The organism is Sphingomonas phyllosphaerae (assembly GCF_036946485.1).
GTDB classification, from domain to species: domain Bacteria; phylum Pseudomonadota; class Alphaproteobacteria; order Sphingomonadales; family Sphingomonadaceae; genus Sphingomonas; species Sphingomonas phyllosphaerae_E.
Window position 1 is genome coordinate 1258848 of record NZ_JAQIJA010000005.1, and the last position, 57671, is coordinate 1316518.

44 protein-coding genes (1 of these 44 only partly in view) are annotated in these 57671 nt (G+C 68.7%); 25 read left to right on the forward strand and 19 right to left on the reverse strand.

Translation table 11 applies throughout. The annotated features are described in order from the left end of the window. Nucleotides 1-108 precede the first annotated feature (108 nt). Together PGN16_RS14630 and PGN16_RS14635 are read right to left on the reverse strand one after the other, a co-directional pair. Entirely contained in the window at nt 109-2382 is a 2274-nt protein-coding gene (locus PGN16_RS14630) for an NADP-dependent malic enzyme (protein ID WP_335310106.1), read from the reverse strand. A 173-nt stretch (nt 2383-2555) separates the two neighbouring features. Further along, nucleotides 2556-3038 carry a methylated-DNA--[protein]-cysteine S-methyltransferase gene (locus PGN16_RS14635; RefSeq protein WP_335310107.1) on the reverse strand — a complete coding sequence of 161 codons (483 nt, stop codon included), beginning with the start codon at nt 3036-3038 and terminating at the stop codon, nt 2556-2558. Nucleotides 3039-3125: 87 nt separating this feature from the next. Here PGN16_RS14635 and PGN16_RS14640 point away from each other — a divergent pair, with 87 nt between their 5' ends. From PGN16_RS14640 to PGN16_RS14665, 6 genes are all read left to right on the forward strand, one after another. Beyond that, nucleotides 3126-3332, forward strand: a complete 207-nt coding sequence (locus tag PGN16_RS14640; RefSeq protein ID WP_335310108.1) for an antitoxin — start codon at nt 3126-3128, stop codon at nt 3330-3332. Beyond that, nucleotides 3319-3591: a type II toxin-antitoxin system RelE/ParE family toxin gene (locus PGN16_RS14645; protein ID WP_335310109.1), complete on the forward strand. Its 273-nt coding sequence runs from the start codon at nt 3319-3321 to the stop codon at nt 3589-3591. Before PGN16_RS14640 ends, PGN16_RS14645 begins: the two co-directional genes overlap by 14 nt. Nucleotides 3592-3625: 34 nt before the next feature. Continuing rightward, complete coding sequence (gene mutS, locus PGN16_RS14650; RefSeq protein ID WP_335310346.1) at nt 3626-6199, forward strand: DNA mismatch repair protein MutS; 2574 nt, start codon at nt 3626-3628, stop codon at nt 6197-6199. A gap of 196 nt (nt 6200-6395) precedes the next feature. Next, a complete protein-coding gene (locus PGN16_RS14655) occupies nt 6396-7397 on the forward strand; it encodes a hypothetical protein (protein WP_335310110.1) in 1002 nt (333 codons plus the stop codon). 84 nt (nt 7398-7481) lie between these two features. Continuing rightward, nucleotides 7482-10223 (forward strand): [protein-PII] uridylyltransferase, encoded by a 2742-nt coding sequence (locus PGN16_RS14660; RefSeq protein WP_335310111.1) that lies wholly within the window; start codon nt 7482-7484, stop codon nt 10221-10223. A 239-nt stretch (nt 10224-10462) separates the two neighbouring features. Further along, on the forward strand, nt 10463-13375 hold the full coding sequence (locus tag PGN16_RS14665; protein ID WP_335310112.1) for a TonB-dependent receptor: 2913 nt from the start codon (nt 10463-10465) through the stop codon (nt 13373-13375). Nucleotides 13376-13469: 94 nt separating this feature from the next. Here the strand turns inward: PGN16_RS14665 and PGN16_RS14670 are convergent, their stop codons facing one another. Continuing rightward, on the reverse strand, nt 13470-14534 hold the full coding sequence (locus PGN16_RS14670; protein WP_335310113.1) for a LacI family DNA-binding transcriptional regulator: 1065 nt from the start codon (nt 14532-14534) through the stop codon (nt 13470-13472). Nucleotides 14535-14793: 259 nt separating this feature from the next. Here PGN16_RS14670 and PGN16_RS14675 point away from each other — a divergent pair, with 259 nt between their 5' ends. The 3 genes from PGN16_RS14675 (at nt 14794) to PGN16_RS14685 (ending at nt 19809) form a co-directional block, all read left to right on the forward strand. Next, on the forward strand, nt 14794-16590 hold the full coding sequence (locus PGN16_RS14675; protein WP_443019641.1) for an alpha-amylase family glycosyl hydrolase: 1797 nt from the start codon (nt 14794-14796) through the stop codon (nt 16588-16590). After that, nucleotides 16587-18161 (forward strand): alpha-glucosidase family protein, encoded by a 1575-nt coding sequence (locus PGN16_RS14680; protein WP_335310114.1) that lies wholly within the window; start codon nt 16587-16589, stop codon nt 18159-18161. Before PGN16_RS14675 ends, PGN16_RS14680 begins: the two co-directional genes overlap by 4 nt. A 157-nt stretch (nt 18162-18318) precedes the next feature. Continuing rightward, complete coding sequence (locus tag PGN16_RS14685; RefSeq protein ID WP_335310115.1) at nt 18319-19809, forward strand: MFS transporter; 1491 nt, start codon at nt 18319-18321, stop codon at nt 19807-19809. 119 nt (nt 19810-19928) lie between these two features. Here the strand turns inward: PGN16_RS14685 and PGN16_RS14690 are convergent, their stop codons facing one another. From PGN16_RS14690 to PGN16_RS14705, 4 genes are read right to left on the reverse strand one after another with little or no spacing between them, the layout of a single operon-like run. After that, complete coding sequence (locus PGN16_RS14690) at nt 19929-20870, reverse strand: Gfo/Idh/MocA family protein (RefSeq protein WP_335310116.1); 942 nt, start codon at nt 20868-20870, stop codon at nt 19929-19931. Next, entirely contained in the window at nt 20867-21862 is a 996-nt protein-coding gene (gene araD1, locus PGN16_RS14695) for an AraD1 family protein (protein ID WP_335310117.1), read from the reverse strand. Before araD1 ends, PGN16_RS14690 begins: the two co-directional genes overlap by 4 nt. Next, complete coding sequence (locus PGN16_RS14700) at nt 21859-22497, reverse strand: 2-dehydro-3-deoxy-6-phosphogalactonate aldolase (RefSeq protein ID WP_335310118.1); 639 nt, start codon at nt 22495-22497, stop codon at nt 21859-21861. Before PGN16_RS14700 ends, araD1 begins: the two co-directional genes overlap by 4 nt. Further along, nucleotides 22494-23462, reverse strand: a complete 969-nt coding sequence (locus PGN16_RS14705; protein WP_443019642.1) for a 2-dehydro-3-deoxygalactonokinase — start codon at nt 23460-23462, stop codon at nt 22494-22496. The genes PGN16_RS14700 and PGN16_RS14705 overlap by 4 nt, the downstream gene beginning before the upstream one ends. 20 nt (nt 23463-23482) lie before the next feature. Here PGN16_RS14705 and PGN16_RS14710 point away from each other — a divergent pair, with 20 nt between their 5' ends. Continuing rightward, complete coding sequence (locus tag PGN16_RS14710; protein WP_335310120.1) at nt 23483-24355, forward strand: SMP-30/gluconolactonase/LRE family protein; 873 nt, start codon at nt 23483-23485, stop codon at nt 24353-24355. A 129-nt stretch (nt 24356-24484) separates the two neighbouring features. On the opposite strand, the gene PGN16_RS14715 is transcribed toward PGN16_RS14710, so the two are convergent. Further along, entirely contained in the window at nt 24485-25810 is a 1326-nt protein-coding gene (locus tag PGN16_RS14715; RefSeq protein WP_443019643.1) for a sugar MFS transporter, read from the reverse strand. Between the two features lie 154 nt (nt 25811-25964). Here PGN16_RS14715 and PGN16_RS14720 point away from each other — a divergent pair, with 154 nt between their 5' ends. Both PGN16_RS14720 and PGN16_RS14725 read left to right on the forward strand, forming a co-directional pair. Continuing rightward, nucleotides 25965-27092 (forward strand): aldose epimerase family protein, encoded by a 1128-nt coding sequence (locus tag PGN16_RS14720; protein ID WP_335310350.1) that lies wholly within the window; start codon nt 25965-25967, stop codon nt 27090-27092. Nucleotides 27093-27110: 18 nt separating this feature from the next. Then, nucleotides 27111-28910, forward strand: coding sequence for an IlvD/Edd family dehydratase (locus PGN16_RS14725; protein WP_335310121.1), 1800 nt, complete (start codon nt 27111-27113; stop codon nt 28908-28910). A 646-nt stretch (nt 28911-29556) separates the two neighbouring features. Here the strand turns inward: PGN16_RS14725 and maiA are convergent. The 5 genes from maiA to PGN16_RS14750 all read right to left on the reverse strand — a co-directional run bounded on the left by maiA (nt 29557) and on the right by PGN16_RS14750 (nt 33742). Further along, the gene (gene maiA, locus PGN16_RS14730) at nt 29557-30204 is read right to left on the reverse strand and encodes a maleylacetoacetate isomerase (protein ID WP_335310122.1); all 648 of its coding nucleotides are present in this window, start codon (nt 30202-30204) and stop codon (nt 29557-29559) included. Nucleotides 30205-30512: 308 nt separating this feature from the next. Beyond that, on the reverse strand, nt 30513-30749 hold the full coding sequence (locus PGN16_RS14735; protein WP_335310123.1) for a hypothetical protein: 237 nt from the start codon (nt 30747-30749) through the stop codon (nt 30513-30515). Nucleotides 30750-30771: 22 nt separating this feature from the next. Next, complete coding sequence (locus tag PGN16_RS14740) at nt 30772-32007, reverse strand: adenosylmethionine--8-amino-7-oxononanoate transaminase (protein WP_335310124.1); 1236 nt, start codon at nt 32005-32007, stop codon at nt 30772-30774. After that, nucleotides 32004-32627, reverse strand: a complete 624-nt coding sequence (bioD, locus tag PGN16_RS14745; protein ID WP_335310125.1) for a dethiobiotin synthase — start codon at nt 32625-32627, stop codon at nt 32004-32006. The genes PGN16_RS14740 and bioD overlap by 4 nt, the downstream gene beginning before the upstream one ends. After that, on the reverse strand, nt 32624-33742 hold the full coding sequence (locus tag PGN16_RS14750; RefSeq protein WP_335310126.1) for an 8-amino-7-oxononanoate synthase: 1119 nt from the start codon (nt 33740-33742) through the stop codon (nt 32624-32626). The genes bioD and PGN16_RS14750 overlap by 4 nt, the downstream gene beginning before the upstream one ends. A gap of 108 nt (nt 33743-33850) precedes the next feature. Here PGN16_RS14750 and PGN16_RS14755 point away from each other — a divergent pair, with 108 nt between their 5' ends. Next, nucleotides 33851-34663 (forward strand): DUF4336 domain-containing protein, encoded by an 813-nt coding sequence (locus PGN16_RS14755; RefSeq protein WP_335310127.1) that lies wholly within the window; start codon nt 33851-33853, stop codon nt 34661-34663. 93 nt (nt 34664-34756) lie between these two features. After that, on the forward strand, nt 34757-35431 hold the full coding sequence (locus PGN16_RS14760; RefSeq protein ID WP_335310128.1) for a FadR/GntR family transcriptional regulator: 675 nt from the start codon (nt 34757-34759) through the stop codon (nt 35429-35431). A gap of 9 nt (nt 35432-35440) precedes the next feature. Here PGN16_RS14760 and PGN16_RS14765 read toward each other — a convergent pair whose 3' ends face one another. The 5 genes from PGN16_RS14765 to PGN16_RS14785 all read right to left on the reverse strand — a co-directional run bounded on the left by PGN16_RS14765 (nt 35441) and on the right by PGN16_RS14785 (nt 43104). Beyond that, complete coding sequence (locus PGN16_RS14765; protein ID WP_335310129.1) at nt 35441-36754, reverse strand: MFS transporter; 1314 nt, start codon at nt 36752-36754, stop codon at nt 35441-35443. Nucleotides 36755-36886: 132 nt separating this feature from the next. After that, entirely contained in the window at nt 36887-38653 is a 1767-nt protein-coding gene (locus PGN16_RS14770) for an alpha-amylase family glycosyl hydrolase (RefSeq protein WP_335310130.1), read from the reverse strand. Between the two features lie 135 nt (nt 38654-38788). Then, complete coding sequence (locus tag PGN16_RS14775; RefSeq protein ID WP_335310131.1) at nt 38789-41269, reverse strand: TonB-dependent siderophore receptor; 2481 nt, start codon at nt 41267-41269, stop codon at nt 38789-38791. Nucleotides 41270-41378: 109 nt separating this feature from the next. After that, nucleotides 41379-42368: a substrate-binding domain-containing protein gene (locus PGN16_RS14780; RefSeq protein ID WP_335310132.1), complete on the reverse strand. Its 990-nt coding sequence runs from the start codon at nt 42366-42368 to the stop codon at nt 41379-41381. Between the two features lie 85 nt (nt 42369-42453). Beyond that, on the reverse strand, nt 42454-43104 hold the full coding sequence (locus PGN16_RS14785) for a TetR/AcrR family transcriptional regulator (RefSeq protein WP_335310133.1): 651 nt from the start codon (nt 43102-43104) through the stop codon (nt 42454-42456). Between the two features lie 100 nt (nt 43105-43204). Between PGN16_RS14785 and PGN16_RS14790 the strand changes: the two genes are divergently transcribed. The 9 genes from PGN16_RS14790 to PGN16_RS14830 all read left to right on the forward strand — a co-directional run bounded on the left by PGN16_RS14790 (nt 43205) and on the right by PGN16_RS14830 (nt 54015). Next, on the forward strand, nt 43205-44431 hold the full coding sequence (locus tag PGN16_RS14790) for an efflux RND transporter periplasmic adaptor subunit (protein ID WP_443019662.1): 1227 nt from the start codon (nt 43205-43207) through the stop codon (nt 44429-44431). A gap of 6 nt (nt 44432-44437) precedes the next feature. Next, nucleotides 44438-47626: an efflux RND transporter permease subunit gene (locus PGN16_RS14795; RefSeq protein ID WP_335310134.1), complete on the forward strand. Its 3189-nt coding sequence runs from the start codon at nt 44438-44440 to the stop codon at nt 47624-47626. Between the two features lie 61 nt (nt 47627-47687). After that, entirely contained in the window at nt 47688-49196 is a 1509-nt protein-coding gene (locus PGN16_RS14800) for an efflux transporter outer membrane subunit (protein ID WP_335310352.1), read from the forward strand. Nucleotides 49197-49261: 65 nt separating this feature from the next. After that, entirely contained in the window at nt 49262-49519 is a 258-nt protein-coding gene (locus PGN16_RS14805; protein ID WP_184040322.1) for a hypothetical protein, read from the forward strand. 500 nt (nt 49520-50019) lie between these two features. After that, nucleotides 50020-51945 carry a heme lyase CcmF/NrfE family subunit gene (locus PGN16_RS14810; protein ID WP_335310135.1) on the forward strand — a complete coding sequence of 642 codons (1926 nt, stop codon included), beginning with the start codon at nt 50020-50022 and terminating at the stop codon, nt 51943-51945. After that, nucleotides 51942-52469: a DsbE family thiol:disulfide interchange protein gene (locus PGN16_RS14815; RefSeq protein ID WP_335310136.1), complete on the forward strand. Its 528-nt coding sequence runs from the start codon at nt 51942-51944 to the stop codon at nt 52467-52469. The genes PGN16_RS14810 and PGN16_RS14815 overlap by 4 nt, the downstream gene beginning before the upstream one ends. Beyond that, entirely contained in the window at nt 52466-52858 is a 393-nt protein-coding gene (locus PGN16_RS14820) for a cytochrome c-type biogenesis protein (protein ID WP_335310137.1), read from the forward strand. The genes PGN16_RS14815 and PGN16_RS14820 overlap by 4 nt, the downstream gene beginning before the upstream one ends. Before the next feature lie 53 nt (nt 52859-52911). Next, nucleotides 52912-53385 carry a DUF1440 domain-containing protein gene (locus PGN16_RS14825; RefSeq protein ID WP_335310138.1) on the forward strand — a complete coding sequence of 158 codons (474 nt, stop codon included), beginning with the start codon at nt 52912-52914 and terminating at the stop codon, nt 53383-53385. A 45-nt stretch (nt 53386-53430) separates the two neighbouring features. Further along, nucleotides 53431-54015, forward strand: coding sequence for an STN domain-containing protein (locus PGN16_RS14830; protein WP_335310139.1), 585 nt, complete (start codon nt 53431-53433; stop codon nt 54013-54015). A gap of 131 nt (nt 54016-54146) precedes the next feature. On the opposite strand, the gene PGN16_RS14835 is transcribed toward PGN16_RS14830, so the two are convergent. Beyond that, on the reverse strand, nt 54147-54320 hold the full coding sequence (locus tag PGN16_RS14835; protein ID WP_335310140.1) for a hypothetical protein: 174 nt from the start codon (nt 54318-54320) through the stop codon (nt 54147-54149). Between the two features lie 131 nt (nt 54321-54451). Here PGN16_RS14835 and PGN16_RS14840 point away from each other — a divergent pair, with 131 nt between their 5' ends. Then, nucleotides 54452-56416: an autotransporter assembly complex protein TamA gene (locus PGN16_RS14840; RefSeq protein ID WP_335310141.1), complete on the forward strand. Its 1965-nt coding sequence runs from the start codon at nt 54452-54454 to the stop codon at nt 56414-56416. Continuing rightward, nucleotides 56416-57671, forward strand: the 5' portion of a protein-coding gene (locus PGN16_RS14845; protein WP_335310142.1) for a translocation/assembly module TamB domain-containing protein. 2860 nt of this gene lie beyond the right edge of the window; 1256 of the gene's 4116 nt are visible here — the first part of the coding sequence; the start codon lies at nt 56416-56418; its stop codon lies off the right edge, out of view. The genes PGN16_RS14840 and PGN16_RS14845 overlap by 1 nt, the downstream gene beginning before the upstream one ends.

The following is a 57671-nucleotide window of genomic DNA, read 5'->3' on the forward strand; positions in this document are numbered from 1 at the left end:
AAAGGGCACTCATCAGAAAGATAATGCCGGTCGGCAAATAGCGGGTCCTGACCCCTTCTAGCGCAAAGCAGACTAACTGCTATCAGGCGCAACCCGCCCCAACTCACCTCACCGCGCAATCCCCCCCGCCGCCAGCACCGCCAGCGTCACCAGATCGCCCGCCGTCGAGGTCATCGGCGCGATCTGTACCGGCTTTTCCATGCCGACCAGCATCGGGCCGATCATGTCGTCGCCGCCCAGCTCGCGCAGCAGCTTTGCCGAGATATTCGCCGATTGCAGCCCCGGCATCACCAGCACATTGGCCGGGCCGGACAGGCGCGCGAACGGGAAGTTCTTGAGCTGGCGGGGGTTGAGCGCGACGTCGGGGGCCATCTCGCCCTCGTACTCGAAGCTCACCTTGCGGTCGTCGAGCACCTTTACCGCGCCGCGGATGTTGTCGAGCCACTGGCCGTTCGGGTTGCCGAAGGTCGAATAGCTGAGGAACGCGACGCGCGGTTCCTGCCCGAGCCGGCGTGCGACCGCGGCGGTCTGCTCGGCGATGTCGGCGAGTTCCTCGGCGGTCGGACGTTCGTTGACCGTGGTGTCGGCGATGAACACGGTGTGCGACTGGCCGACCAGCACATGGATGCCGAATGCGGTGCGGCCGGGGGCGGGGTCGATCACGCGCTTGATCTCGCGCATCGACTGCGCGAACGGGCGCGTCACGCCGGTGATCATCGCATCCGCCTCGCCGAGCTGGAGCAGCACCGAGCCGAAGATGTTGCGATCCTGGTTGATCATCCGCTCGACCTCGCGGCGCAGGAAGCCGCGGCGTTGCAGGCGCTGGTAGAGGAAGTCGACCATCTTCGGCACCAGCGGCGAGACGCGGCTGTTGTGCAGCTCGTACTCTTCCGGGTTGGCGATGCCGAGCGCGCGGAGCTTGTCGTAGACGTCCTCGCGCCCGACCAGCACCGGCGTGCCATAGCCGCCTTCCTTGAACGCGATCGCCGCGCGCAGCACGACTTCCTCTTCCCCTTCCGCGAACAGCACGCGCTTCGGATTGGCCTTCGCACCTTCATAGGCGAGGCTGAGCACCGAGGTGGTCGGGTTGAGCCGCGCGCGCAGCGCCGCGGCATAAGCGGCCATGTCGAGGATCGGCTTGGTCGCGACCCCCGAATCCATCGCCGCCTTGGCGACGGCGGCGGGAACGATCTCCATCAGCCGCGGATCGAACGGCGAGGGGATGATGTACTCGGGGCCGAAGCTGTGCTGGACGCCATAGGCGATCGCGACTTCTTCCGGCACGCGTTGCCGCGCCAGTTCGGCGATCGCGTTGGCGGCGGCGATCTTCATCGCGTCGTTGATCCCCGTCGCGCGCACGTCGAGCGCGCCGCGGAAGATGAACGGGAAGCAGATCACGTTGTTGACCTGGTTCGGATAATCCGAGCGCCCGGTGGCGACGATCGCGTCGGGGCGCGCCGCCTTGGCGAGTTCGGGGCGGATCTCCGGCTCCGGATTGGCCATCGCGAAGATGATCGGCGCGGGGGCCATGTCGACCACCATCTCCGGCTTGAGCGCTCCGGCCGCCGACAGGCCGAGGAACACGTCGGCGCCGCGCAGCGCCTCGGTCAGCGTGCGGCGATCGGTGTTGGCGGCATGCGCCGACTGCCACTGGTTCACGTCGTCGCGACCCTGATAGATCACGCCGGTGCGGTCGCAGATCAGCACATTGTCGTGGCGGACGCCCATCGCCTTGATGAGTTCGGTGCAGGCGATCGCCGCGGCGCCCGCGCCGTTGACGACGACCTTGATCTCCGACAGCTTGCGGCCGGTCAGCAGGCAGGCGTTGATGACGCCCGCGGCGCAGATGATCGCGGTGCCGTGCTGGTCGTCATGGAAGACCGGGATGTTCATCCGCTCGCGCAGCGTCTGCTCGATGATGAAACATTCCGGGGCCTTGATGTCTTCGAGATTGATGCCGCCGAAGGTCGGCTCCATCAGCTCGACCGCGTCGATGATCCGGTCGACGTCCTCGCTCTTCAGCTCGATGTCGATCGAGTCGACGTCGGCGAAGCGCTTGAACAGCACCGCCTTGCCTTCCATCACCGGCTTGCCGGCGAGCGCGCCGAGGTTGCCCATCCCGAGGATCGCGGTGCCGTTCGAGATGACGGCGACGAGATTGCCCTTGGCGGTATAGTCGTAGGCGGTCGAGGGATCGTCGGCGATCGCCTGTACCGGGATCGCGACGCCGGGCGAATAGGCGAGCGCGAGGTCGCGCTGCGACGCCATCGGCTTGGAGGGCACGATCTCGATCTTGCCGGGGCGACCCTCCGAGTGAAACAATAATGCTTCGCGCTCGAACTGGACGTTGCGCTCGTCGGCTTGGGTGCGATCGTCGGTCATGGCGACAGCCCTTACGGAATGCGCGTCGCGATGGGAATATCTCCTGGGCCGATGATGTGGGTTGATCGAGACTGCCTCCTTCTCGTCGCCCCGGACTTGATCCGGGGCCGCGCTTCTCTTTCGGTCGGCGTCGAAAGCGGGATCCCGGATCGAGTCCGGGATGACGGCGGGAGTCAGGCCGGGCGTTGCTCGTGCGCGAGCAGATGTTGCTTCGCCGCCAGTCCACCTGCGAACCCGGTCAGCGCGCCAGATCGTCCGATCACGCGGTGGCAGGGGGTAACGATCGAGATCGGGTTGCGCCCGTTCGCCGCGCCGACCGCGCGGGTCGCGGTGGGGCGGCCGATCGCGCGGGCGATATCGGCGTAGCTGCGCGTCTCGCCGTAAGGGATGGCGTCGAGCGCGCGCCAGACGTCGCGCTGGAACGCGGTGCCGCGCGGGGCGAGCGGGAGGTCGAAGACGGTGCGCGTGCCGGCGAAATAGTCGCCGAGCTGCGTTGCGGCGGCGGCGAGCACCGGATGGTCGGGGTTCTCGACGGTCGCCTCCAGCCGCACGCGTCCCGGTCTGTCGTCGGGCCACAGGATCGCGACGAGCGCGGTGTCGTCGGCGACCAGCGTCAGGGCGCCGACGGGAGAGGCGAGGGTGGTGCGGTGGAGCATGGCGATGGTTCTACCGGCTTCCGCTCGCGATCGCATCCCGCCGCTTGCGGTCAAAGTGGCGGGTGGTTTTCGCGCCGCCGCACGGGTATGATCGCGGCCATGAAGCACGAGCCCGGCATTTTCGAACAGCGCGATCGTGACGCCGAGGCTGCGGCGATCGCGCGGGCGCGGGCCGATGTCGCCGCAGGCCGGGTTCATTCGCACGAGGTCGTCAAGGAGTGGCTGATGACATGGGGAAAGCCCGGTCGCCTGCCATTCCATGAATGGCTTGCCGCCCGCAATGGCGAGAGTTGACTGGACCGATGAGGCGCTGCGCGAGATCGACGAGATCGTCTTCTACATCGAACGCTTCGACCCTGCCGCTGCGATCCGGGTTTCGACACGATTGTTCGCGCTCGGCGATAGCCTGAGCGAGTTTCCGCGTCGCGGGCGGCCCGTCGAAGATGGGCTGCGCGAGCTGACCACTGTGCCGCCGTATATCATGCTCTACGAAACCGATGGCGAGATCGTGTCGATCATCTCCATCCGCCACGGCGCCCGCCGCCCGGACTGACCTTTCCATGACCACCACCCCCGCCCCGACGCCGATGATGGCGCAATATCTCGCGCTCAAGGCCGAATCCGAGGATTGCCTGCTCTTCTATCGCATGGGCGACTTCTTCGAGCTGTTCTTCGACGATGCGCGGGTCGCGGCGCAGGTGCTCGACATCGCGCTGACGTCGCGCGGCGAACATGCGGGCGAGAAGATCCCGATGTGCGGCGTGCCGGTCCATGCCGCGACCGCGTATCTGCAACGGCTCATCAAGGCCGGGCACCGCGTCGCGATCGCCGAGCAGACCGAGAGCCCCGAGGCGGCGCGCAAGGCGCGCGGGTCGAAGGCGTTGGTCAACCGCGCGATCGTCCGCGTCGTCACGGCGGGGACGCTGACCGAGGAGACGTTGCTCGACGCGCGCGCCGCCAATTGGTGCGTCGCGATCGGCGAGGCCGGCAGCGAGGTCGCGGTGGCGGCCGCCGACGTATCGACCGGGCGGTTCGAGGTGATCGCCTGTGACCGCGCGTCGCTGGGCGCCGAGCTGGCGCGGCTCGGCGCGGCGGAGGTGGTCGCGGCTGAGGGCGGCGATGCGCCTGCGACCGTGTGGCGCCCGCGTGCCGAGTTCGACACCGCGCGCGCCGAGGAGCGGTTGAAGCGGCTGTTTGCGGTGGCGACGCTCGACGGCTTCGGGCAGTTCGCGCGCGCCGGGCTGGCGGCGGCGGGTGGGCTGGTCGCGTATCTCGACCATACCGCCAAGGGGCAATTGCCGTTCCTGCGGCCGCCGGTGCTGGCGGCGGCGCGCGACACGATGGCGATCGACGCCGCGACGCGCGAGAGCCTCGAGATCACCTGCACCGCGCAGGGGCAGCGCAAGGGCAGCCTGCTCGATGCGGTCGACCGGACCGTGACGGGCGCGGGCGCGCGGCTGCTCGCCGCCGATCTCGGCGCGCCGCTGATGGACCGCGCGGACATCGAGGCGCGGCTCGATCTGGTGCGGTTGTTCCACGACGATGCGGCATTGCGCGACCGGGTCCGTGCGGCGTTGCGCGCGTTGCCCGACATCGGCCGCGCGCTCGGACGGCTGGCGGCGGGGCGGGGGAGCCCGCGCGATCTCGGGCAGTTGCGCGACGGACTCGATGGCGCGTGGGCGATCGGCGACCGGCTCGGCAAGCTCGGCGACACCCCCACGCTGCTCGCGCAGCTCGCGCCGCGGTTGCGCGGGCATGGCGAACTGATCGACCTGCTCAAGCGCGCGCTCGTCCCGTCGCCGCCGATCGAGGCGAGCGACGGCGGCTATATCGCGGCGGGCTACGACCCGGCGCTCGATGCGCTGCGCGACACCGGCAGTGGCGGGCGGCGTGCGATCGCCGCGCTGGAGGCGACGTTCCGCGCCAGGACCGGGATCGCCGCGCTCAAGATCCGCCACAATGGCGTGCTCGGCTATCATATCGAGGTGCCGGCGCGCGCCGCCGATCCGCTGATGGCGGCGGACTCGGGGTTCACGCATCGCCAGACGCTCGCGGGTGTCGTCCGCTTCAACGCGCCCGAACTGCACGAGGTCGCCGCGAGCGTGACGCAGGCCGGCGCGCACGCGCTCGCCGCCGAGGCCGCGCATCTGGAGGACCTGACCGCGCAGGCGCTGGCCGGGCGGCTGGCGATCGCCGCGACCGCCGATGCGCTGGCACGGCTCGACGTCGCCGCCGCGCTGGCCGAGCGCGCGATCGAGGGTGGCTGGTCGCGCCCCGCCTTCGCCGACCACGCTTGTTTCGAGGTCAGCGGCGGGCGGCATCCGGTGGTCGAGGCGGCGCTGGCGAAGAGCGGCGACCGCTTCGTCGCCAACGACTGCGTTCTAGGCGAGCGGTCGCGGCTGTGGCTGGTGACCGGGCCGAACATGGGCGGCAAGTCGACCTTCCTGCGCCAGAACGCGCTGATCGCGGTGCTGGCACAGGCGGGGGCCTATGTGCCCGCGGCATCGGCGCGGCTCGGGCTGGTCGACCGCCTGTTCAGCCGCGTCGGCGCATCGGACAATCTCGCGCGCGGGCGCTCGACCTTCATGGTCGAGATGGTCGAGACCGCCGCAATCCTCGCGCAGGCGACCGAGCGCAGCTTCGTGATCCTCGACGAAGTCGGGCGCGGCACCTCGACGTATGATGGCTTGGCGATCGCCTGGGCGGTGGTCGAGGCGATTCACGAGGACAATCGCTGCCGCTGCCTGTTCGCGACGCATTACCACGAGCTGACGCGGCTGGCCGAGCGCTGCGACGCGCTGTCGCTCCACCACGTCCGCGCGCGCGAGTGGAAGGGCGAGCTGGTGCTGCTCCACGAACTCGCCGACGGGCCGGCGGATCGCAGCTATGGCCTAGCGGTCGCGCGGCTGGCGGGGATGCCGCCCGCGACGGTGTCACGCGCCAAGGCGGTGCTCGCGAAGCTGGAGGCGGGGCGCGCCAAGACCGGCGGGCTGGCGGCGGGGCTCGATGACCTCCCGCTGTTCGCCGCCGCTGCGCAGGCGGAGGAGGAGAAATGCGACTCGATCCGGGCGGAGGTGGAGGTGCTCGACGTCGACGCGCTGACGCCGCGCGAGGCGCTCGATACGCTGTACCGGCTGAAGGCGCTTGCGCGGGAGGGCTGAGGGGCGGCGGAGGGCCGATGGATGATCCCTCGTAGGCAGTGCGTCTTATGCCGCAGGGGCAGCTCGAGCAGGCTTCCGTGTCGACGTCATTGCTGTTTCTTGCTTCATTCGGTTGAAGTGTAAGAAAGATTCTGCCGCTGATTATTGCCCTCGAGCGCTAAGGATTTATGATCCCCCAATCGATCCGGGGGGTGAGATGAATCGTCAAATTACTTCGCTCTTGCGCATGGCCTCGCTGTGCTGCGCCGCTCTGCTTTCTCCAGCATGCTCGATCATGCACGCGCAATCGAGGATCGATCCGCGCACAGTGGCGTCCTATGAATCCAGTATCACGGGAAAAGACGCCAAGCGCTGCTTTGTTGCTAGCTATCCGAAAGACGCGAACATCGGGGTGGTAAACCTAGACTGCGCCCGCTTTCCCGGGAGCAGTGTCTCCGGTCCGACAGCCTATGAACTTGCGGCGACCTCTGCTGACTCAAGGCAGCGTCAGGAATATCGTAATCGTTTGGGCGCAATCCTGCTGAAGCACTCGGATGACGTCTGCACAGCTTCGATCGGTCGTGCGGCCAATAACGAGGCAGGCGCGAACACGCTCCTGAATTCACTAACGACGGGCCTCGCCGCAGCGTCGACGATCGTCATGGGCGAGCTAGCGAAAAGCATCTTGTCGGGCGCAGCAACCACGACGAGTGGTGTTCGTGATCATGTAAACGCGGAGATGTTCAGAAACACTTTGATTACTGCGATCAGCAAAGCCATCGATGAGCAGCGGAAATCGCTATCGGCTGACATCCTCGCGAAGATGGATAAGCCTACCGCAGAATATCCCGTTGATATGATGATCATGGACATCAATCGTTATCATCAGGAATGTTCGTATATTCGTGGATTGCAGCTGGTGACGACCGCGGTGGACCGGTCCTCCATAGTAAACCTGACCAATCAACTTCATACATATGATGAAAAAATAAAGTTTCTGCAGGGGCAGGTTGACAAGGGTGTGCAGGTGCAGGCCAGACTGCAGGAAGCGGTCGAGCAGCGGGCGACGGTCATGACGGCGCTATCGACCAGCGGCTCGCCGGAGGTGGCGGGTGTGCCACCCGCGATCACGCCGACGGTCTCCACGCAGGAGAAGGCGAAGGTTGGAACAGGCGCCGAAGATGTGAAAGCAAAGGAAAAGAAGCCAAGCACGCAGTGAGATGACCGAGCCTATCGTGGGCACTGGGTATCGGGATTTCCAAAACACGCGACGCGTTAACCCCGACCCGCTATCTCGCCCCACATGATCGGCCGTTTCGACCACCTCCCCAATCGCCGTGCGATCGTCGACCGTCGCCTGCTCGCCGAGCAGGTCGCCGCCGCGACCGGCAAGGACACGTCAGCGCTGCGCCATCAGGTCAGCCTGTTGCTCAAGAGCGCGCTCGAATCCGGGCGGGCGGAGATCGCCCGGCGCTTGACCGCCATTCCCTCGCGCGGGATCGAGGCGGCGAACGCGCAGGCGTATCTGGTCGACCAGTTGCTGCGCGTGCTCGCCGACTTCACGACGCAGCGGCTCTACCCGCTCGCCAACCCGACCACCGGCGAGCGGCTGCTGCTGCTCGCGGTCGGCGGGTACGGGCGTGGCGAGATGGCGCCGTTCTCCGACGTCGATATCGGCTTTCTCACCCCCGGCAAGCAGACGCCCTGGGCCGAGCAGGTCATTGAATCGATGCTCTATGCGCTATGGGACCTCGGGCTGAAGATCGGCCATTCGAGCCGCTCGCTCGACGAAATGGTGCGACAGGCGAAGGCCGATGTGACGGTGCGAACCGCCTTGCTCGAAGGGCGCTATGTCTGGGGCGACGAGGATCTGTACGACGAGGCGTCGCGGCGCTTTCACGACGACGTGCGGCGCGGCACCGAGCGGCAGTTCGCCGCCGACAAGCTCGCCGAGCGCAACGCGCGCCACGTCCGCATGGGCGACACGCGCTATGTCGTCGAGCCCAATATCAAGGAGGGCAAGGGCGGCCTGCGCGATCTCCATGCGCTGTTCTGGATCGGCAAATATACCTATCAGGTCCAGCGCTCGAACGAGCTGGTCGCGGTCGGGCTGTTCACGCGCGAGGAATATCGGCTGTTCCAGCGCGCCGACAATTTCCTGTGGGCAGTGCGCTGCCATTTGCACCTGATCGCGGGCCGCGCGGAGGACCGGCTGACCTTCGACTACCAGCGCGAGATCGCGCAGCGGATGAACTACGCCGACCGGCCCGGCAAGTCGGCGGTCGAGCGCTTCATGCAATTCTACTTCCTGCAGGCGCGCACGGTCGGGTCGCTGACCGGACTGTTCCTCGCGCATATGGACGAGCGTTTCTCGCGCCGGCGGCGGCTGGGGCTCAAGATCGCGCGGACGCCGCGCAAGCTCGACGGCTTCGCCAACGACGGCGGGCGGATCGCGCTGCCCTCGGACGACTTCTTCCAGCAGGACCCGCGGCGGCTGGTCGAGATCTTCGCGCTCGCCGCCGAACAGGGGATGGAGATCCACCCGCTCGCCTTGCGCTGCGCGACGCGCGACGCGCGGCTGGTCACCGCGGTGCGGCGCGACGCGCGCGCCAATGCGCGCTTCCTCGATCTGCTCGCGGGCGCACACGATCCCGAATTGCCGCTGCGCTGGATGAACGAGACCGGCGTGCTCGGGCGGTTCGTGCCCGACTGGGCGCGGATCGTCGCGCAGATGCAGTTCGACATGTACCACCATTACACCGTCGACGAGCACACGATCCGCGCGATCGGGCTGCTCGCGCGGATGGAGGCGGGGGCGCTCGCCGACGATCATCCGCTACCCAGCGAGATCATGGCGCAAATCGTCTCGCGGCGCGTGCTGTACGTCGCAGTGCTGCTCCACGACATCGCCAAGGGGCGCGGCGGCGATCATTCGATCCTCGGCGCGGAGGTGGCGGAGCGGCTGTGCCCGCGCTTCGGGCTGACCCCGGCCGAGACCGAGACGGTCGCGTGGCTGGTGCGGCACCACCTGTTGATGAGTTCGACCGCGTTCCGCCGCGACCTGACCGACTTCAAGACGATCCTCGACTTCACCGAAGTGGTGCAGAGCCCCGAGCGATTGCGGCTGCTGCTGGTGCTGACCGTCGTCGATATCCGCGCGGTCGGGCCGGGGACGTGGAACGGCTGGAAGGGGCAGTTGCTCGGCGACCTCTACGACCGCGCGGAGGAAGTGCTGCGGCTTGGCCACAAGCAGAAGGGGCGCGGCGAGCGCGTGCTCGCCAAGCAGGAAACGCTGCGTACCGCGCTGCAATGGGATGCCGACACGCTGGCGGGCTATGTGCGGCGACTGCCCGAACCCTATTGGATCGCCGAGCCCGACGACGTGCTGGCGCACAATGCCGCGTTCGTGACGCAGACCGGCGACGTGCAGCTCGCGATCGACGCGCAGGTCTATCCCGAGCGCGGCGCGACGCTGGTGACGGTCTATGCCGCCGATCATCCCGGGCTGTTCAGCCGCATCGCCGGCGCGATCCACGTTGCCGGCGGCAACATCATCGACGCGCGCATCCACACCACGCGCGACGGCATGGCGCTCGACAATTTCCTCGTGCAGGACCCGCTCGGGCGGCCGTTCGACGAGGCGGGGCAGCTGGTGCGGCTCAAGACCGCGATCGAGGATGCGCTGGCGGGGCGCGGCAAGCTGACCGATCGCTTGAAGGCCAAGCCGCTGCCGCGTGCGCGCGCCGATGCGTTCCGGATCGAGCCCAACGTGCTGATCGACAACAAGGCGTCGAACCGCTTCACCGTGGTCGAGGTCGCGGCGCGCGATCGCCCGGCGTTGCTCAACCAGCTCGCCTATGCGCTGTTCCTGTCGAAGGTGACGATCCATTCGGCGCATGTCGCCACCTATGGCGAGCGCGCGGTCGACGTTTTCTATTTGACCGATCTGACCGGGGACAAGATCGCCTCGACCACGCGGGTGCGGGCGCTGGAGAAGCGACTGCTGGCGGCGGCGTCGGGCGCGCCGCAGGAGGAGGCGGCTTAGGTGTTCGTCACTTCAGCGTCGCCCCGGACTTGATCCGGGGCCGCTTCCTCTTCCCTGCGTAGGGCAAGAAGAAGCGGGATCCCGGCTCAGGGTCGGGATGACGGTTGAGCGGCCAGCATAACGCTGAATACGTATGTGGCTTTCTTGGCGGCAGGGCCGGTGCGGGCCTAGTCGGCTCCCATGACACCCGAGGATCGTCCGCATCAACGCGGATGCCGGGAGCAGGGGAGGATTTCCACATGAAGCGTCCGTCACTTACGCCCGCAGCGCGCCGCTGGGCCGGCGCCAGCGCGCTCGCGCTGCTGGTCGCCACGCCCGCACTGGCGCAAGAAGCGACGCCGCAGGCGGACGCGCCGACCGGCAATCCGACTGCCAAGGTCACCGCGACGCAACCCGCGCCCGCCGCTGACCCGACCCCCGATGCCAACGCCAATCCCGATCCGACCGCGACCGGTGCGGACGAGATCGTCGTCACCGGCATCCGCGCCAGCCTCGCCAAGTCGGCGGACATCAAGCGCCGCTCGACGCTGATCGTCGACTCGGTCTCGGCCGAGGACGTCGGCAAGTTGCCCGACGTGTCGATCGCCGACTCGCTCGCGCGGCTGCCGGGCGTCACCGCGCAGCGCGTCGAAGGGCGTGACCAGAGCCTGTCGATCCGCGGGCTCGGCCCCGACTTCTCGACCACCTTGCTCAACGGTCGCGAGCAGGTGACGGTCGGCGACAACCGCGGCGTCGAGTTCGACCAGTACCCGTCGGAATTCTTCAGCAACGTCAACGTCTACAAGTCCGCGGACGCCTCGCTGATCGCGGCGGGCGTGTCGGGCACGGTCGACCTGCGGATGCTGCGGCCGCTCGACCAGAAGGACCGGCTTTTCATCGTCTCGGCACGCGGCCAGCTCAACGGCATCGGCAAGCGCAACCCGGACGGCGAGCGCTGGGGCTATCGCGCCACCGCCACCTATGTCGACAAGTTCGCCAACGACACGCTCGGCATCGCGCTGGGCGTCGCGGCGCAGGAATCGCCGACCAATTACGACCGCTACGAGGCATGGGGCTATCCCAACCTCAACAACCTCTCGCAGAATTGCACCGGCGATGCGGCGGGGCCGTGCGTGCTGGGCGGCGCCAAGCCGTATGTCCAGTCGAACATGCTCAAGCGCTATGGCGGGGTCGGCACGATCGAATGGGCGCCGAGCGACGCGTTCCATTCGACCTTCGACGCGCTCTACACGCACTTCAACGAAACGCAGAAGCTGCGCGGGATCGAGTTCCCGCTCGCGTACAACGTCGCGCCGACCGCGGGCACGGTGACCGTCACCGACGGCTTCGTCGACAAGGCGACGTTCTCGCCGCAATATACGGTGCAGCGTAACGACCTGAACGACCGCACGTCGGACATGTTCTCGCTCGGCTGGAACAACAATGTCCGGCTGAACGACGCGATCCAGCTCAACGTCGACGCGGCCTGGTCGCGCGCGACGCGGCAGGACGAGCTGATCGAGACCTATTCGGGCACCGGCTATGGCGGCACCGGGCAGCGCGACACGATCACGATCACGCGCCAGAACAACGGCACCTACCAGATCGTCCCGACGCTGGATTACGCCGACACCAACATCATCCGCATCACCGATCCGGGCGGTTGGGGCTATAACGGCACCAACGCGGTGGTGCAGGCCGGCTTCCAGAACCGGCCGAAGTTCAGCGACGACCTCAAGTCGTTCCGCGCGAACCTGACCGGCGACTTCCAGGGCGCGCTGGGCGTCATCAAGGGCTGGGAAATCGGCGGCAATTACTCGCAGCGCGAGAAGAAGGCGCGCTTCACGTCATATTTCTACTGCCCGCCGGGTGGCGGCACCAACTGCACCGTCGCCAGCGGCACGACGCAGTCGATCGCAGTGCCGAGCGACGTGGTGCTGGACGAGCAGGTGTCGCTCGCTTTCCTCGGCGTACCGCGGATGCTGACGCTTGATCCGCGCGGCGTGCTCGGGCTGCTGACGCCGGTGTTCGACAACCGTCCGGAATCGCTCGCCAAGGTGTGGGGCGTGAAGGAGAAGGTGACGACCGGCTACGCCAAGCTGGTTATCGACGGCGAGGCCGGCGGCAAGGCGGTGAAGGGCTCGATCGGCGTGCAGGTCGTGCACACCGACCAGAGTTCGGACGGCCGGATCGCGGGGCTCAACGGCGGCGTCGTCACGCTGTCCGACGTGTCGGGCGGCGACAAATATACCAACGTCCTGCCGAGCGCGACCTTCTCGGTCGAGCTGATCCCGAACGGCTTCATCAAGATGGGCGCGTCGCAAACGATGGTGCGGCCGCGGCTTGATCAGGAGCGCATCTCGCAGAACGTGTCGATCAATCCGGGTCGCGTCGGTTCGGGATCGGACCCGCTGCTCAGCCCGTTCTCGTCGGACGGCGGGAATGCGCAGCTGCGCCCGTACAAGTCGACCAACATCGACCTGTCGCTCGAGAAGTATTTCCGCGCCGGCGGCTATGTCGCGTTGTCGGGCTATTTCAAGCACCTGACCGACTATGTCGATCCGAACAACAACGTGCTGTACGACTTCTCGCCGTTGCTGTCGTCGCTGACGCCCGCGCAGCAGGCGATCGTGCTGTCGCAGAACGCGCAGTTCGGTCTGTTCAAGAACCCGGCCAATTCGGGTCGCGGCGAGATCATGGGCGCGGAGGCGACCGCGTCGCTGCCGCTGCGGATGTTCACCACCGCGCTCGACGGCTTTGGGCTGTTCGGCAGCGGCAGCTACACGCATTCGGCGGTCCGCTACGACAGCGCGCCCGCGACGGTTCAGACGGTGCCGGGGCTGTCGAAGTGGGTGCTCAACGGCACGGCATATTTCGAGAAGAACGGCTTCCAGGCGCGCGCGACCTATCGCTATCGCTCGAGCTTCCTCGCCGAGGTGCGCGGGCTGTCGGCGACGCCGGAGCTGAACACCGCGAAGGGCGAGACGATCCTCGACGCGCAGATCGGCTATGAATTCCAGAGCGGTCCGTTGCAGGGGCTGACGATCCTCGCGCAGGCCAAGAACCTGACCGATCAGGAGTTCTTCCAGTACACCAACGGCGATCCGCGGCAGGTGCGACGGTATCAGCGCTATGGGACGGACTATTATCTGGGGCTGACCTACCGGTTCTGATCTGAACCGTCATCCCGGACTTGATCCGGGATCCCGCTTCTTCGGTTGACGTCGAGAAAGAAGCGGGGCCCCGGATCAAGTCCGGGGCGACTGACTACGCCGACGCGCGCACCATCAGGGTCGCGGGGAGCATGACGTTCTCGGTCGTCTCGCCCGCGATCTGGCGGACGAGCGTATCGACCAGCAGCGCCCCGGCGCGGGCATAGTCCTGTGCCACCGTCGTCAGCGGCGGGCGCGACAGGCGCGCGGCGGGAATGTCGTCGAACCCCGCCACCGCGACGTCGTCGGGCACGCGCCGCCCCGCCTCGTCGAGCGCGCGCAACGCCCCCAGCGCGATCAGATCGGAGGCGGCGAACAGCGCGTCGAAGGGAATGTCGCGCGCGAGCAACCGGCGGGTCGCGTCATAGCCGACCTGTTCCGACGACAGCGCATCGACATGCAGGCCCGGATCGACCGGCAACCCCGCGCCGCGTAGCACGTCGCACAGGCCGCGATAACGGTCGCGGAACTCGGGATAATGGTCGCTGGCGGTGCCGACGAAGGCGACGCTCTTCCGTCCGCGGTTCAGCAAATGACGCGCCACGTCGCGCCCGCCGCCGATATTGTCGCAGCCCAGCACCAGCCCGAGCCCGTTCGGCTCCACCGAGCCCCAGCGCACGTAGCGCGTCTTCTGTCCGACCAGCTGCTCCAGCCGGACGCGATAGGTTTCCCAGTCGCCATAGCCGAGCAGGATCAGCCCGTCGGCCTTGCGGCTGTCCTCATAATCCTTGTGCCAGTCCGCCGACAGCTGCTGGAACGAGGTGAGCAGGTCGTAGCCGCGCAGCGCGCAGGTCTTCAGGATCGAGCCGAGCATCGACAGGAAGAACGGGTTGATCGCGGTCGCGTCTGGCAGCGGGTCCTCGAAGAACAGCAGCGCCAGCGTCTTGGCCTCGCCGCGGCGCAGCGACGAGGCGGCGCGGTCGACCTTGTAGCCGAGCTGCTCGGCGATCGCGGCGATCCGCAGCCGCGTCGCGGCGCTGACCGTGCGGTCGCCGCGCAGCGCGCGCGAGACGGTCGGTTGCGAGACGCCCGCGGCGGCGGCGATGTCGAAGGAGGTGACGCGGTCGGACAGCGGAGGCGGCTCTTGCGAGGGAAAGGCGCATCCTACCCTGCAGCGCATGGGCTGTGAATACGTATGCTGCGCGCTTGGCAAAGCGGAGGCCGGCTGCGCATCACGCCGCGATCGGGAGAGAGACGCCATGAAGAGCATCGTCGCGGGCGCACTAGCCGTCATGGGCGCCAGCATTATTGATCCAGCCGTTCGTGCTGAGGAGAAGCTGAGCGACGTCGAAGTCTCGTCTCGAAGCATCGGTTCTGAGGCACACACCCTTCGAGACGCCGTTTCGACGTTGCTCAACGGCTCTTCAGGGCGAACGGCGGTGGTATATCCACTGGTCGCGAACGTCGCTCCGAGCGATGATCGCCCCGTCGCGGGACAGGATTTTCGCGCGCGCCTGCCGCAGGACGAGGTGATCTATTTCGCGCTCCCCGACCGCTTCGACAACGGCGATCCCGCCAATGATCGCGGCGGGCTGACCGGCGATCGCCTGGCCACCGGCTATGATCCGACGGCGAAGGGCTTCTATCACGGCGGCGACCTCAAGGGGCTGACGCGCCGACTTGATTATATTGCGGCGCTCGGCGCGACAGCGATCTGGGTCGGGCCGATCTTCCGCAACAAGTCGGTGCAGGGGCCAAAGGGGCAGGAGAGCGCCGGCTATCACGGTTACTGGATCACCGACTTCGAGCATGTCGATCCGCATTTCGGCACCGACGCCGATTTCGCGGCGCTGGTGTCGGCGGCGCACGCGCGGGGGATGAAGGTCTATATGGACATCATCGTCAACCACACCGCCGACGTGATCCGCTATCGCGAGTGCGGCGACTGCGCCTATCGCTCGCGCGCCGATTATCCGTATCAGCGGCGCGGCGGGGTGAACGGCGCGGCGATCAACCCCGGCTTCGCGGGCGATCAGGTCCAGACCGCGGCCAATTTCGCGAAGCTGACCGATCCGACCTACGCCTATACGCCCTACGTGCCGAAGGGCGAGGAGCGCGCCAAGTCGCCGGCGTGGCTCAACGACGTCACGCTCTATCACAATCGCGGCAACACCACGTTCCGTAACGAGAATTCGACGATGGGCGATTTCGTCGGGCTCGACGATCTGATGACCGAGAACCCGCGCGTCATGGCGGGGATGATCGACATCTTCGGCGGCTGGATCGACCGCTTCGGCGTCGACGGTTTCCGCATCGACACCGCGCGCCACGTCAATCCCGAGTTCTGGCAGGCGTTCGTGCCCGCGATGCAGGCGCGCGCCACCGCCAAGGGCATCCCCAATTTCCACATCTTCGGCGAGGTCGCCGCCGACCAGCTCGACGCCGGGCCGCTCGCGGTTCACACGCGCGTCGACAAGCTGCCCGCGGTGCTCGACTTCGCGTTCCGGCGTGCGGTGCTCGATACCGTCGCGGGGACGCGCGGCACCGATGCGTTCGAGACGCTGATCGCGGGCAATGCGCTCTACGAGGGCGGCGCGGCGGCGGCGGAGCGGCTGCCGACCTTCGTCAGCAACCATGACAACGGCCGCTTCGCGTTTTTCGTGCGGCAGGCGTTCCCCACGGCCGATGACGCCGAGGTGCTTAAACGCACGATGCTCGCCAACGCGATGCTGCTGACGTTGCGCGGCGTGCCGACGATCTATTCGGGCGACGAACAGGGCTTCACCGGCGACGGCGGCGATCAGGATGCGCGCGAGGACATGTTCGCCAGCCGCGTCGCCAGCTACAACGACAATCGCCTGCTCGGCACCGACACCACCACCGCCACCGCGCATTTCGGGCAGGACAACCCGTTGTTCCGGCAGATCGCGACACTGGCGCGGGTGCGGCGCGCGCAACCGGCGCTGACTCGTGGCCGCACGATCCTGCGCGCGCGTGAGGAGACGCCGGGGCTGCTCGCGGTGTCGCGCATCGATCCGGCGACCGGGCGTGAAATGCTGCTCGCCTTCAACACCAGCACCGCCCCGCTCGACCGGCTGGTCGAGGTGACCGGCGCGGGCAGCGCGACGACGCTGGCCGGCGAGGGCTGCGCCGCGCAGACCGCCGCGCCGGGATCGTTGCGCGTCCGCCTTCCTGCGTTAGGCTATGCCGTCTGCGCGATCGGAGCGACACGATGACCTATCCGTGGTGGCAGGGTGCCGCCGTCTACCAGATCTATCCGCGCAGCTTCGCCGATGCGAACGGCGACGGGGTCGGCGACCTGCGCGGGATCACCGCGCATCTGGGTCATGTCGCGTCGCTCGGCGTCGATGCGATCTGGATTTCGCCTTTCTACACCTCGCCGATGGCCGACTTCGGTTATGACGTCGCCGATTATTGCGACGTCGATCCGGTGTTCGGGACGCTCGCCGATTTCGACGCGCTGATCGCGCGCGCGCACGATCTGGGCCTGCGCGTCATCACCGATCAGGTGTGGTCGCACACCTCCGACCGGCATCCGTGGTTCGTGCAGAGCCGCGCCGCACGCGACGGCGACAAGGCCGACTGGTACGTCTGGGCGGATGCCAAAGCGGACGGCTCCCCGCCCAACAACTGGCAATCGGTGTTCGGCGGCCCGGCGTGGACGTGGGACGCGCGCCGCCAGCAATATTATCTCCACACCTTCCTCAAGGAACAGCCGCAGCTCAACGTCCGCAACCCGGCGGTGCAGGAGGCTTTGCTCGCTGTCGGGCGCTTCTGGCTGGAGCGGGGCGTCGACGGCTTCCGGCTCGACGCGATCAACCATGCAATGGGCGCGGCCGATTTGCGCGACAATCCGCCCGCCGCGCCGTCGAACAAGCCGCGCACGCGCTCGTTCGATTTCCAGCAGAAGACGCACAGCCAGGACCAGCCAGACATGCTGCCGTTCGTCGCGCGCATCCGTGCGCTGACCGACGCATATGACGCGCGCTTTTCGGTCGCCGAGATCGGCGGCGACGAGAGCGACTGGGTGCGGAAGGCCTATACGCAGCCGGGGCGGCTGGAGACCGCTTATGGCTTCGACTTCCTCTACGCCGACCACCTGACCCCGGTGGCGGTGCGCGCGGCGCTGTCGCAATGGCCGGGCGCGGAAGGCGAGGGCTGGCCGAGCTGGGCGTTCGAGAACCACGATGCGCCGCGCGCGGTGTCGCGCTGGGCGTTGCCCGAGCATCGCGACGCCTTCGCGCGCGCCAAGCTGGTGCTGCTCGCGGGGCTGCGCGGTAACATCTTCCTCTATCAGGGCGAGGAGCTGGGGCTGACGCAGACCGCGGTGCCGTTCGAGAAACTGCGCGATCCCGAAGCGATCGCCAACTGGCCGCTGACGCTCAGCCGCGACGGCGCGCGGACGCCGATGCCGTGGACGGCGGAGGCGGTGGGGTATGGCTTCACCAGCGGCGAGCCGTGGCTGCCGTTCGGGAGCGATCATGCAGGGATGGCGGTCGATGTGCAGGAGGCGGATCCTGAGTCGCTGTTGCAGTGGACGAGGCGCGTGCTGGCGGTGCGGCGCGCGGCGCCGGCGTTGCGCTGGGGGACGCTGCGGTTCGTGGACGCGCCGGCCGATGTGATCGCGTTCGAGCGCGCGCATGACGGCGAGCGGTTGTTGTGCGTGGTGAATTTGTCGCCGGAGCCGCGTGAGGTGACGCTGGCGTATGGCGAAGTGCTGCTGGCGTGTGGCGTCGAGGGCGCGCGCTTTGCTGGCTACGGCGCGCTGATCGGGAGGGTGATGTGATGCTCGCCCCCACTACCACCCGTCGCCCCGGCGAAGGCCGGGGCCCAGTTGGGGGATGTTTCCGTATCCCACGAGCGGCCCGCCACTGGACCCCGGCCTTCGCCGGGGTGACGCGTTGGGTGTGGGGTGACGACGTGTCCGGTAAAGGGATCGCCGCATGACCGCCCCGCGCCGCCGCCAGCAATCGCTCGCCGGGCTGGCGAACATCTCGTTCGGCTTCTTCGGCATCCAGATCGGCTTCGCGCTCCAGAACGCGAACATGAGCCGCATCTTCCAGTCGCTCGGCACCTCGCTCGACGACCTTCCGGCATTGTGGGTCGCCGCGCCGCTGACCGGGCTGCTCGTCCAGCCGGTGATCGGGCATTTCAGCGACCGGACGTGGCTGGGCCGCTTCGGGCGGCGGCGACCGTATTTCCTCGCCGGAGCGGTGCTCGCCGCGCTGTCGTTGTTGGTGATGCCGCTCAGCCCGGCGCTGCTTGTCGCGGCGCTGATGCTGTGGGTGCTCGACGCGTCGCTCAACATCTCGATGGAGCCGTTCCGCGCCTTCGTCGGCGACATGCTCGACCGCGACCAGCACGCCGCCGGTTACGGCGTGCAGACCGCCTTTATCGGCGCGGGGGCGGTGTTCGGGTCGATCTTCCCGTGGCTGCTCGAACAGGCCGGCGTGTCGAACGTCGCCGCGCCGGGGCAGCTCCCCGATTCGGTCAGATTCGCCTTCTGGTTCGGCGGCGCGGCGCTGCTCGCCAGCGTGCTGTGGACCGTGGTGACGACCCGCGAATATTCGCCCGCCGAGATGGCGGCGTTCGACGGCGCTGCGGAGGTCGATGACGGCACCACCGCCCGTGTGCTCGCCGCACGGGGCGCGACCGCCCCGTTGCTGTGGATCGCGGCGGGCGCGGCGGTGGTCGTGCTGGTCGCGTTCGCGGGGCTGGAGAAGGAGATGTACCTGCTCGGCGCGCTGCTCGCCGGTTACGGCGCGGCGAGCCTCGTCGCGATCCGCGCCGCGCGGGCGGGGCGTTCGCCGGGGCTGCTCGGGCATATCGTCGGCGATTTCGCAGGCATGCCGCCGCTGATGAAGCGGCTGGCGGTGGTGCAGTTCTTCAGCTGGTCGGCGCTGTTCATCATGTGGATCAACACCACGCCGGTCGTGACGCAGGTGTTCTTCGCCGCGCCCGACGCTGCCAGCCCGGCGTATCAGCGCGGCGCGAACTGGGTCGACGTGCTGTTCGCGACCTATAACGGCGTCGCGGCGGTATCGGCGCTGGTGCTGCTGCCGTGGCTGTCGGCGCGGATCGGCAAGGCGCGGACGCATGTCGTCGGGTTGCTGTGCGGGGCGGCGGGGTTCGCGAGCATCTTCGTCATGCCCGATGCGCAATGGCTGCTGGTCAGCGAGATCGGGATCGGTATCGCCTGGTCGACGATCCTCGCCATGCCCTATGCGATCCTCGCCTCGGCGCTGCCGCAGCGCAAGCTCGGTATCTATATGGGGTTGTTCAACGTCTTCGTCGTGACGCCGCAATTGCTGGTCGCGACGGTGATGGGGTCGATCACCCGCCACTTCTTCCCGACTGAGCCGATCTGGACGATGGCTTTCGCCGCGGTGACGATGGCCGGCGCGGCAGTCGCGATGTGGCGAGTGCGGGAGTAGGGCGCCACTTGCCTCGAAGCCGTCGCCCCGGACTTGATCCGGGGCCCCGCTCTTTACGGATGGCCGCGAAGAAGAAGCGGGGCCCCGGGTCAAGCCCGGGGCGACGATAGAAGACGGTGTTACTCTACGAACGGCTCGACGCTGATGTGGCGGCCGCGCAGGAACACATCCGCCACCGCGCGCAGCGGCGAGACGTCGACGTCCGACACGCCCGCGCGCACGATCGCGCCGAAGCGGTGGTAGAGCCCCGGATATTCGCCGTGCAGGTCGGCGTCGTGCGCCAGCGCTTCCTTGCCGTCGATCGTCAGCACCGAGCCGCCCTTCGACAGCAGCAACGTGCCGTCGTCGGTCTCGACCTCGATATCCCAATGCTGCGGGCCTTCCTGGCGGAAGTCGAGGTCCATCGCGATCTCGGCGCCGGCGGTGTCGCGGAACGACACGCGCGCCGCGATCGGCGCCGCGCGGTTCGACGGCACGTCCAGCTCGGCGGTCTCGACGAAGAACGGGCGCGGCAGGATGCGCGTCGCGATCGACAGCGCATTGATGCCGGGATCGAACACGCCGAAGCCGCCCGGCTCCCAGATCCAGTCCTGCCCCGGATGCCAGACGCGCACGTCCTCGCGCCAGGTGATCTTGGCGCGCTTCACCTCGCGCTCGGCGAGCCACGCGCGGGCGGGCTCGACCCCGTCGGCGTAGCGCGAGTGCCAGCTCGCGAACAGGCTGACGCCCTTCGCGGCCGCGGCGTCGCGCAGCGCGATCACCTCGGCCAGCGTCGCGCCCGGCGGCTTCTCAAGGAAGACGTGCCAGCCCTGCTCGATGCAGAATTGCGCGATCGCGCGGCGCACCTGCGGCGGGGTGCACAGCGACACCGCATCGACCTCAAGGCCGCTCTCGGCGAGTTCGTAGACGTCGCGGAAGAACGGCAGGCCGTTCACGCTCTCGCCGCTGCGGCTGACGGTCGCGACGAGGTCGAAGCTCTTGCCCGCGGCGATGGCGGGGAGGTGCTGATCGTGGGCGATCTTGCCCATGCCGACCAGCGCGAGGCGGATCGGCGCGGTCACAGCGCGCGCACCACGACCGGCGCGTCGGCCGCATCGGTCAGCGTGTTGCGCAAGGGGAGCGCGAACGGCGCGGCGGCGATCTCGAACACGTCACCGGTCTGCGTCTTAACGCCATCGGCGACCGACAGCGTCGCGGTGCCGAAGAAGTGCACGTGCACGTCGCCCGGCCGGCGGAACCCGGCATATTTGAAGTGATGATGCTCGAGGTTGGCGAGGTGGTGCGACATATTGTCCTCGCCGGTCAGGAACGGCTTTTCCCACAAGGTCTGGCCGTCGCGGACGATCTTGCTGGTGCCGCGAATGTCCGATGGCGGGGTGCCGAGCAGCAGCTCCGCGCCGAGCGACGCCTGCCGCAGCTTGCTATGCGCGAGCCACAGGTAATTGTGCTTCTCGGTCACATGGTCGCTGAACTCGTTGGCGAGCGCGACACCCAGCCGGTACGGCGTGCCGTCGTCACCGATCAGGTAGATGCCGGCCAGCTCGGGCTCCTCGCCGCCGTCCTGCGCGAAGGCGGGCGACGCGAACGGCGCCTCCGGCGCGACCAAGGACTGGCCGTCGCCCTTGTAGAACCATTCCGGCTGCTGCCCGACCGCGCCCTCGGCCGGCTTGCCGCCCTCGACGCCTTCGAGGAACATCCGCATCGAATCGGTCTGGTGCTCGCCCGACGATGCCGCCTTGTGCATCGCGTCGCGCCCCGACGCCGAACCCAGATGGGTCAGCCCGGTGCCGGCCAGCATCAGCCGCGCGCTGTCCTCATGATCGATCGCGGGGAGCAGGTGCCCGGCGTCCAGTTCGGTGGCGATGTCGACCGTCTCGTCGCTGCGGCGCTGCGCGGCGGCCTCGGCGAGCGTCGTGCCCGCGGCGATCGCCGCCAGCGCCAGCTCGCGGGTCGTCGCGACGCCGGTCAGGAAGACCGCGCGGTCGCCCTCGGCGAGAATGACGCGGCGACGCCCGTCGTCACCGCGATGTTGAAGCAGACGGGTATCGGTCATGCGAGGTCCTTGAGCGCGGAAAGATAGCGGCGCGCCTCGGCGGCGACCGCGTCGGCAGACTTGCCGGGGCGATAGAGGTTGGAGCCGAGCCCGAAGCCGTCGGCCCCGGCGGCGCGCCATTCGGCGACATTCTCGGGCACGATCCCGCCGACCGCGAGCATCCGGGTCGTCTTGGGCAGCACTGCCCGCTGCGCCTTGAGATAGCCGGGGGTGGTGCCATCGGCGGGGAACAGCTTCAGCGCGGTCGCGCCGGCCGCCAGCGCGGCGAAGCCTTCGCTGGGTGTGAAATAACCCGGCATCGAGATCATGCCACGCGCTGCGGTGGCCGCGATCACGTCGGTGTTGGTGTTGGGCGAGACGATCAGCGTGCCGCCGACGTCCTGCACGCGCGCGACGTCCTCGACGGTCAAGACCGTGCCGGCCCCGATCAGCGCGCGGTCGCCGACGCGCTCGATCAACAGCCTGATGCTGTCGAACGGATCGGGCGAGTTGAGTGGCACCTCGATCAGCGTGAAGCCGGCGTCGACCAGCGCATCGCCGACCGCGGGCGCCTCGGCCGGGGTCAGCCCGCGCAGGATCGCGACGAGCGGCGCGGCGGCGAACGCCGCGTCGAAGCGCGTATGTGTCTCGGTCATCGTGTCAATTCCCAGAGGCGGTGGATACCGGCGGCGAAGGCGCGCTCGCTGTCGAGCGTCACCGGCGTGCCGCCACCATGCCGGATCGCGGCGGCATAAAGATCGGCGAGCGCGCCGCCCGCGAGCAACTGCACGGTGCGCCCCGCGAGGTCCTCCCGCGCGCCGACATCGGCGCCGATCAGCACCCCGCTCGCGAACGCCGCCGCATCGTCCGGCGCGAGTCGACCGAGCAGCACGCGCGCGCGCACCTCGAACAGCGCCACCGTCAGGTCGCGCGCCCCTGCGCCGCGCGCCAGCCCGTCCTGGAAGGCCGCGCCGTCCGCTACCGTGCCATCGAGCATCCCCGACAGGATGCCGTGGCCGCGCAGCAGCGCGAACAGCTCGCCGGTCAGCGCGGTGGCGATATCGGTGACGCGCCCGCCCTCGGTGGCGATCCATTTGTTGTGGGTGCCCGGCTGGCAGAACAAGGCATCGGCAGGGGCCAGCCCGGCGGCGATCGCACCGAGCACCTGCACCTCCTCGCCGCGCATCACGTCGGCGCGCGCCGCGCCGCGCAGTGCGACGCCCGGCACCAGTGTCGCCGCCGCCTCGTCGATCGTCACGCAGCCCGCCGCCAGCGCCTCCAGCCCGGCCGGCGCGTCGACATAGGGCACCTCGCGCCAGCCGCGGTTCGACCCGACCATGCCGGCCGCGATCACCGGCAATTCGCCGAGATGTGCGCGGATCGCGTTGATATCGGAGGGATATTCGTCGGGGGTCAGCGACAGGATGCCGCGACCATCCTTCAGCGACGCCTCCGCCACGCCGGCCGCGGACATCCGCCACGCACGCCGGTTCGTCGTTCCCCAATCGATGGCGATGTAGCCGCCTGACACGTCATCCTCCCATTTATTTGTAGGACATAAGGCCTTCCGCGAGGAGGTCAAGGCTGTGCGCCGCGTCCACGATCCTGTACGTCGACCCATTCGGGACAAGGGAGAGACAAATGACCGAAGTGCGGACGTTGTGGCGCGGCGCGGCGACGCTGGGCGAGGGGCCGGCATGGGATCCGGTGCAGAAGGTCCTGTGGTTCGTCGATATCAAGCAGCAGCGCGTCCACCGTTACGATCCGGGTTCCGGGGAGGTCGCCGCCTGGGCGGCACCGGCGCAGGTCGGCTGGGTGCTGCCGGGTGCGGGCGGGATGCTGCTGGCGGGATTGCAGACCGGGCTCGCGCGCTTCGACCCGGACACCGGCGAGTTCTCGCATCTTGCCGATGTCGAGCCGGAGCTGCCGGACAACCGCCTCAACGATGCGACCGTGGCGCAGGACGGGTCGGTCTATTTCGGGTCGATGGATGATGGCGAGAGCGCGATCACCGGGCGCGTCCACCGCTGGGACGGGCAGCAGGTGACCACCACCGCAATCGATCCGGTCGCGATCACCAACGGTCCCGGCCTCGCGCCCGATGGCGCGACGCTTTATCATGTCGATACGCTGGGCGGGGTGATCCATGCCGTCGCGCTGTCGCCCGACGGTACGACCGGCGCGGCGCGGGTGTTCGCGACGATCGACCCGGCCGATGGGCATCCGGACGGCGTGACGGTCGATTCGGGCGGCAATGTCTGGGTCGGGCTGTGGGGCGGCTGGTGCGCGCGCTGCTATGCGCCCGACGGCACGCTGCGGCAGGAAGTGAAACTGCCCGCCGCCAACATCACCAAGATCGCGCTCGGCGGCCCGGACCTGAAGACTGCCTTCGCGACGAGTGCGCGCAAGGGGCTGGACGATGCCGCGCTCGCGGACCAGCCGGATGCGGGCGGGTTGTTCGCGTTCGAGGTCGAGGTCGCCGGCCAGCCGCTCGCGCCGGCGCGGCTCGCCTGACACGAAAAGGCCGGCGGCTCATGGGAGCCGCCGGCCCAATCTATCGTCGTCATCCCGGACTTGATCCGGGATTCCGCTCCTATCCCCAAGAAGAAGCGGGGCCCCTGATCAGGTCCGGGGCGACGAAGCTCAGTGCACCGTCTCTTCGACCGGCACGTCGGGCAGCGCGTTGGTCGCCTTGGCGCCCCACAGCGCATAGAACAGAATGTACAGCTCGCACGCCGCGGTCAGCAGGAACGACGGCTGCAGGCCGTAAGCATCGGCCAACTTGCCCTGCACCACCACCAGCGCACCGCCGGCGATCGCCATGATCAGCAGCCCCGAACCTTCCTCGGTCAGCGGCCCTAGCCCCTTGATGCCGAGCGTGAAGATCGTCGGGAACATGATCGAGTGGAACAGCCCGACCGAGATCAGCGCCCACATCGCGACCGGCCCGGTCGTGAACACGGTGATGAGCATGACGACGAACGCGCCGATTGAGAAGGCGGCGAGCACCGTCTCCGCCGGGATGCGCTGCATGATCGCCGAGCCCGCAAAGCGCCCGACCATCATCCCGCCCCACAGCAGCGTCAGATAACGCCCGGCCTGTTCGGCGGTGACGTTGGCGATCTGCGGCTGGCTGACGAAGTTGACGAACAGATTGGCGACGCCGATCTCGGCGATCAGGTAGATGAAGATCGCCGGGATGCCGAACACCAGATTGCGGTGCTTCCACAGCGAATGGTTCTTGCGATCCTCCTTGGCGACGCGGCTGGTCGACGAACCCATCGCCGGCAGCGGGAAGCGCGCGATGACGACGGCGAGCACGACCAGTACGATCGCGACCAGCACGTACGGCAGGACCACCGATTGCGCGTCGGCGAGCCGCTCGGCCTCGGTCAGCACCGTCCCCGTCGCCGCCGTGCCGCCCTTCGAGCGACCCAGAATGAGATAGGCGCCGAACAGCGGCGCGAGCATCGTGCCGGCCGAGTTGAGCGCCTGCACCAGATTGAGTCGCGACGACGCGGTCTCGGCCGGGCCGATCACCGCGACGTAAGGGTTGGCGGCGACCTGCAGCAGCGTGATGCCGCTGGCGATCACGAACAGCATGATCAGCGTCACGCCATAGCTCGGCAGGCTGGCGGCGAGCACCATGCCCAGCGCGCCGGCCGCCATGATCAGCAGCCCGACGACCAGCGACTTCTGGTAACCGATCCGCTCGATCAGCTTGGCGGCAGGGATCGAGGCGAAGAAATAGGCGATGAACCAGACGCTTTCGATCAGCGTCGTCTGCGTGTAGTTCAGGTCGAACACGCTGCGCAGGTGGGGCAGCAGCGTGTTGTTGATGACGGTGATGAACCCCCACATGAAGAACAGGCTGGCGAGCAGCGTCAGCGCGCGGCCGTAGCTAGGCATCGCGCCGCCTGTGCTGCCGCCCGCGCGCGCCGCGCCCGGTGAAATGGGGGGTCCGGCCATCATCCTCTCCTCAACCTGATCATGTTCGCGCGGCGGGGTTGCGCCGCAGAGATATGTCTGACTATATTCGTCGCGAAGAAGCGGTCAATGCGGCAAACGCTGTTGGCTGGCAAGTGCGGGAGGGGTGTCGGTGAGCATTTCAGTGGCGCGATGGATGGTGGGCGCAGGCATGGCGCTGGCGAGTGTTTTTGCGGCGTCCTCGGCTTCGGCGGCGACTGCCGAGCGTGCCGCGTTCGGGAGGCTGCCCGACGGGACCGCGATCGAGGCGGTGACGCTCAAGGGCAGCAACGGCGTCAGCGCGCGGATCATGACGCTCGGCGCGACGCTCCAGTCGTTCAACGCGCCCGATCGCAACGGCAAGGTCGCCGACATCACGCTCGGCTATGACGACGCCGCCAGCTATGTCACCAACCCTAATTTCTGGGGGCAGACCGTCGGCCGCTATGCCAATCGCATCGCGGGCGGCAAGTTCACGATCGACGGCAAGGCGTATCAGCTGCCGCTCAACGACAAGACCAACTCGCTGCACGGCGGGACCAAGGGCTTCGACAAATATATCTGGCGGATCGCCTCGGTGAAGTCGGGTCCGCAGGCGAGCGTGACGATGGTCATCACCAGCCCGGCGGGCGATCAGGGCTATCCCGGCACGCTGCAAGTGTCGGCGACCTACAGCCTCGACGATAACGGCGCGCTGACCATCGATCTCGACGCGAAGACCGATGCCGCGACGGTCGTCAACCTGACCAACCACGCCTTGTTCGATCTGGCCGGCGAGGGCTCGTCGGCGGGCATCTATCCGCAATTGCTGACGATCCCGGCGGCGCGCTACACCCCCGTCAACGCGGCGCTGATCCCGACCGGCGAGCTGGCGCCGGTGGCGGGCACGGTGTTCGACTTCACCAAGCCGCGCGCGATCGGGCAGAGCGTCCGCGACGGCAGCGACGCGCAGATCGTGATCGGCCGCGGCTACGACCACAATTTCGTGCTCGACAAAGGCGCGACCAAGGAGCCCGGGCTGGCGGCGCGCGTCGAGGACACCGCGTCGGGGCGCGTGCTTGAGGTGCTGACCACCGAGCCGGGCGTGCAATTCTATTCCGGCAACTTCATCGACGGCAGCTTCGTCGGCAAGCAGCGCCATGTGTACCGCATGGGCGACGGCTTCGCGCTGGAACCGCAGAAATTCCCGAACACCCCCAACCAGCCGTCGTTCGGCTCGGCGCGGGTCGATCCGGGCAAGCCCTATCATCACCGCATGGTGTACCGCGTCTCGGTGGCGCGCTGATCCCCGGAGTTTGCTGACATGACCGCCCCCCACGATCCGACGAAGCTGCGCAGCCGTGCGTGGTTCGACAATCCGGCGAACATCGACATGACGGCGCTGTATCTGGAGCGCTATCTGAACTTCGGTCTGACGCTGGAGGAACTGCGCTCGGGCAAGCCGATCATCGGCATCGCGCAGACCGGCTCGGACCTGTCGCCCTGCAACCGCCATCATCTGGTGCTGGCGGAGCGGGTGCGCGAGGGCGTGCGCGAGATGGGCGGGATCGTGCTGGAATTCCCGGTGCATCCGATCCAGGAAACCGGCAAGCGCCCGACCGCGGGGCTCGACCGCAATCTGGCGTATCTCGGGCTGGTCGAGGTGCTGTACGGCTATCCGCTCGACGGCGTGGTGCTGACGATCGGTTGCGACAAGACGACCCCGGCGTGCCTGATGGCGGCGGCGACGGTCAACATCCCCGCGATCGCGCTGTCGGTCGGGCCGATGCTCAACGGCTGGCACAAGGGCGAGCGCACCGGCTCGGGGACGATCGTCTGGAAGGCGCGGCAGCTGCTCGCGGCGGGCGAGATCGACGATGCCGAGTTCATCCGGCTGGTGGCGTCGTCGGCGCCGTCGACCGGCTATTGCAACACGATGGGCACCGCGACGACGATGAACTCGCTCGCCGAGGCGCTCGGCATGTCGCTGCCGGGCTCGGCGGCGATCCCGGCGCCGTACCGCGACCGGCAGGAGGTCGCGTATCTCACCGGCAAGCGGATCGTCGAGATGGTCGCCGAGGATCTCAAGCCGTCGGACATCCTGACCAGGGACGCGTTCCACAACGCGATCAAGGTCAATTCGGCGATCGGCGGGTCGACCAACGCGCCGATCCACCTCGCGGCGCTCGCGCGGCACATCGGCGTCGAGCTGCCGATCAAGGATTGGGAGGAGCAGGGCCACAAGGTGCCGCTGCTCGTCAATCTGCAACCGGCCGGCGAGTATCTGGGCGAGGATTATTACCGCGCGGGCGGCGTGCCGGCGGTGGTCAACCAGCTGATGGAGCAGGGGCTGATCGCCGAGGACGCGCTGACCGTCAACGGCAAGACCATGGGCGACAATTGCCGCGGGGTCGCGATCGAGGACGAAAAGGTCATCCGTCCGTATGACGCGCCGCTCAAGGAAGAGGCCGGGTTCATCGTGCTGTCGGGCAATCTGTTCGACGCCGCGGTGATGAAGACCAGCGTGATCTCGCCGGAGTTCCGCGACCGTTACCTGTCGAACCCCGACGACCCCGAGGCGTTCGAGGGCCCGGCGGTGGTGTTCGACGGACCGGAGGATTATCACGCGCGCATCGACGATCCGGCGACCGGGATCACGCCCGAGACGCTGCTGTTCATGCGCGGTGCGGGGCCGATCGGCTATCCGGGCGCGGCCGAGGTCGTCAACATGCGCCCGCCGGCCTATCTGATCACCGAGGGTGTCCATGCCTTGCCGTGCATCGGCGACGGGCGGCAGTCGGGGACGAGCGGGTCGCCGTCGATCCTCAATGCCTCGCCGGAAGCGGCGGCGATGGGGGGCCTCGCGCTGCTTCAGACCGGTGACCGGGTGCGGGTCGATCTGGGGAAGGGCACGGCCAACGTGCTGATCTCCGACGCGGAACTGGCGGAGCGGCGCGCGGCGCTGGAGGCGGCGGGGGGCTATGCGTACCCGGCCTCGCAGACGCCGTGGCAGGAGATCCAGCGCGCGGTGGTCGGGCAGATGAGCACCGGCGCGATCCTGGAAGGCGCCGAGAAGTACCAGCGCATCGCGCAGACCAAGGGACTGCCGCGCGACAACCACTGACGGACCGGTACACGCGGCGGCGCGGAGGGTCTTCTCTCCGCGCCTTTTTTGTTCGCGCAGAGCACGCAGAGGGCGCAGAGCGGTTGCGCCGCAGGCACGGCTCCCGTCCGCCACCGGGATGACGGTGGTTGCTGCCGCGGACCGTGGCACGGCGCACCGCTTCTCCGCGTGCTCTGCGTGCTCTGCGCGAACTCAAGATTTCTCACGCGGAGGCGCGGAGGCGCGGAGGGCTGCTCGGGGAGTCTCTCCCGGCTGCGCCAGCAGCCTCTCATATCCTTGTGAGGAGCTGCACGATGCGTAGCCCACGACATCTCTGCGCCTCTGCGTCTCTGCGCGCATAAAACTGCTGCACGCGCCGCCGCGAGGACGCCGGGCAAGTAACACGGTGTCGCCTGCTGGACAGCTTCATGTTCGCGGCTGCGCGCGGATTGATCGCGCGCAGAGACGCGGAGGCGCAGAGAGGGCGCGCTTGCCGCGCCCGCCGGACATCATTTTCGTCATTGCGAGCGGAGCGAAGCAATCCAGGGCGTCCTGATCCGGCTCTGGATTGCTTCGCTGCGCTCGCAATGACGGATCCGCCTTCGTTGTTGAACATGCCTGCGGCGCTGGGCGGAGCACCTCCGCGCCTCCGCGTGAACAAATATCGTCACTCGGCGTCAGGCTGTCGCTCCGGTGCGGCATCCGCGAATGCCGGCAGTGCCAGACATGCCGCCTCGATCGCCAGCAAGCGCGGCCACGCCAGTGCTACCCCGAAGCGCCGTGCATTCACCAATTGCGGCACCAGGCACAGATCGGCGAGCGTCACTGCCTCGCCGAAACAATACGGCCCTTGCCCACCCCCGATCAGCGCATCGCACGCCGCCAGCCCTTCGGCGATCGTGTCGCGGGCCCAGGCGTTGACCGCCGCCTCGTCCAGCCCCGCGGCACGCAGCCGTTGCAGTACACGGAAATTCTGCACCGGGTGCGTGTCGCACGCGATCACCTGCGCGAACGCCCGGACCCGCGCCCGCGACACCGGATCGGCAGGCAGCAACGGCGGCGCGGGCACTCGCTCGTCGAGATAGTCGCAGATGGCGAGGCTTTGCGTCAGCACCACGCCGTCCCATTCCAGCGCCGGCACCAGCCCCTGTGGATTGAGCCGCAGGTAATCGGGTGACCGCTGCTCGCCATGGCGCAGATGGTGAAAGGCGTCGCGCCACGCCACCCGTTTGAGGTTGAGCGCGATCCGCACGCGATAGGCAGCGGTCGAGCGGAAATAGCCGTGGAGCACCGGCCGGTCGGGCGTCGCGGTCATGCTTCCTCCCCTGTTTTTGGGGCAGTCTAGGGTCTGTACTCAATCGCAACAAGGATCGTGATCGCCTGAGGAAGGCCGCCCACGAGGAGCGCAGCGCAGCCGGGTAGCAGAGCTACCCGCAAGCAAGCGACGACGGTGAGCGGCCTTCCTCAGGCGACCGCTTTGCGGCGGGCGGCTTTTGGCGCCATGCGGCGTCGCGCGTCGGTCACGATGCTTTGGCATCGCTCCCTCCTTGCTCCTAGCCTGGCGCCAAAATTCGCTCCGTCACGACCTTGTTGCGATTAAGTACAGACCCTTGGCGCGTCGCATCAGTTGCGCAGCAACGGAATGACGCCCTTGCGCCGCCCCGCGCCGTCGGCCACCGCGAGCAGGGCCGCCGCCTCCATCGCCAGCCGCTGCGCCTCGCCAAGCGACAGCGTCTCGCGTGCCCTGGCCTCCAGCGCCGCCGCCCGCTCGCGCGCGATCGCGCGGTGATCCGACCACCAGCCGCGCCAGCGCCGCCACAGGATCGACAGGGTGAGGCTGGTTCGGGAGAATGCGGTCATCATCCCTCAACGCGCATCCACGTTATCGGTGGCGTGCCAGCACCTCCGATATGGCGAAATAGATGCGGTCGAGATCGTCGTCGCCGATGCAGTAAGGCGGCATGACGTACAGCGTGTCGCCGAGCGGGCGCAGCAGCACGTCGCGTTCGCGGAACGCCGTCATCAGGCGCGGTGCCAGGTCGGACAGATACCCGACCCCGGCGCCGATCTCGAACGCGGCGATGGTCCCAAGCACACGCGGGTTGCGGATGCCGTCGAGCCGCGCCAGCCGCGCCGCCTGTGCGTTGCCCAGCCGCGCGACCCGCTCCAGCACCGGCTCCTCGCGCCAGATCGCCAGATTGGCGGCGGCGGCGGCGCAGGCGATCGGATTGGCGGTGTAGCTCGACGAGTGGAAGAACATCTTCGCCCGATCGGTCGACCAATGCGCTTCGAAGATCGGCTCGCTCGCCATCGTCACCGCCAGCGGCAGCGCGCCGCCGGTCAGCCCCTTGGACAGGCACAGGATGTCGGGTTCGATGCCCGCCTGCTCGCAGGCGAGCAACGTGCCGGTGCGGCCCCAGCCGGTCATCACTTCGTCGGCGATGAACAGCACGCGGTGCCGTGCGCAAATGTCGCGCATCTGCCGCAGCATATCCGCCGAATAGAACAGCATCCCGCCCGCGCCGAGCACCAAAGGCTCGACGATGAACGCCGCCGCGCCCGCCGCACAGGCGCGGTCGAGCGCGTCGAGCGTCGCCTGCTCCGCGCCGACTGCCGGGTACGGGATCGTCTCGACATCGAACAGCAACGGCGCATAGGCGCGGTTGAAGACGCCGCGCTGCCCGACCGACATCGCGCCGATCGTATCGCCGTGATAGCCATGCTCCATGACGAGGATGCGGTGGCGCGGGTCGTCCTTCGCGAGCCAGTAGCCGAGCGCCATCTTCAGCGCGACCTCGACGCTGGTCGACCCCGAATCGGAGAAGAACACCCGCGTCAGCGACGCCGGCATCATCGCGCGCAGCCCGGCGGCGACCTCCTCGGCGGGCTCGTGCGTCCAGCCGGCGAAGATCATCTGGTCGAGCCGACCGGCCTGTTCCCGGATCGCGGCGGCGGTCCGTGGGTGCGCATGGCCGTGCGTCGTCACCCACCACGACGAGATCGCATCGATCACGCGCCGCCCGTCGGCGGTGTGCAGCACCGCGCCCTCGCCGCGCACGACGCACGGGATCGGCTCCTGAAGCCCGTGCTGCGTGAAGGGATGCCAGACCGAACTCACCGGAAATCCTCGACATTGAAGTGCGCTGCGAAGGCAGCGGCGAGCGTCGTCGCGTTCAGGTCGGCGAGGCGCGGCAGCCGCCCAAGTCGGCGCACCTTGCCGATCTCGGCGATCACCGCCTCGCTGTCCTCGACCGCGTCGCCGATGAACGCGACGCCGAGCAGCGGTACGCCGCGCGCGCGCAATGCCTCGATCGACAACAGGCTGTGGTTGATCGTGCCGAGCGCGGTGCGCGCGACCAGCACCACCGGCTGCCCCCATGCCGCCGCCTGATCGGCGAACGACCATTGGCGGGTCAGCGGCACCAGCACCCCGCCCGCGCCCTCCACCACCAGCGGCCCGTCGCCCGCCGGCAGCGCCAGACTCGCGGGGTCGATCGTCACCCCGTCGATCTCGGCGGCGCGGTGCGGCGAGCAAGGCGTGTTCAGCCGATAGGCCTCGGGCACCACCCGCGCCGGGGCGACGCCGAGTTGCACCACGCTGCCGGCGTCGCTGCCGTCCGCCAGCCCGGCCTGCACCGGCTTCCAGTAGCGCGCGCCGAGCGCGACGGTCAGCGCGGCGGCGAACACCGTCTTGCCGACATCGGTGTCGGTCCCGGTGACGACGATCGTCCCGCTCATGACAGCACTTCCTTCAATACATCCGCCAAGGCGGCGATTTCCTGCTCGGTGACGTGGAGTGTCAGAGCGATCCGCAGCCGCGCGGTCCCGGCCGGAACGGTTGGGGGCCGAATGCCGCGCACGTCGAACCCCGCCGCCTGCACGGCCACCGCGACGCGCATCGTCTCGCGGTCGTCGCCGATCACCAGCGGCACGATCTGCGACTCGACACGCGCGCCGAGTGGGGCAAGGTGTCGCCGCGCCGCGTCGATCAGCGCGTGGAGCCGGGCGCGCCGTTCGGGCTCGTCGGCGACCACGCGCAGGCTCTCGCGCGCCACCGCAGCGGCGAGCGGCGACGGCGCGGTCGAGAAGATGAACGGCCGCGCGCGCGCCACCAGAAAGTCGCGCACCAGCGCCGGCCCGCACAGCACCGCGCCCTCGCAGCCCAGCGCCTTGCCGAAGGTGTTGAGCGTGACGAGGTTCGCGCGCCCGTGCCACGGCTCCGCCACGCCGCGCCCGCCCGCGCCCCACACGCCGGTCGCGTGCGCCTCGTCGACGACCAGCATCGCTTCATGTCGGTCGGCGACCGCCAGATAGGCGGCGACGTCGGTCAGGTCGCCGTCCATGCTGTAGAGGCTTTCGATCGCGATCCACGGCGTGCCGGTGCCGCCGCCCGCGCGCCACGCCGTTATCGCGTCGTCGGCCGCCTGCGGGTCGCCATGCGCCGCCGAAACGCAGGTCGCGCGCCCGAGCCGCATCCCGTCGTGCATGCTGGCATGGACCAAGGCATCATGGACGATCAGGTCGCCGGGCTGCGGCACCGACGACAGCAAGGCGGTGTTCGCGGCATAGCCAGAGCCGAACGACAGCGCCGCCTCCGCGCTGAAGAACGCCGCGGCCTCCGCTTCCAGCGCCTCATGCTCGGCGTCGTTGCCGCGCAACAGCCGCGACCCGCCCGAGCCGAGCGCGACGCCGCGTGCCAGCGCCGCCTGCGCCGCCGCCACAAGCCGCGGCGCGGTCGACAGCGCGAGATAGTCGTTCGAGGACAGGTCGATGCCGCGCGGCGGCGCCAGCGTGCGCAGGCGTCCGGCATCGGCAAGCGCGGAGAGATGGGCGCGTTGGGCGACAAGCTGCATCGGCGCGCCTATGCCGTCGCGGGTGCCGCTTGGCCAGTATCCGTGCCACCGATCGCGCGGCTCGGGCGTTGGCAGCGCTCGATCGACGGATGCAGAGGGAGCTGACCGATGGACCGTAACACGAAGCTCGCGCTGGGCGGCGCGGCGGTCGCCGCCGGTGCGGTCGCCTGGCTGGCGGCGCGCGAACGCCGCAGCGACGCCCCCGCCAGCTACCCGCCGCTCGACGTGCTCAAGCCGTTCGGCAAGGACGTGTGGATCGTCGACAGCGGGCCGATGATCGCCTCCGGCCTGTCGCTGCCGATCCGCATGACGGTGATGCGGCTGCCCGACCGCTCGCTGATGCTGCATTCGCCGACGCGCTTCACCCCGGCGCTGGCGGCGGCGCTTGCCGAGCTGGGCGTGGTGCGTCACCTGATCGCACCGAACATCGCGCACTGGACGCGGCTGCCAGCGTGGCAGCGCGCCTATCCCAAGGCGCTGCTCTGGGCCGCACCGGGGCTCCGCGAGCGTGGGCAGGTGCAGCGCAGCGGGTTGCGGATCGACCGCGAGCTGGGCGCGGTGCCGCCCCCCGAATGGGCCGAGGCGGTCGATCAGGGGCTGATCGCGGGCGCGGCGGGGTTCAACGAAGTGTGGTTCCACCACCGCGCCTCGCGCACGTTGGTTCTCACCGACGTCGTCCAGCATATGGAGCCCGAGCGGCTGCCGCCGATCACCGCGTTCATCGCGCGGCTGAGCGGCGGGGCATGGGGCACGACGCCGCGCTACCTGCGCCCGGTGCTGCGCTTCGGCGGGCGCGATCTGCGCGCGGCGGTGGCGACATTGGTCGCGCTCGCTCCCGAGCGGGTGGTGTTCGCGCATGGCCGGCCCTTCACCGAAGACGCTGCCGGGCAGTTGCGCCGCGCGCTCGCCTGGGCCGAATAACCGCGCCTTGCTCCTGCCGCGCGCATCCGCCTAAGCTGCGGCATGACAGCGGGGGGCAGGGTGGAGAGAAGCGAACGGCGCGGGCCGGCGCATATGACGATCGCGCACGATCTGGGCGTCGCGATCGTCACCGGACGACATCCGGCCAGCGTCACGCTGCCCGGCGAGCTGGAGCTGGCCGAACAATTCGGCGTCTCGCGCAGCGTGATCCGCGAATCGCTCCGGATGCTCAGCGCCAAGGGACTGGTCGAGAGCCGGCCCAAGGCGGGCACGCGGGTCCGCGACCGCGCGCACTGGAATCTGCTCGATCCCGATATGCTGGCGTGGATGTTCGAGGGCGCGCCGTCGCTCGACTTCGTGCGCAGCCTGTTCCAGCTCCGCCTGATCGTCGAGCCCGCCGCCGCCGAGCTGGCCGCGCTCCAGCGCAGCGCCGCGGAACTGTCGCGGATGGGGCATGCGCTGGAGATCATGGCCGCGCACGGGTTGCGCACGCAGGAGGGGCAGAGCGCCGACCAGCGCTTCCACGCGACGATCCTGCAGGCGACGCGCAACGAATTGCTGGTGAGCCTGTCGAGCAGCATCGCCGCCGCGGTGCGCTGGACGACCTTCTTCAAATACCGGACGCCCGCGCATTATCAGGACCCGATCCCGCTCCACCGCGCCTTGTTCGAGGCGATCGCCAACGGCGACGGCGCGGGCGCGCGCGTAGTGACCGAGCGGCTGATCCGGCAGGCGCAGCGCGATACCGAGGTGGCGCTGGCGGCGTAAGGGCAAGGGCTACGCCACCACCCGCGCGCGCGCCCCGCGCCCGACCATCACGGTTGCCACCGCACCGACCAGCATCAGCACCCCGCCGAGCACGATCACCCCGCACGCGTCGCCGCCCAGCAGGCTGCGATAGAACAGCGGGATCGACAGGCTCTCGATCATCATCGGAATGACGATGAACATGTTGAAGATGCCCATATAGACGCCGTTGCGCGCGGGCGGGATCATGCCGGTCAGCATGATGTACGGATTGCCCATCATCCCCGCCCAGCCGATGCCGATCCCGATCATCGCGACGAACAGCCACCCCTCGGAGGGCAGCGCCGGGATCGCCAGCATCGCGGCGCCCGAAGCGGCGAGGCAGCAGGCGTGGACCGCCTTCGCGCCATACCGCTTCGCCAGCGGCATCAGCGCCAGCGCCGCGACGAACGCGACGGCATTGTAGAAGGCCCCCAATTGCCCGACGGTCAGCACGGTGTCGCGGAATGCGGTGCTGCCGGTCTCGGCGGTGCCGTGCAGCGACCGCGCCAGCGCGAAGGTGATGAACTGCCAATAGGCGAACATCGCATACCATTGGCACAGCATCGCCAGCGCGAGCTGCCGCATCGGCTTCGGCATCTCGACCAAGGCCGCCTTCAGATCGGCGAGCGTCGCGCGCAGCGTCAGCGGCTCGGCCGCCAGCCGCGCCTGCTCCTCGGGCGGCAGCGGCAATTCCGGCACCCGCCACACCGACCACAGGATCGTCGACAGCGACAGCACCGCGCCGATCAGGAACGCGATCCGCGTGATGTCGGGAATGCCGTTCGCGTCGACCGCATCCTTGTCGAACCCGATCCACACCAGCAGCGACGGCGCGAGGTACGATAGCGTCTGCGCCAGCCCGGTGAACGCCGATTGCGTCAGGAACCCGGTCGCGCGCTGATCCTCCGCCAGCCGGTCGCCGACATAGGCGCGATACGGCTCCATCGTGACGTTGTTGGCGGCGTCGAGGATCCACAACAGGCTGGCGGCGATCCATAGCGCGCGGCTGTATGGCATCGCGAACAGGCACAGGCTGCACAGCACCGCGCCGATCAGGAAATAGGGCGTGCGCCGCCCGAGCCGCGTATTGGTGCGGTCGCTCATCGCCCCGATCAGCGGCTGGACGAGCAACCCGGTGACCGGGCCGGCGAGCCACAGCAGCGGCAGGCTGGCCTCGTCGGCGCCGAGATAGCCGTAGATCGGCGCCATATTGGCCTGTTGCAGCCCGAATGAGAATTGCAGCCCGAGGAAGCCGAGGTTCATCTCGACGATCCGCGCCAGCGACAGGCGAGGTTTGGTCATCTCATGGCTCCTGTCTGACTGCTTCGTCATGCCCGCGCGGGCGGGGATCCAGAACCTCCGTTCTCACCGGGGGAGGCGCGACCGTCGCATGTCTGGATTCCCGCCTGCGCGGGAATGACGGATCGCCGGGTATCATGCGCCCCCCTCCAGCCACACCACCCCCCACGCCGGCAACGCCTCGATCATCGCGCCGCTCAGCCGGTCTCGCCCCGCGTCCGGCACCGCCACCTCGCGATCCCCGAAGTTGAGGAACACCCGGTCGCGCCCGCACGCAACACCCAGCAGCGCCAAATCCCCGGTCTCGATCAAAGCCGGCGCCCCCGCGCCCCCGCTCGCGATCCGCGCGTCTCGCAGTGCAACGAGATCGGCGCTGATCCGCAGCGCCGCCGGCGTCTCCCGCGCCCACCAATCCATCGCGGGCCGATGGACCCAGCGGCCCTCGTGCGCCAGCTCGGGTTCGTCGGCATAATCGTAATCGTTCAGCAGCCCGGCCTCGTCGCCCATATAGGTCGTGGCGAGCCCGCCGCTGGCGATCGACAGCGCGTTGAGCAAGGCGATCCGCCGCAGCGCCGCCTCGCGCGCGTCATCGTCCTGCGCCGCCTCCAGCCCCGCCAGCGAGGCGAGCGTGCCGTTGGTGCCGTGCAGCGCCGCGCCGTCCGACTGGAACGGCACGCCGCGCGCCCAGCTATCGCCCGCACCGTGCAGGAAGGCGGCGGCGGTGCGCAGCCGCGCTTCGGGTTCAGGGTCGATCGCGCGCAGGTCGCCGAGCACCGCGCCCCAACCGATATCGTCGTGGCAGCGCGCATAGCTCAGCCAGTTGGCCCCCGACGGCAGCCCGCCGCTCGCCGCGACGATCGCCGCGGGCAGTTGCGCGGATCGTTCGGCGAGTCCGACCCAGCCCGCGACCATCAGCGAATTGTTGTAGACCAGATGGCATTCGGGCTCGAACCCGTCGCCCTCGTCCATCCCGAAATAGGGCGGGACGAACGCGGTCGGCACGATCGCCTCCGCCTTCAGCAGGGTCGCGGGCGCGACGATGTCGAGCGCGGCGCGCAAGGCCCGGACGATATAATGCGCCTGCGGCAGGTTGCGGCACGTCGTGCCCGGCTGCTTCCACAGGAAGGCGGTGCTGTCGAGCCGGAACGCCTCGAACCCGTGATTGGCGAGCCGCAGCGCGGCGTCGAGGATCGCGACGAAGACGTGCGGGTTGCGCCAGTTCAAATCCCATTGGAATGGGTAGAAGGTCGTCCAGACATTGCCGCCCATTTCCGGCACCTGGGTGAAATTGCCCGGCGCGGTGGTCGGGAAGACCTGCGGCAGTTCGGCGTCGCGCGCCGCCGCCTCGGCATCGTCGACCACCATGTAGAAGTCGCGATAGAATTGGTCGCCCGCCCGCGCGGCCTTGGCCCATTCGTGATCGTCGGCGGTGTGATTGAGTGCGAGATCGACGCACAGGCTGATCCGCGCCGCGCGCAGCCGTTCGGTCAGCTGCTCGACATCCGCCATCGTGCCCAGCAGCGGCTCGATACTCAGATAATCCGCGACCGCGAACCCGCCGTCGCTGTCGCCCGCCCGCGCCTTGAGCAGCGCGAGGACGTGGAGGTAGCGCACCCCCAGCGCCTCCAGATGATCGACATGCGCGGCGAGCCCCTCCACCGTCCCGCCGAAGCGGTCGACATAGGTCGAATAGCCGAGCATGTCGGGGCGCACGAACCAGTCTGGATCGGCGACCCGCGCGCCGTCGAGCGCCTGCAACGCGGGCGAACGTTCGGCGGCGCGGGCATGAAGCGACGCTTCGACCATCGCCCACAGCGCCTCGCCGTCGTGATCGGGATAGAGCCGCGCCAACTGGCGACGCAGCCGCGGTGCGATCGCCTCCAGGCGTTGCTGCATGGTCATGTCGTCAATCCTATCGCAACCGATTGCCACGCGCAGTGGTGCAGAGACTTTCGTCATTGCGAGCGTAGCGAAGCAATCCAGGGCGTCCTGGTCCAACCCTGGATTGCTTCGCTACGCTCGCAATGACGCTTAAGGTCAAAAATCGAACCGCACCGACGCCGCGATCGTCCGCCCGTTGATCGAGCGCGCGCGCACCAGCTGGTTCGACGGGATCGCCGCGTCCTCGGCCTCGGTGATGCCCTTTACGTTGAAGATGTTGTTGGCGTTCAGGTTGAAGCTGACGTTGTCCGCCGCGCGTACCAGCAGGAAGCCGTTGACCTGCGTATAGGCCGGCATCTTCAGCTGGTTGACCGGCTGGGTATAGCTGGAGGTCGTTCCGATCACGTTCGCGCCGAAGCTGACGCGCCCGAAATCGAGCTGCGGGGTCGCCTGATAGACGAACGCCGCCTGCCGCTGCGGGCGGTTGCCGTTCAGCGTCGCGTCGGTCGCATCGCGGGTGATCGTCGCATCGGTATAGGTGCCCGCAGCACTTAGCGAGAACGGCCCGCGGCGGAAGCGGCCTTCCAGCTCCACGCCGGTCGCCTCGTAGTCGCGGCTGGTGAATTGCTGCTGCGACAGCAGGTAATTGGTCTCCTGCGTCCGCGCGTTGAACACCGTCGCATACAGCCCGATCGGTCCGCTGGAGAACTTCAGCCCGCCCTCGGCCTGCTTGACGAAGTCATAGGGCTTGGAGCCGTTGACCAGCCCGCCGGTCTGCAGGTTGATGGTCGGCCCGAACAGCAGCCGGTCGGCATTGACGCGCCCGCCGCGGCTGTAGCGCGCGAAGGCGGCCAGCGTGTCGCTCAGCCGGTAGTTCACGCCCGCGGAATAGGACAGATAGCTATAGTCATAGTCGATGCCGGTGCGGTTGTTCGGGATGAACCCGACGGTCTGTTCGGCGACCGAGAGCACGCCGTCGCCGTTGATGTCCTGCGCACGCGTCGTCACCGCGCCGGGCAGGTCGCCCGCGATGCTGCCCTTGGCGGAGCCGAAATCGTAGCGCAGGCTGCCGTCGATGTTCAGCCGCCCGACCTCGAAGCCGAGCTGCGCGAACGGCGCGTTGGTGGTGTAGCGCATGTCATAGCTGCGGCGGCAGCAATTGCCGAAGAACGACGCCGAATAGAGCGTGCCCCCGGCGGTCTGCGACACGCCCGCGGCGTTGCGGATGTCGACCAGCACCGAACGGCCGTCACCCTGCACGGTCTGGAAGAACGACGTCCACAGCCAGTCGGTCTTCACGTCCTGCCGCGAATTGTAGATGCCCGCCGCGATCGACAGCGCCCCGCCGCCGAGGTCGACCTTGCCGTTGACGCGCAGGTCGTTGGTGATGTTGTTCAGGCTCTTCAGGTCGACGTCGAACAGCACGACGCTGGCGAGCAGGCCGTTGCCGCCGACCGTGCCCGGATTGGCGATCCGCTGCCCCGACAGCGGGCCGCTGGCGTAATAGAGCTGCGCGCCCGCGCCGGCGAAGCCGTTGGCGGTGGTCTGCGCATCGCCGACCGCGGCGGCGAAGGGGGAGACGAAGTCGCCGGAGATGTCCGAATAGCGGAAGCGCTCGGTGACGTTCCAGCCGTCGGCGATCTCATACTGGCCCTCGAACCCGACCGACTTGACGACCGGGTGCATCCCGTCGCCGATGTTGCGGCGCACCGGATTGTTGTTGCCGTCCAGCGTCAGCACCGATCCGATGTAGCGGCTGTGCAGCGTGTCCTCGTTGATCGAGAAGCCGGGGATGTTCTGGTAGGTCGGCTCGCCGTCGCTACCGGTCACGCGCACCGGGTTGGGCAGATAGGCGATGCTGCGATCGTCGAGATATTTTCCGTAGACGCGGACGTAGCCGCGGTCGAACTCGCGGGTGATGTTGGCCTTGATCTGGCCGCCGCGCATCGCGTCATAACCGACGTCGCGCGGACCGTCACCGAGGCGGTAGAAACCGCTCAATTCGTAGCGGGTCTGCGCATCGATGTGCCCGCCATAGGCGAAGTCGGCGCGATATTCGCGATAATCGATGCCCGAGGAGAGCTGGAACGAGCCCCCGTCCTGCTCGCCGGTCTTCGAAATGAAGTTGATGATGCCACCGGGCGAGTTGCTGGCGAACGTCGACGCGGATCCGCCGCGCACCGACTCGATCCGGGCGAGCGACAGATCGTTACGGATGAAGATATCCGCGTTACCGAAGATGATGTCGCCGAATTCGAGCACTGGCAGGCCATCTTCCTGCAATTGCAGGAACTTCGACCCGCCTGACGCGACCGGCAGGCCGCGTACCGAGATATTGGCATTGCCCTCGCCGCCCGACGCCTCGACGCGCACACCGGGCAGATTACGAAGGATTTCCGCGGTGTTACGCGGTGGGATCTTGGCGGTCAGGTCGGCGTCGAGCGAGCTGACCGAAACCGACGTATCCAGCCGGTTACGCCCCTGCGCCACCCCGGTGACGACGATATCCTCCGGCGCGGCGGCCTCGGTCGGATCTGTTGCGCTCGTCGCATCCGCCTGCGGCACCTGCGCGTGAGCGGCGCCCGCGATCAGCAGTGCGGGGATGGAAGCGAGCAGGCGAATACGCAGCGTCGTCATGACAGAACCTCTCCTGGGGCGCCCGCCTTGCCGGAGGGCCGTATGTCAGTGACATACAAGCCCTGCAATCGTTTGCAATAGAAATCCTGCAAACGATTGCAGATGCTGATCAGGCGGAGGCGCGGAGGATCAGTTCGGGGGGCACGATCGCGCTCTGGACGGGCTCGCCCGCGATCCTGCGGAGCAAGGCATCGACCATCAGCTTGGTCCCGGTCACCAGATCCTGCCGGATCGTGGTGAGCGGTGGTGACGTATGCGCGGCGAGGGTCACGTCGTCATAGCCGATCACCGCCACATCGCCCGGCACGTCCAGCCCGGCTTCCGTCAGCGCGCGCAACGCGCTCATCGCCGCGACGTCCGAGGCCGCGAAGATCGCGTCGGGCGACGTTCCCTGCGCAAGCCGCGCGCGCACCGCCGCATGAACGGCGTCCGGGTCCATCTCGCAGGCCAGGATTTCGACCGGCTGCCCGCCCGCGGCGGCGCGGAAGCCCGCGAGCCGGTCGGCGAACTCGGGCGGGGCGGGATCGCCGACGAACAGCAGCCGCTGTCGCCCGAGGCTCAGCAGATGCTCGCCCGCGATCCGCCCGCCCAGGATATTGTCGGAGCCGATCGTCAGGTGGCGCTGCCCCGGGCGGTCGACACCCCACACCACCAGCGGTGCATAGCGTTCGGCAACGCGTTCGATCGTCGCATATTGGTCCGATTGGCCGACCAGCAGCACGCCGTCGACGCGCCCGCTGTCGACCAGCCGGTCGAGCCATTCGTCACTCTCCGGCAGCACGCGCGACAACAGGATGTCGTACCCGCGGTCGACCAGCAGATCGGCAAGAAAACCCAGCAGGCTGAGGAAGAACGGGTCGGTCAGATGCTGGGTGCGCGCATGGCCGAGCGGCATGGCGAGCGCGATCGCGCCGGTGCTGCGCAGGCGCAGATTGCGCGCGAGCTGGTTCGGGCGCACGCCATGTTCGCGCGCCAGCGCCCGAATGCGCTCCTGCGTCGTCTTGCTGACCGACGGATGGCCCGACAGCGCGCGCGACACGGTCGCGGTCGAAACCCCCGCCATTACAGCCAGATCGGCCAGCTTCATCGCCGTTGCCACCGCGTCACGTCCCCGCTTTGTTCGATTGCTTCATAATCGGTCGGCGCTGCGCCGCAATGCGGGTCATGGTCGCGGTCCTGACCGCTCAGCCCTGATCGCGCTCGATCGCCGCGATCTCGCTATCGATGAAGTCCATCAACAACTTAAGCACCTCGGGATCCGTGCACCGCGCGTTCATCAACCGCCGCTGGCACATGCCGCCCGCCATGATGAGGATCGACTCGCCGAGCCGCGCGATGCGGCCCTCGTCGGTGGCGCCCGGCACGATGATCTTCAGCGCGCGCACCAATTGGCCGCGCAACCGATCGTCCATCGCATCGAAGATCTCCGCGATCCGCTGGTTGCGGTTCGCCTCCGCCATGATCTCGGCGATCAGTCGGGTGTCGTTGAGATCGTTGCAGGCGATGAAGCGCGCGATCCAGTCGCGCACCATCGTGCGATCGGCGGTGCAGCGCGCCGCACACAATTCGTCGCCGGCCAGAAACTCGTCGAGGTCATGTTCGACCAGCGCGGCGACGATCGCCTCCTTATTGGCGAAGTCGCGATAGATCTGGCCGACCAGCACGCCGGAGCGTTCCGACAGTTTCGCCATGCTAGTCGCGTGGAAGCCGTGCTCGGCAAAAAGTTCCCGCGCAGCCTGAACTATTTTTGCACGACGTGCGTTTGCCTTCCCGCTCCTGTCGCGCGGGAAGGTGGTGTCGGGCTCAGGACACCCTTCTTTACAATGCTGTATCAATTCGCGCCGACCATGTTCTTCCCAGCTTGACGGTGCCCGCTCTTCGCAGTAGCAGCATTCGTGAGTGAGCGATCACTCACACACTTCATAAGAGATGTCCATGCCGAAAATGGGGCCGAAAACGGGGTTCGCGGTCGCCGCGATGATGCTGGCGCCGCTCGCCGCCTGCGGTGGCGGGAACGAGTCGCAGCAACAGCAGCAACAGGGTCCGGGCGGACCGGCCGGACCGCCGCAAGTGAGCGTGCTGGCCGTGCAGCCGCAATCGGTGACGCTGACCACGACCTTGCCGGGGCGGACCACTGCCTTCGAAACGTCGGAGGTGCGTCCGCAGGTCAACGGCCTCGTCACCGCGCGTCTCTTCACCGAGGGCGACCTCGTCCGCGCCGGACAGCCGCTGTATCGCGTCGACTCGCAGCCGTATCAGGCGCAGGTCGCCAGCGCGCGCGCCGCTTTGGCCCGCGCGCGTGCCGCGATCGCGTCGAGCGCCGCGCTCCAGCGCCGCTATGGCGAGCTGGTCAAGATCAACGCGATCGCGCGGCAGGATTACGAGAACGCCGTCACCTCCGCCGCGCAGGCGCAGGCGGATGTCGCCGCGCAGCAGGCGGCGTTGCGGTCGGCGCAGATCGATCTCGCGCGCACCACGATCCGTGCGCCGATCTCGGGCCGGATCGGCCGCTCGGTGACGACCACCGGCGCACTGGTCAGCGCGGCGCAGACCAACCCGTTGACCACCATTCAGCGGCTCGACCCGATCTACGTCGACGTCTCGCAGTCGAGCGCCGACCTCCTCAAGCTGCGTCAGCAGATCGCCGCTGGTGATCTCGCCCGCGGCGGCACCGCCGCCCGCGTCCGGCTGCGGCTGGAGGACGGCTCGGTCTATCCGATCGAGGGCAAGTTGCAGTTCGCCGACGTCAGCGTCGACCCGAACACCGGCACCCAGACGATCCGCGCGCTGTTCCCGAACCCGAAGGGACTGTTGCTGCCGGGCATGTACGTCCGCGCCGAGCTGGTCGAGGGAACGAAGAGCAACGCGATTCTGGTGCCGCAGCGGGCGGTGACGCGCGACGAGCGCGGCAATCCCAGCGTGCTGGTCGTCGGCGCCGACGGCAAGCTCCAGCCGCGCCAGCTGACCGCGCCGCGCACGATCGGCGACAACTGGCTGGTCACCGCCGGGCTCAATCCGGGCGACAAGGTGGTGATGGAAGGCGCGATGATGCTGCGCCCCGGGATGCCGGTGAAGGCCGTGCCCTACAATCCGAACGCCGCGCCCGCCCAACTCGGCGCGCCTGGCGGTGCCGCGCAGGGTCAGCCGGCCCAGGGGAAGTAACGCCGCATGTCGCGCTTTTTCATCGACCGGCCCATCTTCGCATGGGTCATCGCCGTGGGCCTTATGCTGGCGGGGATCATTGCGATCCGCAGCCTGCCGATCGCCCAATTCCCCGAGATCGCGCCGCCTGCGGTGGCGATCACTGCCAATTATCCGGGCGCCGACGCCGAAACGCTCGAGCGCACGACCACGCAGATCATCGAGCAGCAGCTGCGCGGCATCGATAACCTGCGCTATTTCTCCTCGTCTTCCTCGTCGGCGGGCGTGGTCACGATCACGCTGACCTTCGAGCAGGGCACCGACCCTGACATCGCGCAGGTGCAGGTCCAGAACAAGTTGCAGGCGGCCACCCCGCTGTTGCCGCAGGAAGTGCAGCGGCAGGGCATTCAGGTGACCAAGTCGGCGGCCAGCTTCCTCGCGGTCGTCGGTCTCGTCTCCACCGACGGCTCGCACAGCAACAACGATCTGGCCGACATGGTCGTGTCCAAGTTCCAGGATCCGGTCAGCCGCATCAACGGCGTCGGCGAATTGCAGGTGTTCGGCTCGCAATATGCGATGCGCATCTGGCTCGATCCGCTCAAGCTCAACAATTACGCGCTGACCGTCGCCGACGTGACGTCGGCGGTGCAGGCGCAGAACGCGCAGGTTTCCGCCGGCCAGATCGGCGCGCAGCCCGCGCCCAAGGAGCAGATGCTCAACGCGACCGTCTCGGTCCAGTCCCGGCTCCAAACCCCCGAGCAGTTCGGCAATATCCGGCTGAAGACGGGCACGGACGGCTCGGTGGTCCGCCTCCGCGACGTCGCGCGCGTCGAGATCGGCGCCGAGAATTACGGCTTCGACGTTCAGTATAACGGCAAGCCGGCGTCGGGCTTCGGCGTCCGTCTGGCCGCGGGGGCGAACGCGCTCGACACCGTCGACCTGCTCAAGGCGCGCGTCGCCGAGATCGGCAAGACGCTGCCCGCCGACGTGAAGGTCATCTACCCTTACGACATCACGCCGTTCGTGCGGCTGTCGGTGGAGCAGGTGATCCACACGCTGATCGAGGCGGTGGTGCTCGTGTTCCTCGTCATGTTCCTGTTCCTCCAGAACTGGCGCGCGACGCTGATCCCGACGATCGCGGTGCCGGTCGTGCTGCTCGGCACCTTCGCGGTGATGGCGCTGGCCGGCTATACGATCAACACGCTGACCTTGTTCGGCATGGTGCTGGCGATCGGTCTACTGGTCGACGACGCGATCGTCGTCGTCGAGAACGTCGAGCGCCTGATCGTCACCGAGCATCTTTCGCCGAAGGAAGCCGCGCGCAAGTCGATGGACGAGATCAGCAGCGCGCTGGTCGGCATCGGCCTCGTGCTGTCGGCGGTGTTCTTGCCGATGGCGTTCTTCGGCGGGTCGACCGGCGTGATCTATCGCCAGTTCTCGATCACGATCGTCTCGGCGATGGTGCTGTCGGTGCTGGTCGCGTTGATCCTGACGCCCGCGCTCTGCGCGACGATCCTCAAGCCGCACGACCCGGACAAGCAGGAAGGCAGGGGGCCGCTGGCGCGCTTCTTCCGCTGGTTCAACGACAAGTTTGACCGTGCGCAGCATCGCTACGAGGGCGGGGTGAAGAGCACCGCGCGCCACTGGAAGCGCTCGCTGCTCCTCTATCTGCTGATCGTCGCGGGCATGGCGCTGATCTTCATCCGGCTGCCCTCGGGCTTCCTGCCGGACGAGGATCAGGGCTTCGTCATCGCGCTGGTGCAGGGCCCGGCCGGCGCGAGCACCGCCCGCACCGACAAGGGGCTGGCGATCACCCGCGACCACTTCCTCAAGGCGGAAGGCAAGAACGTCCAGGGCGTCTTCACGATCAACGGCTTCAGCTTCGCGGGTCAGGGCCAGAACACCGGCCTCGTCTTCGTCAACCTCAAGCCGTGGGAAGAGCGGTCGGGCGGCGACAATCGCGCCCAGACGATCGTCGGCCGGGCGATGGGCGCGCTGTCGCAATATAAGGACGGCCTGATCTTCGCGCTGATCCCGCCGGCGGTGCAGGAGCTGGGCAACGCCACCGGCTTCGACGTGCAGCTGGTCGATACCGGCGGCGTCGGGCACGAGAAGTTGACGCAGATCCGCAACATGATGCTCGGCATGGCCGCGCAGGATCCGCGGCTGGCACAGGTCCGCCCTCTGAGCCTGGAGGACGCGCCGCAGCTCAAGGTCAAGATCGACGAGGACAAGGCGCGCGCGCTCGGCCTCGATCTGTCGGCGGTCAATTCGACGATCGCGACCGCATGGGGCGGCGGGTACATCAACGACTTCATCGACCGCGGTCGCGTGAAGCGCGTCTATGTCCAGAACGACGCGCCGTATCGCATGTCGCCCGAGGACGTCGGGGAGCTGTACGTCCGCGGCGCGAACGGTCAGATGGCACCGTTCACCGCCTTCTCGACGCTCGAATGGGCCAATGCGCCGGTATCGCTGACCCGCTACAACGGGCAGCCGGCGATGCAGCTGCAGGGCTCGCCGGGACCGGGGCAGAGCACCGGCGCCGCGATGGAGGCGTTGCAGGAGATCCATGCGAAGCTGCCCCCGGGCACGACGCTGGAATGGACCGGCCTGTCCTATGAGGAACGGCTGTCGGGCGGGCAGGCGCCGGCGCTCTACGGGCTGTCGCTGCTGATCGTCTTCCTCTGCCTCGCCGCGCTGTACGAAAGCTGGTCGGTGCCGATCTCGGTGCTGCTGGTCGTCCCGCTCGGCATCATCGGGGCGGTGCTGGCGGCGTGGCTGACGGGTCTGAACAAGGACATCTACCTGCAGGTCGGGCTCATCACCACGATCGGCGTGTCCGCCAAGAACGCGATCCTGATCGTCGAATTCGCCGAAGAGCGGATCGCCGAGGGGCTGAGCGCCTTCGACGCGGCGGTGGAAGCGGCCAAGCTGCGGTTGCGTCCGATCCTGATGACCAGCCTTGCCTTCGTGTTCGGTGTGATGCCGCTGGCGGTGTCGACCGGCGCGGGTGCGGGCGGCCAGAATGCGATCGGCCGCGCCGTGGTCGGCGGCATGTTGTCCGCGACGGTGCTGGCGATCTTCTTCGTGCCGATGTTCTTCGTCGTCGTGCTGCGCCTGTTCGGGCACGGCAAGGACGAGAACAAGCCGCACGACGATGCGCCCGCGCATGACGATCATCCCACGGGCGACACCGCCCATCAGGGGGCCTGACGTGAAGACTAGTTCGTTTCTCGCCGCGCTGGCGCTGACCAGCGCGCTCGCCGGGTGCAACATGGCACCCAAATACGAACGCCCGACCGGCGCGGTGCCGCTCGCCCTGCCGGAGGGCGGCGTGTACCCGCGCGCCGCCACCGACGCACCCGACGTGACGCAGATCGGCTGGCGTGACTTCTTCCTCGACCCCCGGCTGCGGCAGGTGATCGAGACGTCGCTGGCCAACAACCGCGACCTGCGCGTCGCGGCGGCCAACGTGCTCCAGGCGCGCGCTCAGTATCGCGTCCAGCGCTCGGCGATCGTCCCGACCACCGGCGTCACCGGCTCGGCGACCTATACCAACAACCTGTTCGGCGCGATCGGCGCGGCCGGCGGCGGCGCTGCGGCCGGTGGTGCCGGAACGGGCACCGGCACCGGGACCGGAACGGGCACCGGGGCAGGCACCGGGACCGGCGGCACCGGTGGCGGCACGGGGGCGGCGGCCGGCGGCGCGGTCGGCGAAAGCTCGTCGAACATCCAGTTCTATTCGGCCAACGTCGGTTTCTCGGCCTTCGAGCTCGATCTGTTCGGGCGCGTCCGCAACCTCAACCGCGCCGCGCTCGAGCAGTATTTCGCGACCGAGGAAGCGCAGCGCAGCGCCCGGATCAGCCTGATCGCCGAAGTGGCGAGCGCGTGGCTGCAACTCGCCGCCGACCAGGAGCAGCTGCGGCTCAGCCGCGAGACGCTCAAGACCTTCGAGGAAACGGTGCGGCTCACCAGCGCGCAGTTCCGCATCGGGGTCGCTTCCGAGCTGGAGGCGCGGCAGGCCGAGACCAACTATCAGGCGGCGCGCAACGACATTGCGACGCTCACGGCGCAGGTCGCGCGCGACCAGAATGCGCTCAACCTGCTGGCGGGCACCACCGTCGCGGCCGAGCAGCTGCCCGAGTCGCTCGGCACCGTCGCCTTCACGCGCGACTCGCTGCCCGGCGACGTGTCGTCGGCGGTGCTGCTGCGCCGTCCCGACGTGTTGCAGGCCGAGCATCAGCTGATCGCGCAGAACGCCAATATCGGCGCGGCGCGCGCGGCGTTCTTCCCGCGCATCTCGCTGACCGCGACGATCGGGACGATCTCCTCGGCGCTGTCGGGGCTCTTCGGCGGCGGCACGTTCAACTACAATGCCGCGCCGTCGGTGCAGCTGCCGCTGTTCGACGGCGGGCGCAACGCCGGCAACCTCGACTATGCCAAGGCGTCGCGCGAGGCGGCGGTCGCCACCTATGAGAAGGCGATCCAGACCGCCTTCCGCGAGGTCGCCGATGCGCTGGCGCAGCGCGGCACGATCGGCGAGCAGCTCTCCGCGCAGGGCGCGCGCGCCAATGCCGCATCGGTGGCGGCGCGGTTGTCCGACGCGCGTTACCGGGCCGGGGTCGATTCGTTCCTGACCTCGCTCGATGCGCAGCGTACCGCCTATTCGGCGCAGCAGCAGCTGGTGACGACCCGGCTGACGCAGGCCAACAATCTCATCGAGCTGTACCGCGCGCTGGGCGGCGGTTTGGCGGGAGAGGTGCCCGCGGCGGCGGATCGCTAAGGCCCCTTGCGTCCGGTGGTGATCGGCGTACCCTGTCGTGGAAAAACGACGGAGAGGACGAGGCCATGGTCACCCCGGACGCGCGTGCAGGCGAAGAAAGCCTGGTAATCCTTCAGACATTGCTGTGCGTGCTGCGCGAGAAGAACGTGCTGTCACGCGCCGATGTCGAGACCTTGTGCGAGCGTGTGGCGATGCGCGCCTCGGCGGCGGAGCGTGATCCGATGCCGTGCTGCGCCGAGGCGACCCGCGCCGCCGCGACCGAGATGGCGCGGATCAAGGACTACATCGGCCAGCATTACGGCGGGAAGCACCGGCGGATCTGACGCTTTCCGTCGTTCCTGCGAAGGTCAGACCTCTGCCACAGTCCGCTTCTTGTACCCCGGCGAAGGCCGGGGCCCAGTTGGGGAAGATTTGTAACTAGCCGGGACACCTTCCCAACTGGACCCCGGCCTCCGCCGGGGTACGGCTTATAGTGGGCAGCCTCCCGCACTTTCGCAGAGGTCCCGCCTGCGCGGAAATGACGAGAGAGCGTTCGTCGCCCGAACCTGATCCGGAGTCTCGCTTCGTCTGCCTGAACCGACCGCCGACAGCTCCGTCATTGCGAGCGTAGCGAAGCAATCCAGAGCCGGACCAGGACGCCCCGGATTGCTTCGCTGCACTCGCAATGACGGAATAGGAGCATCGCCCGTCTCGACCCCCGAGAAGAAGCGGGATCCCGGATCAAGTCCGGGATGACGGCCGGCGCTAGGAAGGGCGCGACCATCTCGACGTGCCCCCGCGAACCGGCGTAAGGCGGGCGGGTGATTCAACGGCAAATTTCCGCATGACCGCCGAAACCGGGCTCGCCGCGCTGTGGCTCGCCGCGGCGCTCGCCGCGTTGCAGGTGCTGCTCGGCGTCCTCGCGCTCAGGCGCGACATGCCGCAGGCGGTCGGCGCGATCCGCGCGGTGGCGATCGTTCAGGGCGCACTCGCAGCCGTCGCGATGGGCGCGCTGATCCGCGCCTTCCTCGACACCGACCTGTCGGTCGCGCTGGTCGCCGCCAACAGCCATTCGATGAAGCCGTGGCTGTACAAATTCGCGGGCGCGTGGGGCAATCACGAAGGCTCGATGCTGCTGTGGGTGACGATCCTCGGCGTCGCCGGCGCGGCGGTGGCGAAGTTCGAGCATCGCCTCGCGCAGCCGACCCTCGTCGCGACGCTCGCCGCGCAGGCGGCGATCGCGCTCGGCTTCTACGCCTTCCTGCTGTTCGCCTCCAACCCGTTCGCGCGGCTCAACCCGGCGCCGCCCGATGGCGCGGGGCTCAACCCGCTGCTGCAGGACCCCGGGCTCGCCTTCCACCCGCCGACGCTCTACGCCGGCTATGTCGGGCTGTCGGTCGCTTTCTCCTTCGCGGTCGGCGCGCTCGTCACCCGCGATGTCGGGCCGGTGTTCGCGCGCGCGATGCGGCCATGGGTGCTCGGCGCATGGATCTTCCTGACGCTCGGGATCACCGCCGGCAGCTATTGGGCCTATTACGAACTCGGCTGGGGCGGCTGGTGGTTCTGGGACCCGGTCGAGAATGCCAGCCTGATGCCGTGGCTCGCCGCGACCGCGCTGCTCCATTCGGTGACGGTGCTCGCCACCCGTGACGGTCTGCGCGCCTGGACGGTGATGCTGGCGGTGGTCGCCTTCTCGATGAGCATGATCGGCACCTTCCTGGTCCGCTCGGGCATCCTCACCAGCGTCCACGCCTTTGCGGTCGATCCGCGGCGCGGCGCGTTCATCCTCGTGCTGCTGCTGCTCTATATCGGTGGTGCGCTGGCGCTGTTCGGCGCGCGGGTCGGGACGGTCCGGCAGGGCAAATTGTTCGAAACGTTCAGCCGCGAAGGCTCGCTGGTCGCCAACAACCTTTTGCTGACGGTGATCCTCGGCATCGTGCTGATCGGCACTTTCTATCCGATCATCGCCGGCGCGTTCGACGTCCAGCTGTCGGTCGGCCCGCCGTTCTTCGATTCGACCGCCGGGCCGATCGCGCTGCTGCTGGTCGCGGTGATGGCGGTCGGACCGCTGCTGCGGTGGCGGCGCGACGAGGCCGAGGCGCTGATCCAGCGCTCCTTCCCCGCGATCGCCGCCGCGCTGTTCGCCGGAGTCGGCGTGTTCCTGCTCGGCGGGCCGATCGGCGTGCTGCCGCTCGCCGGAGTGGCGCTGGCCGCCGGGCTGGCGGTGGCGAGCGTCGCGCCGCTCGCCAAGCGCAACCTCGCGCGCGCGCCGCTGCACCTGTGGGGCATGGTGATCGCGCATCTCGGGATCGCGGTATCGCTGGCGGGTATGGCGATCAGCACCGCCTATACGCAGGAGACGTTGCTTGCGGTCGGGGTCGGCGATCCGGCGCGGATCGCGGGCTACACCGTCCGGCTGGAGGGCGTGCGCCCGCTGGTCAGCGACAATTGGAGCGCGCTGGAAGGGCGGCTGGCGGTCACCGACGAGCGCGGCGCGCGCTTCGTGCTGCGCCCGCAGGTCCGCTATTTCACGACGCCGGTAACGACCACCAACGAAAGCGCGATCGCGACGATGTGGAACGGGCAGCTCTACACGGTGCTCGGCGCGTTGGGCGACGACGGGCGCTGGCAGTTGCGGCTGTGGTGGAAGCCGTTCGTGACATTGATCTGGCTGGGCGGGGCGATGATCGCGATCGGCGGCGCGCTGTCGCTGGTCGGGCATCAATATCGGCTGTGGCGGACGAAGCAGCGCGCGGAGGCGTTCGCGTGAAGCGCTGGCTGGTGTGGCTGCCGCTCTGCGCGTTCGGCATCATCGTCGCGGTGATCGCCTGGGGGCTGTGGCAGCCCGCCGACCGCACGGTACGCTCGGCGCTGGTCGGGCGACCGCTGCCCGACTTCGTCCTGCCCGCGATCGCCCCCGGCAAGCCCGGCCTGACCAGCGCCGACTTCCGACAGGGCAGCCCGCGGCTGCTCAACGTCTTTGCGAGCTGGTGCGTCCCGTGCGTCGCCGAGGCCCCGCAGTTGCTGACGCTCAAGGCCGCCGGCGTGCCGATCGACGCGATTGCGATCAAGGACACGCCCGGCGACGTGTCCGCCTTCCTGCGCCGCAACGGCGATCCCTATGCTCGCGTCGGCGCGGATGCGCACAGCCGCGTCCAGCTCGCGCTCGGCTCGTCTGGGGTGCCCGAGACGTTCGTGGTCGACGGCAAGGGCGTGATCCGCGCGCAGCATGTCGGCGACATCCGCGCCGAGGACGTTCCCGACCTCCTGCAGGCGCTGGCGGACGCGAAATGAGGGCGCTGGCAATCGTCGCGCTGCTGCTCGCCGCGCCGCTCGCCGCGCAGACCGCGCTGCCACGGCTCGCCTATACGCAGTTGCGCGACCCCGATCAGGAGCGGCAGGCGCGCGCGCTGATGGAGACGCTGCGCTGCGTCGTCTGTCAGGGGCAGTCGATCGCCGATTCGGATGCGGATATGGCGGGCGAGATGCGCGCTTTGGTGCGGCAGCAGATCGCGCGCGGCGAAGCGCCCGAGGCGGTACGATCGTGGCTGATCGCGCGCTACGGCGATTACGTCAGCTACGCCCCGCCGCTGCGCGCCGCGACCCTGCCGCTGTGGCTCGCGCCTTTGGTGCTGCTCGCGTTGGGCGCGTGGCTGGCGCGCGCGACCTTTCGCCGCCGGTGATGCGTCGCCCGGCGTGATCGTGCGTTGAGCGCGCGATGACTCGGGAGATCGTGATGCGTTCGTTGTTCACCACTGCCCTGATCGGCGTCGGCGCCGGCCTCGCCGCCTCGTTCGTCATGGACCGCTTCCAGGACCTCGCCGCGCCCGCCTTCGGGATGGACGGCGGCAATGACGACCCGTCGACGGTCAAGGCCGCCGACACGCTCAGCAAGGCGGTCGACGGCCGCCCGGTCACGCAGAAGCATCGCGAAGCGGCGGGCTCGGCGATGCATTACGCTCTGGGGGCGGCGATCGGCGGCGGCTATGCGCTGGCGGTGCGGCAATGGCCGGAGCTGGCGAAGGGCTGGGGCGTGCCGACCGGCCTGACCACGATGCTGCTGCTCGACGACGTGCTCGTCCCCGCCGCCGGCTGGGGACCGTGGCCGGAGGCGGAGGTGCCGGGCAATGCCTATGGCCTCGCCTCGCACCTCGTCTTCGGAATTGCGCTGGAGGGTGTCCGCCGCGCGGGCGAGGCGTTGCCGGCGTGACGCTCGCGCGCTAACCCATGTTCCTTGCTACCGGGGGTGTCGTCCATGTTCTCGCCGATCGTCCGTCCGCTCGCCCTGCTGGGCACGGCCTGTGCCCTGCTCGCCGCGCTGCCGGCCGCGGCGGAATGTACGCGCGAGAAGGTGCGCGTCGACCTGCCCGCACAGCGGATGGACGAGCGCGTGCAGGCGCTGGCGCATCTGTCGGGCTGCTTCATGGAGGTCGACACCAGCTTGCTCGCCGGCAAGCAGGCGCGGCGGCTGAAGGGCCGGATGATCCCGCGCGATGCGCTCTACCGCTCGTTGCGCGGCAGCGGGCTGGAGGCGGCGCGCTACAAGGGCCATTGGCGGATCGACCGCCGCCAGCAGGAGCGGTTCGCGCGCCGCGTCGCGACCCTGCGCGCCACGACCGCCGAGCAGCGTGAGCGGGATGCGATCAGCCGGCTGCGCGCGGCCGATGTCGGCCATACGCTGCGCCATGTCGAAAAGGCGGTGCCGCGCGAGGTGAACGAGCAGGCGCATCTGAATGTCATCGACCGCATCCGCTACGACGAGCAGCTCGACCGCGTCGCGCGCAAGATCGGTACGCCGCCCGCGCCGCTAGCGTTGGGCTGGGTCGCGCCGGTCAAATAGCCCAACGTCATCCCGGACTTGATCCGGGATCCCGCTTCTTCTTCGGCGAGCGTGCTCAGGAAGCGGGGCCCCGGATCAAGTCCGGGGCGACGAACTATTCGTCATCGCGAGTGTAGCGAAGCGACGACGATTTAACGTTCCCGCTCCCGCCACCAGATCAACACCGCCAGCGCGATGCCCGCCGCGATCCCGGCGAGGAACCCGATCGAGGGCTGTCCGGCGTAGAGGCCGATCGCGGTGCCGCCCAGCGCGCCGATCGCGATGGGGAAGCCGCCGGCGGAGGGGGAGCGCGGGGGGGGAGCCATGCCGCGCTGTGCCACGCCCGCCCGCGATGCGCCAGCCGCCGCGACAGGCCGGGGCACGCGCGGGACATGGTTTCGCAATCGTCGTGCATTGGCTCTTCTTCTCGGCGAATCGCTCGGCTAGACCGCGAGGCATGTGGCCGGACGTGGGGCGGCACCGCGTGCTGGGTCACGTCGTGTGCGGCGCGATGATTGTGACGGGACCGGCGTTCGCGCAGACCGCGCCCGCGCCGCCGCTGGTCGTGCCGCCGGCCCCGATGAGCGACGTCGATCCCAACGACCAGCTCGCGCCCTTGCCCGACATCGGGGTCGACTGGCCCGATCTCGCCACCGCTCCCGGTGAGCCGACCGCCGCGGCGAGCAACGTCGCTGCCAGCTTTCGCTACGGCTGGCGGATCGACGGCGTCGACGCGGTCGGCGGATCGTTGCTGCAACAGCGGTTCCGCGAGCTGTCGGTGCTGGCCGGTGCGGAGGGCAAGGAGGCCAATGCCGCGCAGCTCGATCGCCGCGCGCGGCAGGACGCCGACCTGCTCGTCACCTTGCTCAAGGGCAGCGGCTATTACGACGCCACCGTCACGACGCGCGTCGAGCGCGCGAAGAACCGCCCGGTGGTGGTGCTCGCCGCGACGCCGGGGCCGCTCTATCGCTTCACCGGGGTGACGCTCGCCGGGGTCGAGGCGGCGGGAGCGAAGGCGCCGGTGCTGCGCGATGCGTTCGGCGTGAAGGCGGACGATCCGGTCAATGCCGATGCGATCGCCGCCGCCGAGGCCAATCTCAAGACCCGCATCGGCGAGGAGGGCTTCCCGTTCGCGCAGGTCGGCGATCCCGAGGTGGTGGTCGACCGCGCGACGCAGACCGCGACGCTGGCGATGGAGGTCGCGCCCGGCACCGCGCGGCGCTTCGGCCGGATCACCGTCAATGCCGACAACAAGGTGTTCGACGCCGCGCACGTGCAGGACATCGCGCGGTTCAAGCCCGACCAGCCCTTCGAGACCTCGCAGGTCGACGATCTGCGCCGCGCGCTCGTCCAGACCGGGCTGGTCTCGACCGCCGAGGTGCGCGCGGTGCCCGGTGCCGATCCCGGGATCGTCGACGTCGCGGTGCGGCTGGAGCCCGCGCCGCCGCGCACCGTCGCGGTCGAGCTGGGCTATGGCACCGGCGAGGGCGCGCGCTCGGAAATCAGCTGGACGCATCGCAACCTCTTCCCGCCCGAAGGCGCGGTGACGCTGCGCGGCGTGGCGGGGACGCGCGAGCAGCTCGGGCAGATCACCTTCCGCCGCAACAACTTTCACGCGCGCGACCGCGTGCTGACCGCGCAGCTTTCTGCAGCGCACCTGCGCCGCGACGCGTTCGATGCGCAGACGATCTCGCTGTCGGCGGCGCTGGAGCGGCAGACCAACATCTTTTTCCAGAAGACCTGGACATGGTCGCTGGGGGCCGAGCTGGTCGCGACTGACGAGCGCGACGTGATCGCCGCGACCGGCGTGCCGCGTCGCCGCACCTTCCTGATCGGCGCGCTGCCGACCAGCCTCGGCTATGACGGGTCGGACGATCTGCTCAATCCGACGCGCGGCTTCCGCCTGTCGGGGCGGGTCAGCCCCGAAGTGTCGTTGCAGGACACGGTCTTCGGCTACACCCGTGTCCAGCTCGACGCGAGCAAGTATCAGCCGGTCACCGATGCGGTCGTGCTGGCGGGGCGGTTGCGGCTCGGCACGATTCTCGGCGCGCCGCGCGACCAGATCGCGCCGTCGCGGCGCTTCTATGCCGGTGGCGGCGCGTCGGTGCGCGGCTACAGCTTCCAGTCGATCGGCCCGCGTGACGTCAACAACGATCCGATCGGCGGGCGCAGCCTCGCCGAATTCGCGATCGAGGCGCGGGTGAAGGCGTTCGGCAATTTCGGTGTCGTCCCGTTCCTCGACGGCGGCAACATCTACACCGGCGGGCTGCCCGATTTCAGCGGGCTGCGTTACGGCGCCGGGATCGGCGTGCGCTATTACAGCAACTTCGGCCCGATCCGCGTCGATGTCGGCACCCCGATCAACCCGCAGCGCGGCGACTCGCGGATCGCGGTCTATGTGTCGCTGGGGCAGGCGTTCTGATGCGGGCGCTGCGCCTGCTCGGCTATGTCCTCGCCGCTCTGCTCGCGCTGGTCGCGATCGTGGCGGTGGTGATCGACACCGACGTCGGTCACCGGATCGTCGCCGACCGCGTCAACGCGCTCAAGCCCGATAACGGCCTGCGCTTCCGGCTCGGGCGGATCGAGGGGTCGCTGTACGGCACGGCCGAGCTGGTCGACTTCCGCCTCTACGATCCCAAGGGGCTGGTGCTGTCGGTGCCGCGCGCGCGGCTCGACTGGTCGCCGTTCGCCTGGCTCCACAACCGGCTCGACATCAGCGCGCTCGACATCCCGGTCGCGACGCTCGCCAAGCTGCCCGAGCCGCGCGACACCGGCCGTTCCGGGCCGCTGCTGCCGAAGTTCGACATCGCGATCGGCCGCCTCTCGGTCGCGCGGCTGATCGTCGCCCCCGCGGTCACCGGGCGGGTGCGCGACGGGCGGCTGCTCGCGCGCGCCGATATCCGCGACGGCCATGCGGTGGTCGCGCTCGACGCGCTGGTGGCAGGCAGCGACCGGGTACGGCTGCGGCTCGACTCGCGCCCCGCCGCGGGCAAGTTCGACATCGCCGCGCGCGCGCAGGGCGCGGCGACCGGCGTGCTCGCGCAACTGACCGGGCTACGCCGGACGATCGCGCTCGACATCGACGGCGCGGGCGACTGGCGGCAATGGCGCGGGCAGGCGGTGGCGGTGGCGGGCGGCGCGCGGCTCGTCGACCTCGCGCTCGGCAACAACGCCGGCCGCTACACGCTGACCGGCACCGTCGCGCCGGCCAGCGTGACGCGCGGCAAGCTCCAGTCGCTCACCGCGCCGCGCGTGCTGGTCAACGGCGCGGGGACATTCGTCAGCCGCCGCCTCGACGGGACATTGTCGCTACGCTCGCCGTCGCTGGCGTTGCAGGCGGAGGGGATGGTTGACCTCGCCGACAGTGCGTTCCGCAACCTGCGCGTCACCGGCCGGCTGCTGCGCCCGCCTGCGCTGTTCCGCAACATGACCGCGCGCGACCTGCAGCTGCGCGCGATCCTCGACGGCAATTTCCGCACCTTCGCGTTCGACTATCGCCTGACCGCCGACCGCTTCGCGTTCGACGACACCGGGTTCGAGCAGGCGCGCGCCGCCGGGCGCGGCCATTGGGGACCACGCCCGATCGCGCTGCCGGTCGCGTTCACTGCCGCGCGCGTCACCGGGGTCGGCGATGTCGCGGGCGGGATCCTGCGCAACCTGTCGCTGGCCGGGGTGCT

Bases quoted from the DNA above. Each gene is read 5' to 3' on its own strand.
- PGN16_RS14660 (WP_335310111.1), top strand. From the start codon at position 7,482: ATGATCGGCCGTTTCGACCACCTCCCCAATCGCCGTGCGATCGTCGAC.
- PGN16_RS14795 (WP_335310134.1), top strand. From the start codon at position 44,438: ATGTCGCGCTTTTTCATCGACCGGCCCATCTTCGCATGGGTCATCGCC.
- PGN16_RS14790 (WP_443019662.1), top strand. From the start codon at position 43,205: ATGCCGAAAATGGGGCCGAAAACGGGGTTCGCGGTCGCCGCGATGATG.
- PGN16_RS14750 (WP_335310126.1), bottom strand. From the start codon at position 33,742: ATGCAGCTTGTCGCCCAACGCGCCCATCTCTCCGCGCTTGCCGATGCC.
- PGN16_RS14705 (WP_443019642.1), bottom strand. From the start codon at position 23,462: ATGGGTCGACGTACAGGATCGTGGACGCGGCGCACAGCCTTGACCTCC.
- PGN16_RS14840 (WP_335310141.1), top strand. From the start codon at position 54,452: ATGTGGCCGGACGTGGGGCGGCACCGCGTGCTGGGTCACGTCGTGTGC.
- PGN16_RS14765 (WP_335310129.1), bottom strand. From the start codon at position 36,754: ATGACCAAACCTCGCCTGTCGCTGGCGCGGATCGTCGAGATGAACCTC.
- PGN16_RS14835 (WP_335310140.1), bottom strand. From the start codon at position 54,320: ATGGCTCCCCCCCCGCGCTCCCCCTCCGCCGGCGGCTTCCCCATCGCG.
- PGN16_RS14640 (WP_335310108.1), top strand. From the start codon at position 3,126: ATGATCGCGGCCATGAAGCACGAGCCCGGCATTTTCGAACAGCGCGAT.
- bioD (WP_335310125.1), bottom strand. From the start codon at position 32,627: ATGAGCGGGACGATCGTCGTCACCGGGACCGACACCGATGTCGGCAAG.
- PGN16_RS14820 (WP_335310137.1), top strand. From the start codon at position 52,466: ATGAGGGCGCTGGCAATCGTCGCGCTGCTGCTCGCCGCGCCGCTCGCC.
- PGN16_RS14725 (WP_335310121.1), top strand. From the start codon at position 27,111: ATGACCGCCCCCCACGATCCGACGAAGCTGCGCAGCCGTGCGTGGTTC.
- PGN16_RS14685 (WP_335310115.1), top strand. From the start codon at position 18,319: ATGACCGCCCCGCGCCGCCGCCAGCAATCGCTCGCCGGGCTGGCGAAC.
- PGN16_RS14735 (WP_335310123.1), bottom strand. From the start codon at position 30,749: ATGACCGCATTCTCCCGAACCAGCCTCACCCTGTCGATCCTGTGGCGG.
- PGN16_RS14800 (WP_335310352.1), top strand. From the start codon at position 47,688: ATGGCACCCAAATACGAACGCCCGACCGGCGCGGTGCCGCTCGCCCTG.
- PGN16_RS14805 (WP_184040322.1), top strand. From the start codon at position 49,262: ATGGTCACCCCGGACGCGCGTGCAGGCGAAGAAAGCCTGGTAATCCTT.
- mutS (WP_335310346.1), top strand. From the start codon at position 3,626: ATGATGGCGCAATATCTCGCGCTCAAGGCCGAATCCGAGGATTGCCTG.
- PGN16_RS14645 (WP_335310109.1), top strand. From the start codon at position 3,319: ATGGCGAGAGTTGACTGGACCGATGAGGCGCTGCGCGAGATCGACGAG.
- PGN16_RS14830 (WP_335310139.1), top strand. From the start codon at position 53,431: ATGTTCTCGCCGATCGTCCGTCCGCTCGCCCTGCTGGGCACGGCCTGT.
- PGN16_RS14670 (WP_335310113.1), bottom strand. From the start codon at position 14,534: ATGCGCTGCAGGGTAGGATGCGCCTTTCCCTCGCAAGAGCCGCCTCCG.
- PGN16_RS14655 (WP_335310110.1), top strand. From the start codon at position 6,396: ATGAATCGTCAAATTACTTCGCTCTTGCGCATGGCCTCGCTGTGCTGC.
- PGN16_RS14630 (WP_335310106.1), bottom strand. From the start codon at position 2,382: ATGACCGACGATCGCACCCAAGCCGACGAGCGCAACGTCCAGTTCGAG.
- PGN16_RS14715 (WP_443019643.1), bottom strand. From the start codon at position 25,810: ATGGCCGGACCCCCCATTTCACCGGGCGCGGCGCGCGCGGGCGGCAGC.
- PGN16_RS14710 (WP_335310120.1), top strand. From the start codon at position 23,483: ATGACCGAAGTGCGGACGTTGTGGCGCGGCGCGGCGACGCTGGGCGAG.
- maiA (WP_335310122.1), bottom strand. From the start codon at position 30,204: ATGACCGCGACGCCCGACCGGCCGGTGCTCCACGGCTATTTCCGCTCG.
- PGN16_RS14760 (WP_335310128.1), top strand. From the start codon at position 34,757: ATGACGATCGCGCACGATCTGGGCGTCGCGATCGTCACCGGACGACAT.
- PGN16_RS14825 (WP_335310138.1), top strand. From the start codon at position 52,912: ATGCGTTCGTTGTTCACCACTGCCCTGATCGGCGTCGGCGCCGGCCTC.
- araD1 (WP_335310117.1), bottom strand. From the start codon at position 21,862: ATGACCGATACCCGTCTGCTTCAACATCGCGGTGACGACGGGCGTCGC.
- PGN16_RS14665 (WP_335310112.1), top strand. From the start codon at position 10,463: ATGAAGCGTCCGTCACTTACGCCCGCAGCGCGCCGCTGGGCCGGCGCC.
- PGN16_RS14635 (WP_335310107.1), bottom strand. From the start codon at position 3,038: ATGCTCCACCGCACCACCCTCGCCTCTCCCGTCGGCGCCCTGACGCTG.
- PGN16_RS14755 (WP_335310127.1), top strand. From the start codon at position 33,851: ATGGACCGTAACACGAAGCTCGCGCTGGGCGGCGCGGCGGTCGCCGCC.
- PGN16_RS14775 (WP_335310131.1), bottom strand. From the start codon at position 41,269: ATGACGACGCTGCGTATTCGCCTGCTCGCTTCCATCCCCGCACTGCTG.
- PGN16_RS14810 (WP_335310135.1), top strand. From the start codon at position 50,020: ATGACCGCCGAAACCGGGCTCGCCGCGCTGTGGCTCGCCGCGGCGCTC.
- PGN16_RS14680 (WP_335310114.1), top strand. From the start codon at position 16,587: ATGACCTATCCGTGGTGGCAGGGTGCCGCCGTCTACCAGATCTATCCG.
- PGN16_RS14770 (WP_335310130.1), bottom strand. From the start codon at position 38,653: ATGACCATGCAGCAACGCCTGGAGGCGATCGCACCGCGGCTGCGTCGC.
- PGN16_RS14720 (WP_335310350.1), top strand. From the start codon at position 25,965: ATGGTGGGCGCAGGCATGGCGCTGGCGAGTGTTTTTGCGGCGTCCTCG.
- PGN16_RS14700 (WP_335310118.1), bottom strand. From the start codon at position 22,497: ATGACCGAGACACATACGCGCTTCGACGCGGCGTTCGCCGCCGCGCCG.